Origin of the sequence: Shewanella sp. MF05960, assembly GCF_050849305.1 — a bacterium.
Taxonomy (GTDB): Bacteria; Pseudomonadota; Gammaproteobacteria; order Enterobacterales; family Shewanellaceae; genus Shewanella.
Genome location: NZ_JBOZPS010000010.1, coordinates 1 through 57,671, shown reverse-complemented (window position 1 = coordinate 57,671; position 57,671 = coordinate 1). Strand labels below are relative to the sequence as shown.

The 57,671-nt window shown below is 41.6% G+C and carries 46 protein-coding genes and 1 tRNA gene (1 of these 47 running past the window's edge); 26 read left to right on the top strand and 21 right to left on the bottom strand.

The window, feature by feature from the left end; translation table 11 throughout:
• From glgX to ACROAE_RS11835, 4 genes are all read left to right on the top strand, one after another.
• Nucleotides 1-1,656: the 3' portion of a glycogen debranching protein GlgX gene (glgX, locus tag ACROAE_RS11850; RefSeq protein ID WP_432401958.1), read on the top strand. Its footprint begins 444 nt before the window's first position; 1,656 of the gene's 2,100 nt are visible here — the last part of the coding sequence; the start codon falls outside the window, past its left edge; it ends in the stop codon at nt 1,654-1,656.
• Nucleotides 1,656-4,172 carry a glycogen/starch/alpha-glucan phosphorylase gene (locus ACROAE_RS11845; RefSeq protein ID WP_432401956.1) on the top strand — a complete coding sequence of 839 codons (2,517 nt, stop codon included), beginning with the start codon at nt 1,656-1,658 and terminating at the stop codon, nt 4,170-4,172. The genes glgX and ACROAE_RS11845 overlap by 1 nt, the downstream gene beginning before the upstream one ends.
• Before the next feature lie 93 nt (nt 4,173-4,265).
• Entirely contained in the window at nt 4,266-5,528 is a 1,263-nt protein-coding gene (gene glgC / locus ACROAE_RS11840; RefSeq protein ID WP_432401954.1) for a glucose-1-phosphate adenylyltransferase, read from the top strand.
• A 9-nt stretch (nt 5,529-5,537) separates the two neighbouring features.
• The gene (locus ACROAE_RS11835; RefSeq protein WP_432401952.1) at nt 5,538-7,250 is read left to right on the top strand and encodes a glycogen synthase; all 1,713 of its coding nucleotides are present in this window, start codon (nt 5,538-5,540) and stop codon (nt 7,248-7,250) included.
• Between the two features lie 178 nt (nt 7,251-7,428).
• Here the strand turns inward: ACROAE_RS11835 and ACROAE_RS11830 are convergent, their stop codons facing one another.
• From ACROAE_RS11830 to ACROAE_RS11820, 3 genes are all read right to left on the bottom strand, one after another.
• Nucleotides 7,429-9,822: a TonB-dependent receptor plug domain-containing protein gene (locus ACROAE_RS11830; protein WP_432401950.1), complete on the bottom strand. Its 2,394-nt coding sequence runs from the start codon at nt 9,820-9,822 to the stop codon at nt 7,429-7,431.
• A 238-nt stretch (nt 9,823-10,060) separates the two neighbouring features.
• A complete protein-coding gene (locus tag ACROAE_RS11825; RefSeq protein ID WP_432401948.1) occupies nt 10,061-11,782 on the bottom strand; it encodes a phospho-sugar mutase in 1,722 nt (573 codons plus the stop codon).
• Nucleotides 11,783-12,076: 294 nt separating this feature from the next.
• Complete coding sequence (locus ACROAE_RS11820) at nt 12,077-12,754, bottom strand: glutathione S-transferase family protein (RefSeq protein ID WP_432401946.1); 678 nt, start codon at nt 12,752-12,754, stop codon at nt 12,077-12,079.
• Between the two features lie 289 nt (nt 12,755-13,043).
• On the opposite strand from ACROAE_RS11820, the gene ACROAE_RS11815 reads away from it, so the two are divergent.
• On the top strand, nt 13,044-13,670 hold the full coding sequence (locus tag ACROAE_RS11815; RefSeq protein ID WP_432401945.1) for an HD domain-containing protein: 627 nt from the start codon (nt 13,044-13,046) through the stop codon (nt 13,668-13,670).
• A gap of 22 nt (nt 13,671-13,692) precedes the next feature.
• On the opposite strand, the gene pabB is transcribed toward ACROAE_RS11815, so the two are convergent.
• Nucleotides 13,693-15,129, bottom strand: a complete 1,437-nt coding sequence (pabB, locus tag ACROAE_RS11810) for an aminodeoxychorismate synthase component I (protein WP_432401944.1) — start codon at nt 15,127-15,129, stop codon at nt 13,693-13,695.
• A 198-nt stretch (nt 15,130-15,327) separates the two neighbouring features.
• Between pabB and ACROAE_RS11805 the strand changes: the two genes are divergently transcribed.
• The 7 genes from ACROAE_RS11805 to ACROAE_RS11775 all read left to right on the top strand — a co-directional run bounded on the left by ACROAE_RS11805 (nt 15,328) and on the right by ACROAE_RS11775 (nt 26,031).
• Nucleotides 15,328-16,884: a fumarate hydratase gene (locus tag ACROAE_RS11805; RefSeq protein ID WP_432401942.1), complete on the top strand. Its 1,557-nt coding sequence runs from the start codon at nt 15,328-15,330 to the stop codon at nt 16,882-16,884.
• Between the two features lie 198 nt (nt 16,885-17,082).
• Entirely contained in the window at nt 17,083-19,134 is a 2,052-nt protein-coding gene (locus tag ACROAE_RS11800; protein WP_432401940.1) for a prolyl oligopeptidase family serine peptidase, read from the top strand.
• Between the two features lie 1,274 nt (nt 19,135-20,408).
• Nucleotides 20,409-21,038 (top strand): TonB-dependent receptor plug domain-containing protein, encoded by a 630-nt coding sequence (locus ACROAE_RS11795; protein ID WP_432401938.1) that lies wholly within the window; start codon nt 20,409-20,411, stop codon nt 21,036-21,038.
• Between the two features lie 52 nt (nt 21,039-21,090).
• Nucleotides 21,091-23,316, top strand: a complete 2,226-nt coding sequence (locus ACROAE_RS11790; protein ID WP_432401936.1) for a TonB-dependent receptor domain-containing protein — start codon at nt 21,091-21,093, stop codon at nt 23,314-23,316.
• 312 nt (nt 23,317-23,628) lie between these two features.
• Entirely contained in the window at nt 23,629-24,252 is a 624-nt protein-coding gene (locus ACROAE_RS11785) for a YchE family NAAT transporter (RefSeq protein ID WP_432401934.1), read from the top strand.
• Between the two features lie 238 nt (nt 24,253-24,490).
• Nucleotides 24,491-24,580: transfer RNA gene (locus ACROAE_RS11780), tRNA-Ser, on the top strand.
• 134 nt (nt 24,581-24,714) lie between these two features.
• On the top strand, nt 24,715-26,031 hold the full coding sequence (locus tag ACROAE_RS11775; protein ID WP_432401932.1) for a DEAD/DEAH box helicase: 1,317 nt from the start codon (nt 24,715-24,717) through the stop codon (nt 26,029-26,031).
• Between the two features lie 119 nt (nt 26,032-26,150).
• On the opposite strand, the gene yegS is transcribed toward ACROAE_RS11775, so the two are convergent.
• Nucleotides 26,151-27,095, bottom strand: a complete 945-nt coding sequence (gene yegS / locus ACROAE_RS11770) for a lipid kinase YegS (protein WP_432401930.1) — start codon at nt 27,093-27,095, stop codon at nt 26,151-26,153.
• Nucleotides 27,096-27,364: 269 nt separating this feature from the next.
• Here yegS and ACROAE_RS11765 point away from each other — a divergent pair, with 269 nt between their 5' ends.
• From ACROAE_RS11765 to ACROAE_RS11745, 5 genes are all read left to right on the top strand, one after another.
• The gene (locus ACROAE_RS11765) at nt 27,365-29,164 is read left to right on the top strand and encodes a DUF885 domain-containing protein (protein ID WP_432401928.1); all 1,800 of its coding nucleotides are present in this window, start codon (nt 27,365-27,367) and stop codon (nt 29,162-29,164) included.
• A gap of 158 nt (nt 29,165-29,322) precedes the next feature.
• Nucleotides 29,323-29,982, top strand: a complete 660-nt coding sequence (locus tag ACROAE_RS11760) for a response regulator transcription factor (RefSeq protein WP_432401926.1) — start codon at nt 29,323-29,325, stop codon at nt 29,980-29,982.
• A gap of 104 nt (nt 29,983-30,086) precedes the next feature.
• Nucleotides 30,087-31,211: a M14 family metallopeptidase gene (locus ACROAE_RS11755; RefSeq protein ID WP_432401924.1), complete on the top strand. Its 1,125-nt coding sequence runs from the start codon at nt 30,087-30,089 to the stop codon at nt 31,209-31,211.
• 31 nt (nt 31,212-31,242) lie between these two features.
• Nucleotides 31,243-31,560, top strand: coding sequence for a zinc ribbon domain-containing protein (locus ACROAE_RS11750; RefSeq protein WP_160054759.1), 318 nt, complete (start codon nt 31,243-31,245; stop codon nt 31,558-31,560).
• Nucleotides 31,557-31,838: a YeaC family protein gene (locus ACROAE_RS11745; protein WP_432401921.1), complete on the top strand. Its 282-nt coding sequence runs from the start codon at nt 31,557-31,559 to the stop codon at nt 31,836-31,838. The genes ACROAE_RS11750 and ACROAE_RS11745 overlap by 4 nt, the downstream gene beginning before the upstream one ends.
• 140 nt (nt 31,839-31,978) lie before the next feature.
• Here the strand turns inward: ACROAE_RS11745 and ansA are convergent, their stop codons facing one another.
• A complete protein-coding gene (ansA, locus tag ACROAE_RS11740) occupies nt 31,979-32,992 on the bottom strand; it encodes an asparaginase (RefSeq protein WP_432401919.1) in 1,014 nt (337 codons plus the stop codon).
• A gap of 155 nt (nt 32,993-33,147) precedes the next feature.
• Nucleotides 33,148-34,992, bottom strand: a complete 1,845-nt coding sequence (sppA, locus tag ACROAE_RS11735; protein ID WP_432401917.1) for a signal peptide peptidase SppA — start codon at nt 34,990-34,992, stop codon at nt 33,148-33,150.
• Nucleotides 34,993-35,155: 163 nt separating this feature from the next.
• Here sppA and ACROAE_RS11730 point away from each other — a divergent pair, with 163 nt between their 5' ends.
• Nucleotides 35,156-37,171, top strand: coding sequence for an FAD-dependent oxidoreductase (locus ACROAE_RS11730; protein WP_432401915.1), 2,016 nt, complete (start codon nt 35,156-35,158; stop codon nt 37,169-37,171).
• A gap of 91 nt (nt 37,172-37,262) precedes the next feature.
• Here ACROAE_RS11730 and yghU read toward each other — a convergent pair whose 3' ends face one another.
• Nucleotides 37,263-38,114 (bottom strand): glutathione-dependent disulfide-bond oxidoreductase, encoded by an 852-nt coding sequence (gene yghU, locus ACROAE_RS11725; protein WP_432401913.1) that lies wholly within the window; start codon nt 38,112-38,114, stop codon nt 37,263-37,265.
• Between the two features lie 276 nt (nt 38,115-38,390).
• On the bottom strand, nt 38,391-39,062 hold the full coding sequence (locus tag ACROAE_RS11720; protein WP_432401911.1) for a haloacid dehalogenase type II: 672 nt from the start codon (nt 39,060-39,062) through the stop codon (nt 38,391-38,393).
• A gap of 194 nt (nt 39,063-39,256) precedes the next feature.
• Between ACROAE_RS11720 and ACROAE_RS11715 the strand changes: the two genes are divergently transcribed.
• Together ACROAE_RS11715 and ACROAE_RS11710 are read left to right on the top strand one after the other, a co-directional pair.
• Nucleotides 39,257-39,598, top strand: coding sequence for a hypothetical protein (locus tag ACROAE_RS11715; protein WP_432401909.1), 342 nt, complete (start codon nt 39,257-39,259; stop codon nt 39,596-39,598).
• On the top strand, nt 39,595-40,263 hold the full coding sequence (locus ACROAE_RS11710; protein WP_432401907.1) for an SDR family oxidoreductase: 669 nt from the start codon (nt 39,595-39,597) through the stop codon (nt 40,261-40,263). Before ACROAE_RS11715 ends, ACROAE_RS11710 begins: the two co-directional genes overlap by 4 nt.
• A 90-nt stretch (nt 40,264-40,353) precedes the next feature.
• Here ACROAE_RS11710 and ACROAE_RS11705 read toward each other — a convergent pair whose 3' ends face one another.
• The 6 genes from ACROAE_RS11705 to betI form a co-directional block, all read right to left on the bottom strand.
• The gene (locus ACROAE_RS11705; RefSeq protein ID WP_432401905.1) at nt 40,354-40,836 is read right to left on the bottom strand and encodes a MarR family winged helix-turn-helix transcriptional regulator; all 483 of its coding nucleotides are present in this window, start codon (nt 40,834-40,836) and stop codon (nt 40,354-40,356) included.
• Nucleotides 40,837-40,967: 131 nt separating this feature from the next.
• Entirely contained in the window at nt 40,968-41,675 is a 708-nt protein-coding gene (locus ACROAE_RS11700; RefSeq protein WP_432401903.1) for a TorF family putative porin, read from the bottom strand.
• Nucleotides 41,676-41,701: 26 nt separating this feature from the next.
• The gene (locus ACROAE_RS11695; protein ID WP_432401901.1) at nt 41,702-42,919 is read right to left on the bottom strand and encodes a BCCT family transporter; all 1,218 of its coding nucleotides are present in this window, start codon (nt 42,917-42,919) and stop codon (nt 41,702-41,704) included.
• Nucleotides 42,920-43,132: 213 nt separating this feature from the next.
• Nucleotides 43,133-44,815, bottom strand: coding sequence for a choline dehydrogenase (gene betA, locus ACROAE_RS11690; protein WP_432402144.1), 1,683 nt, complete (start codon nt 44,813-44,815; stop codon nt 43,133-43,135).
• Nucleotides 44,816-44,841: 26 nt separating this feature from the next.
• Nucleotides 44,842-46,308, bottom strand: a complete 1,467-nt coding sequence (gene betB / locus ACROAE_RS11685; RefSeq protein WP_432401899.1) for a betaine-aldehyde dehydrogenase — start codon at nt 46,306-46,308, stop codon at nt 44,842-44,844.
• Complete coding sequence (gene betI / locus ACROAE_RS11680; RefSeq protein ID WP_432401897.1) at nt 46,296-46,904, bottom strand: transcriptional regulator BetI; 609 nt, start codon at nt 46,902-46,904, stop codon at nt 46,296-46,298. The genes betB and betI overlap by 13 nt, the downstream gene beginning before the upstream one ends.
• 605 nt (nt 46,905-47,509) lie before the next feature.
• Between betI and ACROAE_RS11675 the strand changes: the two genes are divergently transcribed.
• On the top strand, nt 47,510-48,034 hold the full coding sequence (locus ACROAE_RS11675; protein WP_432401895.1) for a NifB/NifX family molybdenum-iron cluster-binding protein: 525 nt from the start codon (nt 47,510-47,512) through the stop codon (nt 48,032-48,034).
• A gap of 216 nt (nt 48,035-48,250) precedes the next feature.
• Here the strand turns inward: ACROAE_RS11675 and ACROAE_RS11670 are convergent, their stop codons facing one another.
• A complete protein-coding gene (locus ACROAE_RS11670; RefSeq protein ID WP_432401893.1) occupies nt 48,251-49,588 on the bottom strand; it encodes a sigma-54 interaction domain-containing protein in 1,338 nt (445 codons plus the stop codon).
• A gap of 242 nt (nt 49,589-49,830) precedes the next feature.
• Here ACROAE_RS11670 and ACROAE_RS11665 point away from each other — a divergent pair, with 242 nt between their 5' ends.
• On the top strand, nt 49,831-50,478 hold the full coding sequence (locus ACROAE_RS11665; RefSeq protein WP_432401891.1) for a Tll0287-like domain-containing protein: 648 nt from the start codon (nt 49,831-49,833) through the stop codon (nt 50,476-50,478).
• Nucleotides 50,479-50,726: 248 nt separating this feature from the next.
• Nucleotides 50,727-51,593: an MBL fold metallo-hydrolase gene (locus ACROAE_RS11660; RefSeq protein WP_432401889.1), complete on the top strand. Its 867-nt coding sequence runs from the start codon at nt 50,727-50,729 to the stop codon at nt 51,591-51,593.
• A gap of 292 nt (nt 51,594-51,885) precedes the next feature.
• On the opposite strand, the gene ACROAE_RS11655 is transcribed toward ACROAE_RS11660, so the two are convergent.
• The 4 genes from ACROAE_RS11655 to ACROAE_RS11640 are packed head-to-tail and all read right to left on the bottom strand — an operon-like array spanning nt 51,886 to nt 54,643.
• Nucleotides 51,886-52,290: a rhodanese-like domain-containing protein gene (locus ACROAE_RS11655; protein WP_432401887.1), complete on the bottom strand. Its 405-nt coding sequence runs from the start codon at nt 52,288-52,290 to the stop codon at nt 51,886-51,888.
• Nucleotides 52,291-52,305: 15 nt separating this feature from the next.
• Nucleotides 52,306-53,055: a sulfite exporter TauE/SafE family protein gene (locus ACROAE_RS11650; RefSeq protein WP_432401886.1), complete on the bottom strand. Its 750-nt coding sequence runs from the start codon at nt 53,053-53,055 to the stop codon at nt 52,306-52,308.
• Nucleotides 53,056-53,071: 16 nt separating this feature from the next.
• Nucleotides 53,072-53,941 (bottom strand): MBL fold metallo-hydrolase, encoded by an 870-nt coding sequence (locus ACROAE_RS11645; protein WP_432401885.1) that lies wholly within the window; start codon nt 53,939-53,941, stop codon nt 53,072-53,074.
• A 60-nt stretch (nt 53,942-54,001) separates the two neighbouring features.
• Nucleotides 54,002-54,643: a peroxiredoxin gene (locus ACROAE_RS11640; RefSeq protein WP_432401883.1), complete on the bottom strand. Its 642-nt coding sequence runs from the start codon at nt 54,641-54,643 to the stop codon at nt 54,002-54,004.
• Nucleotides 54,644-55,129: 486 nt separating this feature from the next.
• Here ACROAE_RS11640 and ACROAE_RS11635 point away from each other — a divergent pair, with 486 nt between their 5' ends.
• From ACROAE_RS11635 to ACROAE_RS11625, 3 genes are all read left to right on the top strand, one after another.
• Complete coding sequence (locus ACROAE_RS11635) at nt 55,130-55,333, top strand: hypothetical protein (protein WP_432401881.1); 204 nt, start codon at nt 55,130-55,132, stop codon at nt 55,331-55,333.
• 186 nt (nt 55,334-55,519) lie between these two features.
• Nucleotides 55,520-55,756: a hypothetical protein gene (locus ACROAE_RS11630; RefSeq protein WP_432401879.1), complete on the top strand. Its 237-nt coding sequence runs from the start codon at nt 55,520-55,522 to the stop codon at nt 55,754-55,756.
• 352 nt (nt 55,757-56,108) lie between these two features.
• Complete coding sequence (locus ACROAE_RS11625; RefSeq protein ID WP_432401877.1) at nt 56,109-56,420, top strand: hypothetical protein; 312 nt, start codon at nt 56,109-56,111, stop codon at nt 56,418-56,420.
• 113 nt (nt 56,421-56,533) lie between these two features.
• Here ACROAE_RS11625 and ACROAE_RS11620 read toward each other — a convergent pair whose 3' ends face one another.
• Nucleotides 56,534-57,430, bottom strand: coding sequence for a homocysteine S-methyltransferase family protein (locus tag ACROAE_RS11620; RefSeq protein ID WP_432402142.1), 897 nt, complete (start codon nt 57,428-57,430; stop codon nt 56,534-56,536).
• Between the last annotated feature and the right edge of the window lie 241 nt (nt 57,431-57,671).

Below are 57,671 nucleotides of genomic sequence, written 5' to 3'. Positions count from 1 at the left end.
CCAATAGCACCCCTTAATATTAGTCTCGCTAGAAGCATCATATTCGAGACTCATGTAAAGGGTTTTACTCAACAGCACCCCAATATTCAATTGTCCCAACAAGGGACGTTTGCTGGGTTAGCTAGCCAACCGATAATTGACTATTTACAGAACTTAGGGATTACCTGCATAGAGTTGTTACCCGTGCATGGCTTTTTTGATGAACCCTTTTTGGTGCAAAAAGGCCTGACTAATTACTGGGGATACAACAGCATTGCTTTTATGGCTCCACATTCTGCTTATTTATCGGATGAGGGAGATATTGGCGAATTCAGACGAATGGTTTCTACACTTCATCTTGCTGGGATTGAAGTGATCCTCGATGTGGTTTTTAACCATACCGCCGAAGGAAACCATTTGGGACCCACTTTCAGTTTTCGTGGTATCGATAATGCTAGCTACTATCGGTTATTACCCAATGAAAAACGTTTCAACATTAACGATACTGGCTGCGGTAATACCTTCAACCTTAATCATCCTCAAGTACTGATGCTGGTCATGGATTCGCTGCGCTACTGGGTAGAAGTGATGGGCGTTGATGGATTTAGATTTGATTTAGCCAGTTGCCTTGGACGAGAAGCCTATGGATTTGATCGTGGAAGTGGCTTTTTTGATGCCATCACTCAAGATCCTGTGTTGTGCAAAGTCAAATTGATTGCTGAGCCTTGGGACATTGGCCCGGGGGGGTATCAGTTAGGCAATTACCCAGTGGCATTCAGTGAGTGGAATGACCGTTATAGAGATGCCATGCGCAAATTCTGGCGAGGCGACAGTGGTTTATCGCCTGAGTTTGCCAAGCGGTTCCACGGTTCAAGCGATTTTTTCGAACATAACGGTCGTGGCCCTGCCGCGAGCATCAATTTTATCACCAGCCATGATGGTTTCAGTTTGCATGATTTAGTCAGTTATGGCGATCGTCATAACTTGGCCAACGGTGAAGATAACCGCGATGGACATCAAGAAAACTGCAGTAGTAATTATGGCATCGAAGGTGAGTGCGACGATGACGCCATTAATGCCATCCGCAGTCGACAAAAACGTAACTTATTAACCTGTTTGTTGTTGTCTCAGGGGGTGCCGATGTTGTTGGCAGGCGATGAATCGAGCCAAACTCAACAAGGTAATAACAATGCCTATTGTCAGGACAATCCCATAGGGTGGTTTAACTGGGACAATATCGATTGGCCATTAGTGAACTTTACGGCGCAATTAATCAGCTTACGTAAACGCTTTCCAATGTTATGCCATCAAGCGTTTATTCATAAGCCAGAAGCCCTTTTTGATAATGGTTTAGCCTGGTTTAACCGCCAGGGTGAGGTGATGAACAAATGCCATTGGGGTGAGTATCAAATCCGGACCTTGAGTGTCATTTTAACGGGGAATTTAGCTCATGCTGATATTGGTGCTGCCGCTGAGAGTACAGAAGCATTGTTATTGATGATTAATACAGATGAATTAGCGCATACCTTTACTCTGCCACAATTACCCCATCTTCGATATTGGCATTGTTTATTACATACCCAAGAAAGTGAGCCTTCAGTGAATGAGGATCAGCAAGTCAGTTTAATGAGTCGTAGTTTAATGTTATTTCATACCGAGTTTACAAGGAGCAATTGATGACCACAGCGAAAGATAACGCCAGTGCCAATATCAGTAAAACCAATAGTAAAGTTGAAGTCACTGCCGAGATATTAATAGACGAACAAAATTGTTCTCACGAAGAACCTTGCGATAGCTTAAAGGCCTTATTAGCAAGGCATATGCGCTACGAATTATGCAGAGACGACCATGATAAACATGAATTGTTTAATGCCTTAGCACAAAGCGTTAAGGAACAAATGCTTGATGACTGGCGACAAACACGGCTCAAGGATAATCAATATCAACAAAAACAAGTGGCCTATTTGTCATTAGAGTTTTTGATGGGCCGAGCATTAGGTAATGCATTATTAAGTTTAGACATTACCGAGGATGCTCGACAAGTACTCACAGAGTACGCCACTAACTTAGAACATATTGAACAAGTTGAGCATGATGCAGGGTTAGGCAATGGTGGGCTCGGACGCTTAGCGGCTTGTTTTCTCGACAGTTGTGCTAGTTTGGATTTACCCGTTACGGGTTATGGTATCCGATATCAATACGGCATGTTTGTACAAAAAATAATAGATGGTTATCAGATAGAGCGACCCGATCGTTGGTTACGAAATGGTAACCCTTGGGAAGTCCGAATTTCTAATCATATTGTTTCTGTCCCTTTTTATGGTCATACCGAAACTCATTCTTTTAAGCAGGGTCATCGGCATCATGTTTTGGTTAACACTCAAAAAGTATTAGCTATTCCATATGATATGCCTATTCCAGGTTATAAAAATAATCGTATTAACACCTTACGTTTATGGAAAGCGGAAGCCAATGATGACTTCGATTTAGCAGAGTTTAACGAAGGTGATTATGCAGAAGCGGTAGCAACTAAAAACTTGGCTGAACAAATTACCATGGTGTTGTATCCCAATGACGCTAGCGTTAATGGTAAAGAATTACGGTTGAAGCAACAATATTTTTTATCTTCAGCCAGTTTACAGGACCTATTAATCCGTTATGTAAACAAGTTTGGTGAAGATTTTAGCCACTTCAGTGAGCTAAACGTAATGCAGCTTAACGATACTCATCCAAGCATTGCTGTGCCTGAATTGATGCGATTGTTGCTTGATCAATATGGTTTAAGTTGGGACGCAGCGTGGACCATTACAAGTCAGTCAATGGCATATACCAACCATACTTTATTGCCTGAGGCATTAGAGCGTTGGTCAGTTCCTATGATGAAAAATATGCTTCCTCGTATTGTCGAAATCATATTTGAAATTAATGCACGGTATTTAGAGTTGGTGGCACATCATTGGCCTGGTGACATTCAAAAGCTGACTGAGATGTCGATTATTGAAGAGGGCGGAGAACAGCAAATACGAATGGCCTACTTAGCCATCGTTGCCAGTTTTTCTGTTAATGGTGTGGCAGGGTTACATACTCAGTTACTCAAAGAGGGGTTATTTAATAACTTCTATCAATTATGGCCTCACAAGTTTAACAACAAAACTAACGGTGTTACCCCTAGACGTTGGCTAGCATTTTGTAACCCAAAATTATCTTCGTTGATTTGTAGTCGTTTAGGCAACGATTGGATTAAGGATTTGTCACGGCTTAAGGGACTAAATGACTGTATCAGTGACAAAGCATTTGTTAAAGAATGGGCCTTGGTAAAATTTGAGAATAAACAATCATTAACCAAATTTGTGAAACAGCAGTGTGGCGTCGAGTTTGATCCAAAGATGATGTTTGATGTGCAAGTTAAGCGTATCCACGAATACAAACGCCAATTGATGAATATTCTTCATGTTATCCATTTATATCGCCGCATACTTAACGGAGACACTCAGGATATGGTGCCACGTTGTGTGTTAATTGGTGGCAAGGCTGCTCCTGGATATGCCATGGCAAAACAAATTATTAAGCTGGCCAATAATGTAGCCCATATGATCAATTCTGATCCTCTTGTTACGCCATATTTACGCATGGCATTTATACCTAATTACAACGTCAGTGCGATGGAGAAAATTTGTCCGGGCACTGATTTATCTGAGCAAATATCAACAGCGGGTAAAGAAGCTTCAGGTACAGGCAACATGAAATTCATGATGAATGGTGCCTTGACCATTGGCACATTAGATGGCGCCAATATAGAAATGCTTGAAGAGGTTGGCCATGAAAACTTCTTCTTATTTGGCTTAAATGCTAGTCAAGTAACGCAAACTCGTATGGATTACCAGCCTCAACACATTATTGATCATTCGCCAGCCCTCCAAGGGGTGATGAATATGTTAGAAAGTGGTCATTTTAATTTGGTCGAACCGGGGATTTTCGACAGCATTATTGCCTCGATTATCGATCCTAATGATCAATGGATGACGGCCGCTGATTTTGACAGTTATTGCCAAGCACAAGCGCTGGTGGCAAAAACCTATATTGATCAAGATAGTTGGCAACAAATGAGTATTAAGAATACTGCTGCAAGCGGGCGTTTTTCAAGCGACAACACCATAGCGGGCTACCGCGACGAAATTTGGATGAAAAAGTAAACAGGTAAGTGATGTGATGCCACAAATAAGTTAAATCATGTATCAATGTTTATTTATTAATGGCTATTTTAAATAGCAAAATGGAGTCTGCTTATGAGTAATATTCGTTATATTAGTAATTTAACCCGTGATACCTATGCGTTGATTTTAGCGGGGGGACGTGGTTCTCGCTTGTACGAATTAACCGATTGGCGCGCTAAGCCCGCACTCTATTTTGGGGGTAAATATCGCATTATTGATTTTCCATTATCAAACTGTATTAACTCTGGAATACGCCGAGTAGGGGTGGTGACACAATATAAGTCGCATTCATTAATTCGTCATGTTACTCGTGGCTGGGGACATTTTAAAAAAGAGCTAGGGGAGTCGGTTGAAATATTACCGGCTTCTCAACAAACATCAGGTAACTGGTATCAAGGTACTGCAGATGCGGTATTCCAAAATATTGATATTATTAGACAGGAAATTCCTAAATATGTGATGATCCTATCTGGTGACCATATATATCGTATGGACTATGCAGGCTTGCTAGCCGCCCATGCAGAATCAGGTGCTGAGATGACTGTGTGTTGTTTAGAAACACCTATTGACGAAGCCGCTGGAGCGTTTGGGGTGATGGAAGTTGATAGCGATCATCGGGTGATTGGCTTTGAAGAAAAACCCGCTGAGCCCAAACCGGTTCCAAGTGATCCTACAATGTGTTTAGCTTCGATGGGCAACTATGTATTCAACACTAAGTTTTTATTTGAACAGTTAAAAAAAGATGCCAACAACGAAAAATCAGATCGTGACTTTGGCAAAGACATCATTCCAGCCATTATTGAAAATCACAAAGTGTTTGCATTTCCATTTTCCAGTGCGGTTGCTGGACAACCTTCATATTGGCGTGATGTTGGGACATTAGATTCGTTTTTTCAAGCAAACATGGAGCTGTTATTACCCACACCGCCACTCAACCTTTATGATGCCAAGTGGCCAATTTGGACCTATCAAGAGCAGTTACCACCCGCTAAATTTGTGTTTGATGATGATGATAGGCGCGGTATGGCTGTGGACTCTATCGTTTCTGGAGGCTGTATTATTTCAGGTGCTAAAGTTAAACGTTGTGTGTTGTTTGATGAAGTGAGGGTATGTTCTTATTCTTTTGTAAAAGACTCGGTTTTATTACCCGATGTGGTGGTATTGAAGAATTGTAAAATCCAAAATGCCATTTTAGATCGGGGTTGCATCATCCCTGAAGGAATGGTGATTGGTTATAATCATGATCACGATAGGGCTAAGGGTTTTAGGGTATCCGAAAAAGGCGTTACTTTAGTAACACGGAAAATGTTGGGTTTACCTGTTGGCTACGAATAAGGACTGGAAATGACTCAAGGTAGTGTAAAACGAGTACTGCTGGTGGCAGCAGAAAACGATGCACTTCACGGCGCTAAAGTGGGTGGCATGGCGGATGTTATCCGCGATTTGCCCCCAGCATTAGCCATGTGCGAAGTGATAGCCGATGTTGCTATGCCAAATTATGGTTTTTTAGCCCAGAGATATCATGCTATCCATATGGAAGATATTGAGGTGTGCTTTGCGGGTGAACACCACTCTGTAGCGGTGTATCGGATGCCTCGGCCGCAAAACAAAGATGACATCGCAGCGGCCAGGCAAAATGATGCTGACGATTCAATCGCGCAAATCTATTTATTTGATCATCCGTTATTTAACCATCAAGATAAAATCTATTGTAACGGTTCCGCCGACAGACCGTTTGCCGAAGATGCGACCAAGTTTGCTTTGTTTTCACTCTGCGCGGCCACTAGTTTAGTGCAAGGAGTATTACCGCGAGTGGATGTGTTACACCTTCACGACTGGCACACTGCCATGGTGGCAATGCTTCGCAGTTGTGTTGATGAATTTGCAGTCTTAAAGGCTTTACCTTGTGTATTTACGATTCACAACTTGGCATTACAAGGGATCCGCCCCTTTACCGGAGATGATTCTTCATTTGGCCATTGGTTTCCGCAATATATGGGTAAATTAAACCCAATTGCGGATAACAGCTTGTTTGATCCTCGTTATGACAATTGCATCAATCCTATGCGAATGGGGATTGTACTGAGTGACAAAGTGCATTTGGTGTCACCGACCTATGCTCGAGAAGTGCTCATACCATCTGACTATATTAAAGGTTTTTTTGGTGGAGAAGGTTTAGAGAACGACTTAATTGCTAAATGTCAGCAAGGCAAGTTAGTCGGGATCATTAATGGTTGTGTTTATGATGAGGTTAATAACACCGATGAACCTCATCATGATTATGCGGCGTTGTTACTTAAAGCTGAAAACACCCTTATTAAATGGCAAGCTAAGGTTGCTAATGTCAATGTGATAGATTCCATTGCACTTACTCGCATTAACCAATATAAACATGCACTAATGGCCAACACCCAGTTGCTAAAAAATAGTCAGGTTGTTCCCGATACAGACCGTTTTCTGTTGACTTTTGTTGGACGTTTAACAGAACAAAAAATGTTGATTTTATTACAACCATTTATTGATGCTGAAGGTCGAACCACCACAAAAACAGTGCTAGATGCGATAGTCGAATCGCTTCAGCGACATCAACCGAGTGGGGTATTTATGTTGCTTGGTAGTGGTGATCTGCATATTGCTAAGGTACTGCAAGCTACCGCGGCGCGTTATGATAACTTTCTGTTTTTAAACGGTTATGATGAAGCATTGTCTGAGCAGCTTTATCAATCGGGCAGTTTATTTTTAATGCCAAGTTCATTTGAGCCATGCGGAATAAGTCAAATGCTCGCAATGCGGGAAGGGCAGCCTTGTTTGGTTCATGGCGTGGGCGGACTGAATGACACGATTATAGATAATGTCAGTGGTTGGGTGTTTAATGGTGAAACGCTAGCAGCGCAAGCGCAAGCTCTGGTTGAGCGAGTTAATCAAGTGCTCGAGTTATATGGCAGTGATACTTGGCAACAGGTGAAGCACAATGCTGCCAAACAGCGGTTTAGCTGGAACGATGTCGCGAAGCAGTATCTTGAAAAGCTTTATGACACTAATGCTAATGATGATTAAACTTAGTGAGTAAACAAGGTCAGTAAGCATTACTCCGCTAGCAAGACAACGTAAGTTAATGTTATTACCCCATCGTTCTCTGTTCAGCTTGAGGTATTAAAAAGCCAATCAAACATGATTGGCTTTTTTGTTTTCAGCGTGAGTTATCGGCTGATTAATGCTTACTAATAACGATTATTTAGTAGGTGTAGCGTAGATCTAAGTAGTAGTAGCCACCGTTAAAACCAAATGGAGTATTGGTTAATGGGTAAACAAAAATACCATTGAAGTTATTGTCTTCAGGACGTTTCTCTGGGTAGGTATCAAACAGATTTTGCACCCCAAGTGTTACCGCAAGTGAATCAGTGGCTTGATAACGGGTACTTAAGTCTGTGGTCCATTTTGCATCGTATTCCACTTCACTCGACGAATAACCTACCGTGTAATCACCAAAGTAGCTGAAACGTAAGTTAGTGGTAAAGTCATCATAATGATGAGTAAAACCAATATTACCGGTGTTTTTAGGTGTTGCTTCAGTCATACGGATAACTTCAATACGATCAAATAGATCATCTTCTAATCCATCAAGAATAGACGGTAAGTTAATTGATTCAATTTTGGTTTTTTTGTATGAATAAGCAAGATTGGCGCTCACATCACCAAATTGGCCAAGGTCAAACTCCTGGGTCATAACCAAATCAACCCCTTGAGTTTCAGTATCAACTGCATTTATAAAGAAACGCGCTGAGTCGGCATTGCTACCGGCTAAGGCTTCAGCAATCACAGGTGAACTTTCTTGGTCTACCGAACCCGATAAAATAATACGGTCATCAACATTAATTTGATACGCATCTAAAGTCGCCGTAAAGCCATTGTCGCCGTTATACACTAAACCTGCACTGACTGAATGCGAGATCTCAGCTTTAAGATCGGGAATATCTAATGCATCTTTGATTGGCGATAACTGGTTAAAGGTACCTGATTCGCGTGGTACAAACTCACCGGTTACCGGGTCAGGGTCAAAGAAGGTCGATACGTTGGTAAAGTAAAGCTGCTGCACACTTGGTGCACGGAAACCCGTATCAGTGGTTAAACGTAATGCTACATTGTCAGTAATATCGTAACGACCCGACAACTTCCAGCTGGTGTTACTGCCAAAATCTGAATAGTCTTCATAACGCACTGCAGCAGCCCAATAAAATTCATTGGTTAACTGGTTTTCAAGTTCGAAGTATATACCGGTATTGGTACGGTCTTCATCCACTTCAGATTCTTTAGTAAAACCACCAAAGCCCTGGCTTCCACCCGCTTTACCTTCGTAATCACCTTTAATGTATGATTCTACTTGGCCGGCTTCAATTTCATAGCCACTTTCGCGGAATGTGACACCTGTGGCGACCACGATTTCTGAATCATTATAAAAATCATAATAGGTAGACGCATCAAGATTGAGGTTTAACTCACTATTAGACAGGGTGCCAGCATAAAAATCGGTTGGACTCGTTGGACCTAAAGAGGCGTTAATGGTGTTTTCAACATTATATTCAAAGCTGTTGCTACCGTAACCGGCAGAGGCATCAATGTTCCAATCACCTAATTCAGCGTCATAACCCATTACAAATGAATAATCGAGGATTTCAGGGCTAATTTGTGGTAAATAACCATCTGGATAGACTTCAATGATGTTACGCAAATCTAACGCGCGGCGATAAAACGCTCCAGAAGTTGAGGTACGTTTGCTAATCCCGCCAAATGCATACACTTTACTGGTGTCTGTGATGGCTTGTTCAGCATTCACAAATAAGCCGTAGTTATCATAATCGCTGTCACCAACGTGGTGGTTTTTACGATTAATTGTGTCTTCACGAGGATCTAAGCTACCATCAGCCAATTCTGGGTATTGTTGACGGCTATCAAGACCTGCACGGTTAGTGGCATTTTTTTGATGCGCTTCTAAAGACACATTCACAAAGCCATCATCGCTAAAGCTAAAGCCCTGGTTAACACCTACACGTACTTGCTCACCATCACCTTCATAGGTTTGGCCTATTTGGGTAGAAATGCTGCCGCCTTCATTGCTGTCTTTAAGTACAACGTTAATCACACCGGCAATGGCGTCTGAACCATATAAAGCAGAAGCACCATCACGCAGAATTTCAATGCGTTTAATCGCAGTCATCGGAATGGCATTTAAGTCAACGTTTGACGAGCCTTTACCCACAGTACCTGATAAGTGCACTAGGGCAGAACCATGACGACGTTTACCGTTTACTAACACTAAAGTGTGGTCAGGTGACATGCCTCGTAAACTTGCAGGTCGTACCGCATCACTACCATCAGTAATGGATGAAAATGGTACGCTGAAACTAGGGGCGGCAAACTGAAGTGCTTTTGCGGTTTCGGTAATCCCGGTCGCTTCAAGTTGCTCTGAGGTAATAATATCAACAGGTGTTGGGCTATCAGTGGCTGTGCGCAGGGCAATACGTGAACCAATCACTTGAATGCGCTCTAGATTGAGACCTTCCTCTTCAGCCATAGCGGCTGGGGCGGAAATACTGGCGATGACCGCCAAAGATACGAGACTTTTATACATTAGCAATCCTGCGATAACGTTAATAGAAATTATATAACATTATAGACCAGTTTTGCTGGAGATTAGATCTGTTTAATATATGGTGAGTTAGTTTAATACGGCATATGTAATGACACACAGGTATAGTGAAATATACTAATGCAAACAGTTTGTTAATTTACTTTTTAACACAAATAAAAACACCTGTTAAATTTAACAGGTGTTTAACAGTGTAGCCGGTGTCGCTCACGATAATTGATTAGCTAGGCAAACTTGCTTGATGAGCTTTAATAAACTTATCCATCGTCTGTTCAGCTCGTTGTTGCGCAGAGGTCCAAGTGTCAGTTGTTGTCATGGTTTCAACCACTTCGTAATAACACTTAATTTTAGGTTCAGTGCCTGAGGGTCTTACAATAACTCGGGCACCATTTTCTAAGCAGTAAATTAATACATCACTTTTAGGTAAGTCAATGACCGCAGTAGAACCATCAGAAAATGTACGTAAAGACTGTCTTAGATCATCGCTTGACGTTACTGCAAAACCGGCAATGTTGGCGGGTGGTTGTTGACGTAAATGCTCACCAATGTTTGGCGTATCAGGTTTTAGGGCAATACTGACTTGCGCATTAAGGTGAAAACCATGCAGACGGTAAATTTGCTCTAGCTTGTCCCACACAGTTTGTTTTTTGGTGGCCAATTCAGCGCACAACTGTGCAAACGCGACTAATGCAGATAAGCCATCTTTATCCCACACCATGCTGCCCACGGTATAACCCAGCGCTTCTTCATAAGCGAATAAGAATTGGTTATCAGCTTCGCATTTGTTTATTCCTACATTCATCAACCATTTAAAGCCGGTGAGGGTGGTATAACATGTTGCTTGCATCGATTGTGCAACTTTAGACAACAAACTTGACGACACGATGGTGGTGCCCACTAGACGTTGGTGGGCTGGGGCGTGTGATAATAAATACTCGCCAAACAATACGCCGACTTGATCGCCTGTAAGCATTTTATAGTCGTTTTCAGCAGTACGCACTGCCACAGCAAAACGGTCGGCATCTGGATCATTGGCACACGCAAGCATGGCCTGATGTTTTTTAGCTTCCGCTATCACCAAATCCATCGCGCCTTTCTCTTCAGGATTAGGGAAATTTACCGTAGGGAAATCGCCGTCCGGTTCACGTTGTGCCGCGACAGAATAGACTTGGGTGAATCCTGCATCTTTCAACACGGCTTCAGCCATGTCAGCGCCCACACCATGCATAGCGGTGTACGCTAAGCTTACCGGTTGGGTATTAGCATGTTGTTGCAATACACTCGCAGTATGAATGCCTTCGCGGTAGGTTTGGTAAAAATCATCTTCGAGCCAAATCAACTTAGCTTGTTTCTGGGCATCATCAAGCGAGATAAATGGGATGCTCTGGGTGGCAGCATGTTGAATTTGCGCGGCAATACCTGAGTCATGTGGCGGAATAATTTGCGCACCATTTTCCCAATACACCTTATATCCATTGTATTGTGGTGGGTTGTGGCTTGCGGTAACCACAATGCCTGCAGCAGCGTTAAAGTGTTTTACTCCAAAGGCCACTAATGGTGTAGCGGCAACCCGAGTCGTTAACCGAACGGTTATGCCCATTGCGGTCAGCACACTGGCAGCATCGTGAGCAAATGCGTACGAATCATGACGCCCGTCATAACCAATAATCACACCTCGACTGGCAGCATCATTAATTTGTGCCAATAAATAGGCACCTAGACCTGCCGTTGTTTGTCTCACAACGAGGCGATTCATTCCCATGGGGCCTGGGCCCACTTCACCACGAAGACCTGCGGTGCCAAAGGCTAAACGCCCTGAAAACATTGCGGTTAAAGCTGTTTCGTCTTGATTGTCGAGTAATGTTTGTAATTGAGCTTGAGTGCTAGGATCGGGGTCTTGTTGTAACCAGTGATGAATTTGATGCTGTAAGTGGGTATTCATGATCAACCTCATTGATAATCATTTTCAATTGCTGCATTAACATTAGAAAAATAACGGCATAAGAACAAGTAAAATTACGATATTGACTGGGTAAATAACCAAATCAATACATATTAATAACCTATTAATGCCATTTATATACGACCGTGAAGGTGGGATCCGTCACATAAAAAAACGCGTATTACTGAGTAATACGCGTTTATTGACGAAAGCGCCTGTTTAAATCGCTTTATTTAAAGATCTTTATTTAAATCTAAGCAATTTAAACCTTCAATTTACATCTAGGTGTGAAACTTAAGCTTTTGGAAAGTTCTGTGGGAAGAAAGCCCGTTTTGCCTCATCATCAAACTCGCCTTTAAAAGCGACATCTTTTCCAAAATTACGAGCCGTTTCAATGGCAGGGCGTGCACTCACGCGATCAAACCAGCGCTGTAGATTAGGGTATGGTGCTAAACCTTCCTCACCAAGCACAACCGTCGCTTTATCAATCCAACCCCATGCAGAAACGTCCGCAATGGTGTATTCATCACCCACTAGGTACTCACGACCCGCTAAATGATCGTTTAATACTTCGTAATGGCGCTGTGCTTCACGTAAATAACGGTTAGTGGCATAGGCGATTTTTTCAGGAGCATGATGTCTAAAATGAACGGATTGACCAGAAAAAGGACCAAGGCCAGTGGCAATAAACATTAACCACGACAACAACTCACCGCGATCTTCCGCTTTACCCGTTAACTGGCCAGACTTATCAGCCAGGTATAACAAAATCGCGTTAGAGTCGAAAACTCTTACACCATTATCATCAATCGCAGGCGTTTTAGCATTGGGATTAATCGCTTTAAATTCAGCAGTATGTTGCTCACCTTTAAGAGTATCTACAGGCACAAGCTCAAACGGTAAACCTGTTTCAGCTAAGAATAGAGCAACTTTCATTGGGTTAGGGCCAGGGTGGAAATAAAACTTAAGCATGTGAGCTCCTTTTTCAGTTAAGGCTGATATTGAAACAGGTTTTGAGTGAATGCTCAAGAAGTATTTGAGCGAGTGGTCAAAGATGCTAATGCTTGTTGCAGAATATCACAGCGCAAATTAAGCACATAAACGCCTTCGTTTCTCGGGTATATGGTTCAAAAATGGGTACTCGATGAACCAATTAAAGTTATTGCCGGCTAATGCTTATTGGTTAAAATACCTTGCTGCAAAAAATTGACTATGCAGTTTGGGCTCATTAGGTTGGCTAACGCGATACGCGAGGAATAACATGAAAGAGCAATATGAATATCAATTAATTGCGTTTATTAACACTGAGATGCAACAAGACTTAGCTCATGATCTTAATCATGTGTTTAGAGTGGTTAACACGGCTAAAGCATTATGTGTCACTGAAGGCGCTGACCCTGCGATAGTCATACCAGCAGCTTATTTACACGATTGCTTCTCGTTTGCTAAAAATCATCGAGACCGTGCTCAAAGCTCACGTTATGCGGCAGATAAAGCCATTGCTTTTTTAGAGGGTATTGATTATCCAACTCAATTTTTACCTGCCATTCACCATGCGATAGTTGCGCACAGCTTTAGCGCCAATGTTGCGCCACAAAGTATAGAAGCCAAAATAGTTCAAGATGCCGACAGGTTAGATGCATTAGGCGCCATAGGTATAGCAAGATGTCTTCAAGTCAGCACCAGCCTTGGTGTGAGCTTGTATAATGTGGATGATCCATTTTGTATAAACAGACAAGCTAATGATCGTCTTTTTGCGATTGACCACTTTTACACAAAATTATTTAAGCTTGCTGACACCATGCACACCGAATCTGCAAAAATAGAAGCCAGCAAAAGAATTAAGTATATGAAAAGCTTTTTGGCTCAATTAAATACAGAGATTTAACGACCTAGCAAATATCAGCGTACTATTGTTTATTAAGACTCTCTAATAAGGGCAAGATTTTACTGACTTTATCAAAGCTTTCTTGATATTCCGCTTTCGCATCAGAATCCGCCACAATACCGCCACCAGCCCAACAATAAATACGGTTTTGCTCGGTCACTAAGGTGCGAATGGTAATACTGGTGTCCATATTACCGTCCTGGCTGATGTAACCAATACTGCCGCAATAAAGATTACGTCTTGATGGTTCTAATTCTTCAATAATTTGCATGGCGCGTATTTTAGGTGCGCCAGTAATAGAACCGCCAGGAAAGGCGGCCTGGAGTAAATCAAAGGCATTATGATCGGCTGCCAGAGTAGCGGTTACTGTGCTCACTAAATGATGCACAGCAGGAAAACTCTCAATAGCAAATAAAGACGGCACTTTAACACTGCCAGGCGCTGCTACTTTACCTATATCGTTACGCAGTAAATCAACAATCATGACATTTTCAGCGCGATCTTTTTCAGAATGGCTTAGCGTGTCGGCAGCATGTTGATCCTGAACGGGGTCAATACTACGTGGCAAGGTACCTTTGATGGGCTTTGTTTCAATATGTTTTTGCTGTAACCGTATAAAGCGTTCAGGCGAAATGGATAACACACAATGCTCGGGTAAACGCATAAATGCTGAAAAGGGCGCTTGGTTAGCATGCGACAATGCACAATAAGCCTGCCATTCGTCACCTTGATAGTGTGCTTCAAAACGCTGAGTTAAATTGATTTGATAGCAATCGCCGCTAAGTAAATACTCATGTACCTGAGCAAATTTTTGCTGGTATTGCTGCTCAGTGAGTTGATTTTGCCATGCTGAGGTTAAGGTGAAATCTTGTGTGGCCGCTTGAGACACTTTATTGAGGTTATACTGATTTTTTATTTTTAATTGAATTAAATTCACTTCAGTTTCAAGCGCTATCTTTCCATTGTAATGGTAAGCAAACCAGCACTTTTCGGTATAGCAATAAAGCAAGCAAAAATCGTAAAACCCGACATTCATCTCTTGCAGGTGAATATCTTTGTTGGCAATTTTTGGCAGTTTTTCAATTGTGCGGCCTAAATCATAACCCCATGCGCCGACAGCGCCAACACTAAATGGGTGTTCACATGCTTGTTGAGTGGGATAAAGCAAAGTGTGAATGTGGGCTAAGTTTTCAAGGGGCGACAGCGCAGCAGAAGGCGTAATATTCAGTTGCGCAATATCGTGATGGATAGGGGTAAATTGGCACAGGCCATCATCGCTGGTTAAGGTCGCAATAGGGTTAATGGCAATAATGTCAAACTTCGCATCTGGGTGCGCGGCATTGGCGGAGTCGAGTAATATGGCCCAGGGGTTTTCACTAAATAATGCAAACAGTTGTTTAGTGTCAATTTCCCAATCTAATTTTTGCCCATAGAGTGCGTTTTTTACCCGCGCAAACATCGATTACCCTTATCTAAAAATGTGATGTAGCCCAAAAAGGATGGAAAGAGTATCATATTGGTCTAAATAGTTAACCTCGTTTGGTAGCCGTTTAATGACGCGTGATTGAGTCAGTTAATAATAACGAGATGGTTACCCAAACGTTTCTGTTGATAAAGATAATAATGTTAGGCCGCAATGGCTGCTGGAGCGCCCCATATGTCGAGCAATACCCCTACAACGATTTCCAATACTCCTGTTGTAATTAAACAGGCCGACTTTATTGAGAGTATCGCTGATTCACTGCAATACATTTCTTACTATCATCCAAAAGATTTTGTTGATGCGATGTTCAATGCCTACAAGCGTGAACAAAGTGCTGCAGCTAAAGATGCGATTGCACAAATCTTAATTAACTCGCGCATGTCAGCAGAAGGTAAGCGTCCGCTGTGTCAAGACACCGGTATTGTGACCACATTTGTTAAAATTGGTATGTCTGTACAGTGGGATAAAACAGACATGACAGTACAAGAAATGGTCGATGAAGGTGTTCGCCGCGCTTACACCAATCCAGATAACCCATTGCGTGCATCGATTGTCGCAGATCCTGCTGGCACGCGTAAAAATACCAAAGACAACACCCCGTCAGTGGTACACATTGATATGGTTGCCGGCAATCAAGTTGAAGTAATGATTGCAGCCAAAGGCGGCGGTTCTGAAAACAAATCTAAAATGGCGATGTTAAACCCGTCTGATGATATTGCTGCCTGGGTTGAAAAAACCTTACCGACTATGGGCGCAGGTTGGTGTCCACCAGGTATGCTTGGCATAGGTATTGGCGGCACGGCTGAAAAAGCCGCAGTAATGGCAAAAGAGTCATTAATGGATCCGGTTGATATCCACGAGTTAATGGCGCGCGGTGCGGTAACGACCGAAGAGAAATTACGTTTAGATATTTTTGAGCGCGCTAACAATTTAGGCATAGGCGCTCAAGGTTTAGGTGGTTTAACCACCGTGCTAGACATTAAAATCAAATCAGCGCCAACTCATGCAGCCTCAAAGCCGGTGGTGATGATCCCAAATTGCGCTGCAACCCGCCATGTGCATTTTCATTTAGACGGTACAGGCCCAGTTGATTTAGCACCACCATCATTATCTGATTGGCCTGAAATCACTCGCGAAGCAGGCGAGAACACTCACCGTGTCAATCTAGATAACATCACTCAAGCTGAAATCGAAACCTGGAAGAGCGGCGATACCTTATTACTTAACGGTAAAATGCTAACCGGTCGCGATGCTGCGCATAAGCGTATTCAATCGCTATTAGATTCTGGCGAAGGTTTACCTGCAGGCGTTGATTTTACCGGCAAGTTTATTTACTACGTTGGCCCAGTTGATCCGGTTCGTGATGAAGTTGTTGGCCCAGCAGGCCCAACAACGGCAACCCGTATGGATAAATTCACCGACATGATGTTAGACAAAACCGGTCTAATGGGCATGATTGGTAAATCTGAGCGTGGCCCTGAAACCGTGGCTTCAATTAAAAAACACAAAGCAGTTTATTTAATGGCTGTGGGCGGCGCAGCTTATTTAGTGTCTAAAGCGATTAAAAAAGCCCGTGTTGTAGCATTTGAAGACTTGGGAATGGAAGCCATTTACGAGTTTGACGTTCAAGATATGCCGGTTACCGTTGCTGTAGACTCTAATGGCGTTAACGCTCACGAGACAGGACCTGCAATATGGAAAGTCAATATTGCCAATAGCAAAGCTAAGTAATCGCAAGCTGCTAGAAAGCATCGATAAGCTTGTTAAACAACAAGATGTCATGTGATAAGACGCTCAAGTTTACAGCTTTTTACAAAAGGCCTGTTGCTTGAGCGTTTTGCTTTCGCTAGTCTGCAATACATATTGATATGTTGATCCTAAATTAGGTTCAGCATGATTTCTACCTAAAACAACTGAGACTCTATAACAATGAAAAAGTCCTCTGTATTATTTGCACTGGTTGCCGCCGGAATGGCAACGTCAGCGCTGGCGGCTGAGCCGACACCGTTTAATGTTCAGCAACTCGTTAATTTAAATAAAGTCCATTCAGCCGCTGTCTCAAACGACGGTAAAAACCTCGTTTATGGCGTTAAAGTCGTTGATGAAAAAGGCGAGGCGAGTTCGGATCTGTACTTGCTCGATTTAAGCAACAAAAACGCAAAACCTAAACAGCTAACGGCTGCTGCGGGTACTGAACATGATGTGAGTTTTTCATCAGATGGCCAGTCAATTTATTTCCTTGCCAGCCGCACGGGTAGCAGTCAGTTATATCAGTTAGCCCTCAACGGTGGCGAAGCCATCGCGGTAACGGATTTACCGTTAGATGTGAATGGCTACAAATTGTCTCAAGATGGCAAGCAAGTTGTTATGACCATGCGCGTGTTTCCTGAGTGTAAAGACTTAGCGTGTTCTAAAGACAAGTTTACTGCCATTGATGAAAGCAAAACGTCTGGCCGCGAATATAAGCAATTAATGGTTCGTCACTGGGATACCTGGGAAGACCATGCACGTAACCATTTATTTGTAGCACAATTAAACGGTAAAAAAATCACTGAGCCAACCAATGTTACCGCGAATCGTGACACTGAAACGCCTCCAAAGCCATTTTCTGGAATGGAAGAAGTGACCTTTACGCCAGATGGTAAATACGTGGTGTATAGCGCAAAAGCGCCAAGTAGCGATCAAGCCTGGACAACCAATTATGATTTATGGCAAGTACCTGTGGCAGGTGGCGACACGGTTAATTTAACCGAAGCCAATACCGCATGGGACTCACAGCCTACATTTTCTGCTGATGGTCGTTATTTAGCGTACTTAGCCATGACCAAGCCAGGTTATGAAGCAGACCGTTACCGCATCATGTTACGTGACAATGTCACAGGACAGGAAAAAGAAGTCGCGCCTCTATGGGATCGCAGTGCAAGTTCGCTTAATTTCAGTGCCGATGGTCGTACTTTATATGTCACCGCACAAGATGTGGGTCAGGTCACTATTTTTGAAGTGAACACTCAATTTGGTGATGTGCGTCCTATTTATAATCAAGGCAGCAATAGTTTAATCGCGGTCACTAACAACAAATTGATTTTCCAAAAGTCATCACTGGTTGAACCAGGCGATCTATATAGCGTAACGGCAGAAGGTGAGCAACTTACTAAGCTTACCGATGTCAACAAAGACAAATTGGCCAATATTAAATTTGGCGAGTTTGAACAGTTCAACTTTAAAGGTTGGAATGATGAAACCGTACATGGTTACTGGATAAAACCGGCTAATTATGAAGAAGGTAAAAAATACCCAATCGCGTATTTAGTACACGGTGGCCCACAAGGTTCATTTGGCAATGGATTCAGTGGTCGTTGGAATGCCCAGCTTTGGGCTGGCGCAGGTTATGGCGTAGTGATGGTCGACTTCCACGGTTCTACCGGTTATGGCCAAGCATTTACTGACTCAATCGGTAAAGATTGGGGCGGCAAGCCACTGGAAGATCTTAAAAAGGGCATGGCGTCTGTCACCGCTCAGCAACCTTGGTTAGATGCAAACAATGCTTGTGCATTAGGTGGCTCATACGGTGGATACATGATGAACTGGTTCCAAGGTAAATGGAACGATGGTTTCAAGTGTCTTGTTAACCATGCGGGTCTATTTGACATGCGTTCAATGTACTACGTAACAGAAGAGCTATGGTTCCCAGAATATGAATTTGGCGGTTCGTACGACAAAAACAAAGAATTGTTTGAGAAGTTTAACCCAGTTAACTATGTTGAAAACTGGAAAACGCCAATGTTAGTCATTCACGGTGAAAAAGATTACCGCGTACCTTATGGTCAAGGCCTGGCGGCATACACTTACATGCAACGTAATGGTATACCATCTGAGTTGTTAGTGTTCCCTGATGAAAATCACTGGATTTTAAACCAGGACAACCTGCAACAATGGTACAAAAATGTACTCGGTTGGATGGATCGCTGGACAGCAAAATAGTCATTACGATGAACTGACGCAATACCGTTAATATGACTTAACGGTAAGACTCAATTAAACAGAGATGTCCCCTAAGGTGGCATCTCTTTTTTATGAGCAAAATAACAGTAATGTTAGTATTTTTCATCATGATGGTTTTATGTTCAATGTTATGATTTGTTGTTTATCGACATATCTTTAAGGTATACAGCCACTAAAATCGTTTTATGTGTATATATTCAACAATAATGAGAGTGATCAGACATAAAAACTCAGTAGAGTATTATCTACTGCACTTTCCTTAGGGATATATGACTAACAGGTTCTCATCGCTTAAGAATTTAGTCACTAACCAATGTTAATTAAATTGCAGATAACGGGGTAGATGTCTATTTTATGCACTACTCTGTTTGTCTTAAAATATAGTAAAAGAACAAGAAATTATCCAAGTCATAAAAAAGAAACTCATTGTGGTAGTTAAATGAACTGATGTTTATTCTAGAACGGTAAACGTGCCCTATATGCCAAATTAATAATAAATAATTAGAAAAAAATTTTATAAGTTATATACAATCTCTACCATTGGATATCAGATCAATTATTTTTACCTTTAAGCTGATAGCATAACTTTAATTTAAGTGGTAGTACTGCAGTATTTTTAATGTATTTTTGTTACATAATAAAATATGCATGATAATAATTGAGTAATAATTGAGTAATTAATCTAAATAAAATGCGTCATAAAAGGCATAGTTTATTTGAGAATACTTTAAATCTTAATAGCATTAGTGGATAAAAATAACTTAAAAATAACTTAAAAATAACTTAAAAATAACTTAAAAATAACTTAAAAATAACTTAAAAATGAGAGTCGTCAAAAGGTGTTTTTTCTAAGCTACTGAAAGGTAACACTTAAAGCTCAAGTTAGAGTTGGCTGTCAATGACTAATTAGATTCATGATTTATTCAAATCATTCAATTTACAATGATCATTACGTATCAACTAACCCTCAATAGAATGCTCCTACCTTCTAAAACATCAATCCTACAAATGGTATTGCTGACAATTTACATGCACTAAACACCAATTTTAAACCTGAGAAGGTCCCGTTTTAGAGTACATATGAATTTGAGTGATTAAATATGGTTGTAAGTGTTGAATGATAATGGTTTTAATGTTTAAATTATGTTGCAAAAAGGAAAAGCCGTTAAGGTTGGTTAAATAAAAAACGATTCGAAGTTTTAATCTTAACGGATGTAATTTAATTACTAATATGAATATATCAGGGAGAATTCATGTTTATAAACTCAAAGTTATCACGCTCTATACGCCTTGCTATGGCAATGGGAACCATTGCTACTCTAGCATTACCAGTCTATGCAGCAGATGAAATTAATGATGATGAAAAAATCGAGAAGATTGCCGTTACAGGCTCTCGTATTGCAAAAGCGGAATTAACTCAACCAGCTCCTATTGTGAGTATTTCTTCAGAAGAGTTAGCCAAATTTGGTAATTCAGATTTAGCGAGCGTTCTTTCAGAACTACCGTCAATTGGCGCAACTAACACTATTATTGGTAATAATAATAGTAATTCTGAAGCCGGTGTCAGTTCAGCAGATTTACGCCGTTTAGGTTCGAATAGAACATTGGTTCTTATAAATGGCAAACGACATGTTGCAGGTTCAGCTGGTTCGGCACAGGTAGATTTGTCAACGATCCCAGCAAGTCTAATCGACAGAGTTGATATTGTTACTGGTGGTGCATCTGCTATTTATGGTTCTGATGCGGTATCTGGTGTTATCAATATTATATTAAAAGATAACTATGAAGGTTTTGAATTCAATGCAACTGCTTCCGATTCTTTAGAAGGAGTAGGTACGAAAGACCATTCATTTGATATTTTAGCGGGTGCAGACCATTTCTAATGGTAAAGGTAATGTCACGTTCTTTGCCGGATACGACAGGACCAAAGAAGTCATGTCTGAAGATATTCGTCAGTTTGAAGGTTGGGGCACAGTTGCCAATCCTGCCGATACTGGTGAAAACGACGGTATTCCTGATAGGTTAAGAAGACGAAATGTTTCTTCTGAAATGATCCATGCAAATGGTGTTGCTAACGCATTCGGTGGTGCTGCAGGGCGTTGGGTCTTCGATGACGCAGGCAATCCTCTTGTGCAAACAGAGCGTGATTTGTCGAATAGTTTTGCATTCGGTTCTTTCCCTGATGGCTGCGATTATTGTTTTAATGGTGAGGATTATGAAAACTACACTCCTGCCGTAGAAAAAATAAATATCGGCTCAACGTTCAACTATGATATCAATGATAATATTAATTTTTACAGTGATGTGAAATATGTACGTTCAGATATTAAGCAACAATTTCAACCATCATTCCGTTTTGGTAATGTAAGTGTCAATGTTCAAGATAATGCATTCCTTGATGCCGGATTAAGACAGACGATGCTTGATGCAGGACAAAGCTCGTTTGGTTTTGCCAAATTCTTTGATGAGCTTGGAAACCGTTCAGCTGATAACGTCCGCGAAACTTTCCGTTATGTGGGTGGAGTACGGGGTGGGTTTACGTTAAGTGAAACCATGTTTGATTATGAAACCTTTTACGTTTATGGCCGTACCGATAACCAACGTAAAACTCTGAATGACCTAATCCCAAATAATTTCCTTGATTCATTAGATTCTGTAATTGATCCTGACACCGGTCTTGCTGCTTGTAGAAGTCAAGTTGAAAGTGCACAACCTGACGGTTATACCAGTAGTGCATCTGTTAATAGCGCAGATTGTGTTGCCTATAATCCGTTTGGACTCAATAATGCTTCTCAAGAAGCAAAAGATTGGATTTCAGCTGATGTAACTCGTCAAGACGTTATAACGCAAGAAGTCATTGGCGGAACACTAACGACTGACTCATCTGAGTTCTTTGAACTTCAAGGTGGCGCTGTCGATGTTGTTGTTGGTTTTGAATATCGAGAAGAAACATCTGAAACAACCACAGATGAATTCACGAAAGCAGGTTTCCTATCCGGTGCAGCGACACCAGATGCATTTGGTGAATATGATGTAAGTGAATATTTTATCGAAATAAATGTTCCTTTAATTAAAGATATGACTCTTATCCATGAGTTAAGTGTTGATGCAGCTTATCGTTCAGCTGATTATTCTCACGCAGGTAAAACTGAAGCATGGAAAGTTGGCATGTTCTACTCGCCAATCGAAGAGTTAAGCTTACGTGGAACAATCGGTGAAGCGGTTCGTGCGCCTAATATTGGTGAGGCTTTCGATCCTGTGTCGCCAGGTTTTGCTACAGTGAGTGACCCATGTGATGCCGATAATATCAATGACGATCCTGATCGAGTAGCTAACTGTGCGGCAATAGGAGTACCTAGCGGTTTCCAAGCCAACGATAACGTCAGTGTAGATACATTATCTGGTGGTAACCCAGAGTTAAAGTCAGAAAGTTCTTCATCAATGACTTTAGGCTTAGTTTGGGTGCCTACATTTGTTGATAACTTATCTTTTACAATAGATTATTACGATATTGATATTGAAGATGCTATTCTATTTGTTGATGCTCAAGATATTGCTGATAACTGTGTAGATGCTACAGGTGGACCAGATGCCGGTTATTGTTCGCAAATAGACCGTAACGCATCAAATGACATCGAATTAGTGCGTTCAGGGTACTTAAATGCTTCTGCTATCTACACTAAAGGTTTAGAATTTCAAGCAAGTTATAAAATGGATATGTCCACTTTTGACATGCCTGGTGAGCTAAGTTTTGGCCTTTTAGGTAACCACTTGATTGAACTTGAACGTTTTGAATTCCAAGACCGTCCTGATGAAATCAATGATGAGAAAGGTGAAGTCGGCGATCCAGAGCTTCAATTACGTATGACTATCGATTATCGTATTGATGACCTCCAACTTAGTTGGGCAACGCGTTATATTGATCGTGTCGTAACCTATGATGTGTCACCAAATGGTGGTTCACCTGAAGATTTAGCTCAAGGTTGGGTGCCATCACTTACCACTCATGATTTTACTGCTTCATATCGCGTGAGTGATAATCTATTTGTTAATGGCGGTATTCGAAATGTATTCGATAAACTACCTCCAGGATATACAAATGACGCTTTATATGATCTAGTAGGTCGTCGTGCGTTTGTAGGAATGAAAGTTAACTTCTAATTTAAGTTGATTAAGTTAGTTGGTTATTAAATTAAAGGGCTGCATTTTTTGTAGCCCTTTTTTTGTCAAAATGTTAAGTGAATATGCTGCAAAAATTTAAAAATAGTAATAACCTAATAAATCAGTCTGATAGATTTTGTGCGAATTATATTAATGAGTTTCCCGCATGTTCGCATTAGCTTTTTTATGGCAAAATGGCTCTGAAATAACAAAAAATCTCATTATGTAAATCCACATGTTTCGGCTACATTAGCGCGCTCAGAATTGAGCTTCAAATCAGGTAATATCAAGAGGGTTTAGTTAGTGGATTTTATGCTTTATATCAAGTTCTTCTTAGGACTGTTAGCGATTATCAATCCGGTAGGATTATTGCCTGTATTTGTGAGTTTAACCAGCCATCAAACGGAAGTTGAACGCCAGCATACTAATCGGGTAGCAAACTTCGCGGTGGTAGTGATTTTATTGGTGACAGCAATAGCAGGGCATTACATTCTTAGTATGTTCAGTATTTCATTATCGGCTTTTCGTATTGCCGGTGGTAGCTTGATTTGTATTATTGCGATGTCGATGTTGCAAGGTAAAATCAGTGAAGTGAAACGTAACCAGGAAGAAGACCGTGAGTCTTCAGGTATGGAATCCGTTGCGGTAGTGCCATTAGCTTTGCCATTAATGGCGGGACCTGGTGCGATTAGTTCGGTTATTGTATTTGCTGCGGAGCATCACCAAATAACCAACTACATTGGTATGTTTTTAACCATTATTACCTTAGGCCTTGTAAGTTGGGGTTTATTTCGGATGGCGCCAATGCTGTTTAAACTATTAGGTAAAACTGGCATTAACGTAATTACCCGTCTAATGGGTCTACTGATGTTGTCTTTAGGCATTGAAGTGATCGCCGCAGGTGTTAAAGGCTTATTTCCAACCTTAATTGGGTAGATTTTGCCTAAGTTGCCGAGCATTTGTGCAAACGCTTGATAGTGGGGTTATTTCGCTTGACCCGCTATCGGCATTTGCGTAAAGTACGCCACGATTAACATCACAGCTGCTATAGCACGTTAACGTCTACAACACTGTGATGCTTTATTAAATATGCAAGGTTAGATTGATAACGCGTATATTTAATGAAAACGAATAAATGGATTTGAATATGTCATGTATTTGAATCCGACAAATTGGTGAGCTGGCTGAGTGGCTGAAGGCGCACGCCTGGAAAGTGTGTTTAGGTTTATCCCTAACGAGAGTTCGAATCTCTCGCTCACCGCCAAATATGAAAAAAGACGTCTTCGGACGTCTTTTTTCATTTCTAATAGATTATTTTCACTCAAGTGTATTGACCTATGAGTGAATGCTATACTGACCCCACGCTATTTTTTATCCTACTTATTGAGTACTCATTTCATGCCATTTTCGACACTTGGATTACGCGACACTATTGTCAAAGCCTTAGCTGAAGTGGGTTATAGCAACCCAACGCCTATTCAACAACAAACCATTCCGGTGATTTTACAAGGTAAAAACCTACTTGCCGCCGCGCAAACCGGTACCGGTAAAACCGCGAGTTTTGTGCTACCAATATTAGAACGTTTAGCCGACACGCAAACGGAACGCAAAAAACGCATTCGCGCCCTCATTTTAACGCCTACCCGTGAACTTGCTGTACAGATCCAAAGTAACATAGTGGCTTATGCCAAACATGTGGGTGTGAGCTCGTTTGTGATTTATGGTGGTGTTGATGAAAAACCGCAAAAACAAGCGTTGCTCGACGGTGTCGATATTTTAGTGGCAACCCCTGGGCGTCTTCTCGATTTATACACCCAGCGCGCCGTACATTTTGACGAAGTCGAAGTACTAGTGCTCGACGAAGCTGACCGCATGCTAGATATGGGCTTTATTGAAGACATCAATAAAATCATTGATAAACTGCCATCCGAACGTCAAAGCTTATTGTTTTCTGCAACACTGTCGAACCAAGTTCGTGCACTGGCTAAAACGGCTATTCATCGCCCTGTTGAAATCTCAGTGATTGCTGATAAAAACTCAGCGCCAAAAATCTCACAATGGTTAACCACGGTTGATAAAGACAAAAAATCTGCTTTATTAAGTCATTTGATTAAAACCGAAGCCTGGGACCAAGCGCTTATTTTTATTGAAACCAAGCAAGGCGCCGCCAAGTTAGTCAGCCAATTAGAAAAACGTGATATCGAGGCGGAATGCATCCACAGTGGCCGCAGTCAGCCTGTTCGTGAACAAATTTTAGCGGATTTTAAATCGGGTAAAATTAAGTATCTGGTGGCGACAGGGATTGCATCTCGCGGTATCGATATTGACGATTTATCACGGGTGATTAACTACGACTTACCATTTCCTGCAGATGATTATATTCACCGTATCGGTCGTACTGGCCGTGCAGGTGCGGCTGGTGAAGCGATATCGTTTGTCTCCAAAGATGATTTTAAGAACTTGTGCATGATTGAGAGTCGTTTGGGCCATTTGTTAGCGCGTAAAGTCATTGATGGATTTGAGCCGAATAAGCCAGTGCCAGAGTCTATTCTCAATCACATGCCTAAAAGTCGTCAAAATAAGCCCAAAACGCAGGATGAAAGACCGACATTAAGTTTAGGTAAATCTAAAAGCGACAACACAGATTTTAGAAAAGCCAAAACTCAGAAAGCGCCTGTTAAGAAAGGACCAAAGCCAAACCCTTGGAATCTATAAACTTATTGCTTATTGCTTATTGCTTATTGCTTATTGCTTATTGCTTATTGCTTATGGATTAAAGGTTCACTCATGAGGCGCTTACACGTTAAGCGCTTTAGTGATGATGTTGTGACCAGTTAACTCGTGGTTTTTGCAGACAGGCAAGGGCAGTCATCTGGCAGTACCATTCGCAGCGCGTGTGGTACAACTTCAAAACGCATTTGCTTACTTGGGTATGGCTCGCCATCAAGATTAAGTGGCAACTCAATCGGGAAATCGATTTCAAGCCAACGAGTTTGAAAATGATAACAAAATTTCGCTTCACCACTTAGAGTGGATATTTCCTCTATCACGGTGGGAATGTCTAAAGGCGAAAAAGACTTTAACAAGGTTACATCCATCAAACCGTCATCAATATATGCTTTTGGCGCTAACAGCTGTCCACCACCCGCTTGACGGCCATTACACATCGCACCAACCACAATCTCGCCTTCAAACCTTCCTTTAACGGTTGTGATGCTTCCTTGATAAGGCTTAAATCCTAGCGCTTTAGCTAATCCGGTTAAGGTATAAGCGCCGCCACCTAAAAAATCTTTTAACTCGCTTGGCGTTTCGGCAGTGACTTGTGCGCCAAAACCTGCAACCGCAGCGTTTATAAAATACTGCGGTGTTGTGTGGGTATCATCAAGATTTGATGCGTTAATCACATCAACATAAAACGCGTTACCTGTAATAGCCAACCGCAAAGCTGATGGAATGTGTACAGGGATATGGCAAGCGCTAGCAAAATCATTTGCGGTGCCTAAAGGCAATAAAGCCAGCGCTATGTTATTTGCTGGCGCGTCAGTGAGTTGCAACGCAGTGACGGCTTCGTTTAAGGTTCCATCACCGCCGCCCACAACAATTCGTGCAACATTATCGTTAATCGCTTCATCAATAAAACGCTGCATATCAGCGTGCTCCCACGTAACCCGAACATCGATAATATGACCTTCATCCCGAAGCAGCATAACGGTTTGTCTTATCTCGGCAATCGCCGCTTTTTTACCGTTAAGGATCAGTCGAATGTGGCTCGCTTGCATGGTGTTTTCCTTCATAGATACACACAATAGGGTAGACGATAAAGATAACGAGTGAATGGCTCAAATGGATATCTATTTATTGACGGCATAAGTATCATTTAGTGTCACAAAAGATGTCTAGTTGCTGCAAATAGTAAACGAACATGGTTAACTATGGACATTGTGAGAATCTATTTTTCGACTTGAGCGTTAACCAGATAGTTAACGCCATGTAAGCGACGATTAAACACCAATTAAAAATACAAAAACGATAAACTTAGGGATATAAAATGAATAAAGCATTATTGCCGTTGGCTGTCTCATTTGCACTAGCCAGTTTGCTAGGCTGTAGCGACAATCAAACGAGTGTAGCAACTGAGCAAACTACAGCAACAAAAGACGTTACCACACCAGTAGCCGCAGTAGAATTAAACTTTAACGATTATTCACAACAGTTTATTGATGAGTTATGGACACTGTCGCCAACATGGGCGCTTTACAGTGGTAAACACGTAAACGATGGCTACCTTGATATTCCGAATCAGCAGAGCCGTGACAGCACATTGGCTTTTGTTGATAAACAGGAAACCGCACTGGCACAATTTGATCCATTAACGTTAACGGCTAATCAGCAGATTGATTATAAATTACTGGTTAACCTTATTGAGTCGATGAAGTGGGATGTACAACGTTTTAAAAGCTGGCAATGGGATCCGTCTAACTACAATGTGTCTGGTGGCTTTGCGCAAATCATTAACGAAGATTTTGCCCCTCTAGATGAACGTTTAACCTCCGTTATTGCCCGATTAGAAAATGTACCTGCTTATTACGAAGCGGCAAGAGCTAACATTAGTGATCCAACACTGGAGCATACTCAATTAGCCATCATGCAAAACCAAGGTGCGTTTTCAGTATTGTCTGATGCGCTGGTTAAACAAGTTGCAGACTCCGGCTTAACGGCAGAGCAAAAAGCGTTGTTTACCTCACGTTTTGATGCGGCTACTGCTGCGATAACCCAGCACATTGAATGGTTAACGGCACTTGAAGTCAAACTGACCAAAGATGGCGCGCGAGATTTTCGTATTGGCGAAACCTTATACGAAGAAAAGTTTGCCTTTGATATTCAGTCTGGGATGACAGCAAAACAGCTATTTGACAAAGCGGTTGCAGATAAAAATCAAATCCAGCAAGAAATGGCCAAAATCACCACCCAAATATGGTCTAAGTACATCAACACGCCACAGCCAACAGATGACAAATTGGCCATTCGTCAGTTAATCGATGTGTTATCGGCTAAACATGTTAAGCGCGAAGATTTTGTGCAAGAAGTGCGCAAACAAATTCCTGAACTGATTAAGTTTGTTAACGACAAGCAATTAGTCACCCTCGACCCTAAAAAGCCGTTAATCGTACGTGAGACTCCAGAATACATGCGCGGGTTTGCTGGAGCGTCAATCAGTGCGCCAGGGCCTTACGATCAAGGCGGTAATACCTACTATAACGTATCGCCGTTAGATGGCATGAGCGATGAATCTGCAGAAAGCTATTTACGTGAATATAATCATTGGATTTTACAGGTGCTTAACATCCATGAGGCGATCCCGGGTCATTACACCCAGCTTGTGTATTCAAACCAATCACCAAGCCTGGTAAAAAGCTTGTTTGGTAACGGAGCGATGGTTGAAGGTTGGGCGGTATACACTGAGCGCATGATGTTAGAAGAGGGCTATGGTGATTTTGAACCTGAAATGTGGCTGATGTATTACAAGTGGAATTTACGGGTTATTTGCAACACCATTCTTGATTACAGCATCCAGGTGAATGGTATGGGCGAACAAGACGTGATCAATTTACTCGAAAACGAAGCGTTCCAACAACGCGCAGAAGCTGAAGGGAAATGGCGCCGTGCAACGTTAAGCCAGGTCCAGTTAACGAGCTACTATGCTGGCTATCGTGAAATTTATGATTTCCGTGAGCAGCAAAAAGCCAAGTTAGGTGATGATTTTGACTTAAAACAGTTCCATGAAACGTTTTTAAGTTATGGCAGTGCGCCAGTTAAGTTTATTAAGCAATTAATGAGCGAAAAATAATCGTCAAAGCTGCGTGAGTGTAAATAGAATGGTCTGAATGTTCAGGCCATTTTTTATGTCTGATGAAAAAGAATGACCATATTGTGATGTAGGAACATAGTCAGTTGTTAATTGTTGTGATAATCTAAATAGAAATCGTTATCATTAAGTGGTTGAGCATGAAACACATTCTATTAATTGATCTACATTCTGCAGCTCATGAGTTATTTCATCAACTTAGCGCGCAAGGGTACTATGTCCATCAAGTCGATAATGCCTTTGATGCACTGATCAAAATGGAAACGTTAACCCTGGAAGCCATCTTATTTGATTTTTCTGTGCCTAAAATGGATTCCTTTTGGTTATTGGTAGCCCGACAAGCCCCGACGCCGATTATTGTCATTGCAGATGCGAACAATGAACTTGAGCGTATTAATGCACTTGAGTTGGGCGCCGACGATTATTTGAGCCAGCCAGTTAACGTTCGTGAGTTGCAACTGCGCCTAAATGTGCTCAAGCGCCGTTCGCAACCCGCGATTAATGACGTAAAACCTGCCCAAATTAGCTTTGAAGACGACACCTATACGGTCAATTTAGTGGATAACGCGTTAGTGTTAACACAAACTGAATATCGCTTGTTTAAGTATTTATTTGAACATCAGGGTGAGGTCGTGACAAAAGCGGAATTACAACAACGGGTACTACACAAAGAACACGGCCGGTTTGATCGTAATTTAGACATGCACATCAGTAATACTCGGCGTAAGTTAGTTAAAGGCAATCTGCCAAGAGAAATGATCAATACCGTACGCGGTCAAGGCTACAGCTTTAGTTTTTAAAAGGTTCACACTAATAGCCGCATTTGATAAGCTATGGCGCATAAAAAAAGGTATAGACCGAGTTCAGGTTAAATATAAGCGCAAGCAAATTAAAGGAAATTCCAATGCGGATCAGTGCAAACTTTGACGGTGGCAATATTAACGTCATCAAGATCGACAAACACGATGACATTCAACTCGCTATTCGTCCTGACTTTGGCGATGAATTCTATCAATGGTTTAATTTCCGTTTAGAAGGTGAAGTCGGTCAAACTTATACCTTAAATATCCTTAACGCAGGTACTGCATCTTATCCAAAAGGCTGGGAAGATTATCAAGCCGTGGCAAGTTACGACCGTCAAACCTGGTTTAGACTGCCAACGCAATATGAAAATGGCGTACTCACTATTCAAGCAGAGCTAGACTGTGAAGCAATGCAAATTGCCTACTTTGCACCTTACAGCTACGAGCGTCACCTAGACCTTATCAGTGAAGCCCAATTACACCCATCAGTGAGTCTTGAGCATTTAGGCTTAACCTTAGATGGTCGTGACATGACGTTGCTAAAAATTGGTGATGGCGACTCAGACAAGAAAAATATCTGGATTACCGCACGTCAACATCCTGGCGAAACCATGGCCGAATGGTTAGTAGAAGGTTTACTCAACCGTTTACTAGACGGCGATTGTCCAACGTCTAAAGCGCTGTTAGACAAGGCAAATTTTTATATCGTACCGAACATGAACCCAGACGGAAGTGCACGTGGTCATTTACGTACCAATGCTGTGGGCACCAATTTAAACCGTGAATGGCAAACACCGAGCCTAGAAAAAAGCCCAGAAGTGTATTATGTAGTGAACAAAATGCAGCAAACTGGCGTAGATCTATTTTACGATGTGCATGGTGATGAAGGTTTACCGTATGTATTTTTAGCGGGTTGTGAAGGTGTGCCAAATTACAATGATAAAATGGCCGCATTACAACAACAGTTTGTTAGCGCTTTAACCATTGCCAGTGCGGATTTCCAAACTGAATTTGGATATGACAAAGACGAGCCTGGTAAAGCTAATTTAACAGTGGGTTCTAACTGGGTAGCAAATACATTCTCATGTTTATCTAATACATTAGAAATGCCGTTTAAAGACAACGCAAACCTAGCCGATCCATTTGTTGGTTGGTCTCCAGAGCGCAGTATTTATTTAGGCGAAGCTTCATTGGTGGCCATGCTCGCTGTCGTTGATAGCTTATAATCTCAATTGAACTCAGCAGGAACGGTATAACATGGCGTTAGTTGCATGCCCTAAATGTCAAAAACGTATTTCCAGCCAAGCCAAACAATGTCCGCATTGTAAAACTGATTTGTCTGGTAACACGCAATCTTTGTCTGTTATTAGTCATATAGAGCGTTCAAACAGTTTAATGAACCAAAGTTTTATCTATTTGACCTTATTCATTGCAGGTGTAGTGGTGTGGTTTTGGGGCGGCGAACCTGCTCAAGGTGTCACCTTGTACTTAGCTGTGGCCAGCTTTGTGGCAGGTTTTACAGGTTACTTGATCACTCGGATCAGAATTGTGTTACATAAACGGAAATCAGTATGAACGATATCAATAAAGTCATCGATGAAATGCCAGATGAAGTGTACCAGCGTTTATTGTCTGCCACTGAATTAGGTAAATGGGATGACGGAACTGTGTTGACCGAGCAACAGCGTGAATCAACGTTACAAGTAGTGATGATGTATCAAGCGCGTAAGTTGAATCAAACAGAGCATTTTACCATTGCATCAGGTGGTAATATTAATGAACTGTCTAAAACTGAATTGAAAAAACAGTTTAAAGGCGAAGCGATTGCTGAGTTTAAAGAAGCAGACCTGTAATTTATCCATTGCTAGCAACCGATAAATTCTGCGTAGAGTACGACCGCTCACTACCATGAGTGAAATTAATTGATAAAAATGCGAACCGCTAGGTTCGCATTTTTTATTTTATATAGGTTATAAAATCAAGGCGTTATTGATTACCCTTCCGAAAGCTCACCAATCAGATTTTGTTGCATACGCTGTTTTATTTGATTTGATGTCAAACCAATTGATAGTAAATAATGCAGTTTAGCGAGTGCGGCTTCAATGGTCATGTCTGATCCGCTAATCACGCCAGCTTGAGCCAATGCATTACCCGTCGCATAACCGCCCATATTGACTTTCCCCTGAAAACACTGCGTTAGGTTCACTAACACAATACCGCGTTCGTCAGCCTGTTTCAGCGTGTCTAACAGTTGTTTATCTTGCGGTGCATTACCAACGCCAAAAGTGAGCAAGATTAAGGCTTTAACGGGTTGCTGCAAGATGTTGATAAAAATTTCAGTTGAAATACCGGGGTATAAGGTCACCACGCCAACAGGTTGCGGGCTAATGGTCACCACTTCGAGCGGCTGATCGGTGGGCGCACTGATTTTTCCCGCCTTAAGGTTAATTTTTATGCCAGCCTCTAACAATATCGGAAAGTTCGGTGAAGCAAAGGCATCAAAACCATCGGCATGAGCTTTGGTTGAGCGGTTACCACGGAACAATTTATTATTAAAAAACAAACAGACTTCTGCCACAGGGTAGTTCGCAGCAATGTATAACGAATTCAGTAGGTTGGTTTGACCGTCAGAGCGCAATTGCGCTAATGGAATTTGCGAACCTGTCACAATGACGGGTTTGGATAAACCTTGCAACATAAACGACAGTGCCGATGCGGTATATGCCATGGTGTCAGTACCATGCAAAATCACAAAGCCGTCGTATTTGTCGTAGTTGGCCTGAATATCATTAGCAATCATTTGCCAATCGGGCGGTGCCATGTTCGATGAGTCGATGAGTGGACTGTATTCGTGGATAACAAAATTAGGCATTTCATCATGATAAAACTCTGGCATAGATTGAACACAATCTGTTAAAAAACCGGCAACGGGTACAAACCCATTCGCGGTTTTTTGCATGCCGATAGTACCGCCAGTATATGCAACGTAAATCGAGCGTTTTGTCATGAAGTTTGGACTCAAATAAAGCAACCATTGAAGATATCGCAAATTATACGAGTTTATTTAACGATACCCAATAAAAAAGCCTGCAATGCAGGCTTTTTTTGAATAATCTTCATCTTATGCGGCTTGGTTATTCTGCAAAAGAGGGTTAACCGTGATTAATAGCTACATTGTTCACAATAAAGGTAAGCATTATTTGGGTCATCAAATTTTGAAAACTCTTCATAAACACCCGCCCATTGCTTAACCATTTTCTCAACCATGGTTGTTTTACCAAAACTTCCTGGCATATATGATGCTGACGCGCCGAGAACTTGTTGCATTAATTGTTGTTCAGCAGATAATTCTTGCTCGATAAGCTTCACATCAAACTTATCCATTTTGGCTAATTCTGCTGCTTTGGCTAATGCCGCTTCCATATCGCCTAATTCATCAACTAACCCTAAGGTCAACGCACGTTTACCTGTCCAGACACGGCCTTGAGCAATGTTATCAACCTGTTCTAAGGTCATATGGCGCTCTTGTGCCACTAACGAGATAAACTCGTGATAACCGCGTTCAATATGACGTTGAATCACTGCAGCAACTTGTGGACTCAGCTCGCGAGCTGGAGATAAACCGGCCCAGTCTGATGTGGCAACGCCGTCTGATGTGACACCAATATGAGTCAGTGCTTTCTCAAAAGTGGCAAACATACCAAAAATACCAATCGAGCCGGTTAGGGTGGTAGGCGTTGCAATAATATAGTCTGCACTGGCTGCAATCCAATAGCCGCCTGATGCGGCTAAACTGCCCATGCTAACCACAACAGGTTTGCCAGCCGCTTTGAGAGCCAATACTTCTTGGCGAATCTGTTCTGATGCAAATGCACTGCCACCAGGGCTGTCTACACGTAATACAACCGCTTTCACCTTGTCGTCAAAACGTGCTTTTGTTAGCAGTTCAGAGGTACTGTCGCCACCAATTTGACCCGCAGGTTGTTTGCCGTTAAGGATGTTTCCTTTAGCGACAATTACTGCGACAGAATCATTTTCTATAAACTGTGGTATAGGAGCTGTGACGCTGCGGTAATCATTAAAACTAATTTGACGATAGTTTTTACCTTCTTTATCAGCACCTACACGCTGCATCATGGCTAAACGAAACGCATCAGCAGAGACTAATTCGTCAACCCACTTCATGTTAATCGCCATTTGTGCGCTGTCGCCATCGGCTTGCTCTAATTGCTCAAGGTAGGCATCAGTGCTGAGCACTAATTGATCAGGCGTAATTTGACGGTTACTAGCAACAATAGTGGAGTAGCTTTGCCACATGTCGCCGAGTAATACTTTACTGGCTTCTTTGTCTGCTTCAGACATGTCATCACGAATAAATGGCTCAACGGCAGATTTAAACGTACCGACACGGAAGACATGGGTGGTGATGTTCAGTTTTTCGAGTGCCGCTTTGTAATACAAGCGGTAGCGACTTAAGCCATCAAGTGACACCATACCTTTAGTATTTAGATAAATCTTGTCAGCAAAGCTGGCCAAGAAATACTGGTCTTGATCATAACCATTCGCCATGGCAATAACTGACTTGTTGGCAGCTTTAAACTCGGTTAACGCTTCACCAATGGCGGTCATTTTACTGATCCCAGCGCTTTGTAGGTTGGCTAAATCAAGTACGATGCTAGTAATGCGCTTATCTTCTGTCGCATTATTAATGGTGTACAGCACGTCTGCCAATAAGATTTCACCGCTAGGGTCGTTATCTTGGCCCTGGGTTAATGCCGCTTCAAATGGGTCAACATAGTGCTTTTGATCCACAATGCTGCCCGATAGGTTCAGGACTAAAGCAGATTGGTCTTCAACCACGACTTCATCTTCACTGCTGAGCACCGCCACAAATATGATGGCTAATACACCAAAAAATATAAAGTTAATTATAAGCTTGCGAATAGTGTTTACCGTATTCCACAACAGTAAAAACATTCTTTTTAAAAACGAGGGTTTAGCGGACATTAGCCACTCCTTTATCAGTCTAATGCAGTCATCCTAACTGAAAATCAACCTAAATGTGAAACTCAATTGTAAAGGTTTTTAACAAACGACCGTTTAAATGATTGAGCAATTCAAATTGTCGTTGTATGCTGGTTTAAATCACTTGTTTAAAAAGGATGTTTGAATGTCGTTTCCACACTTACTAGAACCTTTAGATCTAGGCTTTACACAGCTGAAAAATCGCGTGTTAATGGGCTCAATGCACACAGGCTTAGAAGAAGAAAAAGGCGGATTTGAGAAACTGGCAGCGTTTTATAAAGAACGTGCTGAAGGCGGTGTAGGCTTAATCGTGACCGGTGGTATCGCCCCTAATTTACGTGGGCGTTTAGCGCCTAATGCTTGCCAGTTAAGCTTTTCTTGGCAAGTTAGTAAACATAAAATTGTTACCGATGCTGTACATGATGGCGGTGGAAAAATTTGTATGCAAATATTGCATGCCGGCCGTTACAGTTACCACCCATTCAGTTTAGCGCCGAGCAAAATTAAATCTCCGATCACTCCGTTTACGCCATCGGCCATGTCAGGCCGCCAAGTGCGCAGCACCATTAAAGATTATGCCACCAGTGCCGCATTAGCCAAAAAAGCTGGCTATGACGGTGTTGAAGTTATGGGCTCTGAAGGTTATTTGATTAACCAATTTATCAGCACGCGCACTAACAAACGCAGTGACGAGTGGGGCGGCAGTTTTGATAACCGCGCACAATTTCCAGTAAAAATTGTTGAAGCTATTCGTGAAAAAGTCGGTAAAGACTTTATTATTGTGTTCCGCCTATCGATGCTCGATCTGGTTGACAACGGTTCAACATGGGATGAAGTCGTGCAATTAGCCAAGTGGCTAGAGCAAGCTGGGGTCAGCATTATTAATACCGGGATTGGCTGGCATGAAGCGCGTGTGCCGACCATTGCCACAAGTGTTCCTCGTGGTGCATTTTCTTGGGTGACTGAAAGACTTAAAAAAGAAGTCAAGGTGCCGTTAATTGCTACCAACCGAATTAACACCCCTGAAATTGGTGAATCGATTATTGCATCCGGTCAAGCTGACATGGTGTCAATGGCGCGTCCTTTCTTGGCCGATGCTGAATTTGTCAATAAAGCAGCGGCTAATACCCCTGAACTAATCAACACGTGTATTGGTTGTAACCAAGCCTGTTTAGACCACACGTTTTCGATGAAACGTGCCACCTGTTTAGTCAATCCGCGTGCATGTTACGAAACCGAAATCAACTTTACACCCACCACGAATAAGAAACGCATCGCGGTGATGGGCGCAGGCCCTGCAGGGATGGCGTTTTCAGTTTATGCCGCAACTCGGGGCCATGATGTGGTGTTGTTTGAAGCCAAATCTGAAGTCGGTGGTCAGTTTAACTTGGCGCGTAAAATCCCAGGTAAAGAAGAATTTAACGAAACCATTCGTTACTTTATTAATCAGATTAAATTACACAAGATTGATTTACGTTTAAACACTAAATTGGATGCTTCTGTGTTAGCCACTGAAAAGTTTGATGAGGTGGTTATTTCATCTGGTGTGGTACCGCGCGAACTTAAATTACCGGGCTTTGATAATCCTAAAGTGGTTGATTATCAACAAGTGCTCAATGGTCAGGTTGAAATTGGTCAAACTGTTGCGTTAATCGGTGCTGGCGGTATTGGTTTTGATATGGCGCACTTTTTATGTGAACGTGAATCGACCAGCTTACAAACCGATAAATGGTTACAGCAATGGGGTATCGATAAAACCTACCAACATGCTGGCGGCTTAACCGAAGAAGCTGAACATCATCCGGGTCGTGATGTGTATCTGCTGCAACGTAAAACGACCAAAATGGGCAAAGGCCTGGGTAAAACTACCGGTTGGATCCACCGCAGTGTGTTAAAGCAGCATGAAGTGAAAATGAAAACCGGTGTGAGTTATGAAAAGTTTGATGAGCAAGGTCTGCACATCAAAGTGGGTGAACACTCTGAAATTCTTGCCGTTGATAACGTTGTATTGTGTGCTGGACAAGTGTCTAACACCACATTAGTGGATGAAATGAAAGCCAGTGGCTTACCTGTCCATCTTATTGGTGGAGTCGATGTGGCAGCAGAGCTTGATGCTAAGCGTGCTATTCGTCAGGGTGCCGAGTTGGCCATGGTGATTTAAACTCAGTTAAGACTTTTGAGGCATTAACCAATAAAAAAACCTAGCAATCATTGCTAGGTTTTTTATTGGCTTAAAATACCCTTAGTACAGGTTATTTTTCACTGTTAAGTGCAGCATCAATGTCAGCTGCACTGTGACGTTCAGCTAAGCTCACATCACCCCATGATGTATTGACAATTTTGCCACGTTGCACACCAGGACGCTGTAATAGTTGGTTAGCCCAACGGACAACATTTTTATAACTGGCAACATCTAAAAACTCTGCAGCGCTATATAAGTTGCCTAATACCAGGTTGCCATACCAGGGCCAAATAGCCATGTCGGCAACGGTAAAGTCTTCGCCGGCGATAAAGGTGTTATTTGCTAATTGCTTATCTAATACATCTAACTGACGCTTAACTTCCATCGCAAAGCGATTGATTGGGTATTCTTGCTTTTCATCGGCGTAAGCATAGAAGTGACCAAAACCACCGCCAAGAAACGGCGCCGAGCCTTGCGCCCAGAATAACCAGTTAAACGTTTGCGTTCTTGCTGGGCCAGATTTAGGCAAAAAGTGACCAAATTTTTCTGCTAAATACACTAGAATTGACGCAGACTCGAACACATTGATGTCTTCAGCAGCCGATTTATCGACTAATGCAGGGATTTTAGAGTTTGGGTTAACCCCAACAAAGCCAGATGAAAACTGGTCAAGCTCGCTGATATTAATTAAATGCGCATCGTATTCCGCTTCTTTTACGCCAAGCGCCAATAGCTCTTCAAGCATAATCGTGACTTTTTGACCATTAGGCGTGCCTAATGAATATAACTGTAATGCATGTTCACCAACTGGCAGAGTCTTTTCAAATCGGGCGCCAGCGACAGGGCTGTTAATATTGGCCCATTTGTTAGCACTACTGGCTTCGTTAACCCACACTTTAGGTGGAACATATTGATTACTCATAAAATCTCCTCAAATTCGATAATGTAATGTCACCATTAAATATGGCGTGATACTAATAATGTGTTGTAAATAATCTTTTTATCATCAATCTGTCGCAATAATCGTTTACAAACTGTCTGTTGTCGCTAAATTCTATTTCACTAATTTCTATTGCACTAAATAGGCTTAGCACTAAATATACTTAATTAATCGTGCATCACTAACGAGTATCTTCAGTTTAAGCGATCACTATTTAAATAAGTCATAACAGCTGCAATAAAAAGTGAGTCAATACGCCTAACCCTTGAGCATTTCGGCTAATTCAATCAAATCACTCACGATCAAATCAGGTTGAATTTCCCATGGGTCAAATATTTTACTGGGGCTTCGTTTTACCCATACAGCTTGTAAACCAGCCGATTTAGCGCCAATCACATCCCAAGGATTACTCGATACCATCATGCATGAGTTCATATCAGCTTGCATGCGCCTCATTAAATATTGGTAAACATCCGGATTGGGTTTGTAAGTCTGTAAATCGTCAACACTGATCACATGGTGTAAATGTGGCAAAATCTGCGAGTTAGCCATTAACGTTCGCACAGACAATTCAGGTCCGTTAGAAAATGCCGCTATCTGATGACCTTGCTCTTTGAGCTTTTTAAGCCCAGGGATCACATCATCAAACGCGTTTAACTCAGCAAACTTTGCCATTAACTGCTGTTGCTCGGTAGACGTCAATGATATCTGATAAACACGTAAACAATATTGTAGCGCCTGTTGAGTACAAACAGTAAAGTCAGCATATTGCTGCATCAGCGCGCGTCTAAAGGCATATTCAACTTTCTTGTCGTGCCATAACTGGCCAAATTCAGAGGCTTTATCGCCAATAAGATTCTCAAGGTGCTGCCCCATATCAACTGGGTCGACAAGGGTGCCGTACACATCAAAACCAATAGAATAGTTCATCTTATATCCTGTATTTAGTAGGTTAACACTCAACATTTAGACGATGTAATGACTATAAACTAACTGTAACGAGTGTTCAATAACTATTTTGAGCGCTCATTCAATAATTATATTCAATCACATTAAAATGATAATTTGTATTGCAACTTTATCAGACACCAACAGCGCGGTATCATATTGTGATAGAGATAAATGTGATTGAGATAAATGAGGTTGATAAAATGGAATGTCCAAGCTGTAACAGTCAATTTGCCAGAAGAGCATTAAAAGTGGTGCGTAAAGGCGATAACGGTATCGAAGCACAATGCCCAAAATGTAACACTTGGCTGATGTTTGAACCTAAAATGATGCGCATTAAAAACATCGGTATGTTGTTGCTATTGGTGTTTAGCGTTACCAATTTCTTTCTTGAAAACAGTGATTATCGCCTAATCTGTTCATTTGCCGCTTTTGCTGGTGCGTGTATAGCGTTATTTGGCGCGTTTAAAGGCAAAATGATTGTTGTTAAATCAAATGATAATAAGGAACCCGCATGAAAACGGTTGTTATCACTGGTGCAAACCGCGGCATAGGTTTATCGCTCGCGACAATATATGCGCAGCAAAATCAGGTTGTTTATGCGCTTTGTCGTCAATCATCAGTGGAACTTGCTGCCCTAGGTGACAATGTAAAAGTCATTGAAGGTGTTGATGTTACGCAAGATGCTGGCATTGAAATCATGCAAACCCGTTTACGTGGCGTAAACATTGATCTGTTAATTTGTAATGCAGGTATTTTACGCGACGAAAGACTTGAACACCTTAATCTCGATAGCATACGACAACAATTTGAAGTCAACGCACTCGCGCCGCTCCGGGTTGTTGCATCTTTACAGTCACATTTAGTCAATGGTGCAAAAGTGGCGATGATCACTTCTCGAATGGGATCGATTACCGATAACAATTCAGGTGGTCGCTATGGCTATAGAATGTCTAAAGCCGCGTTAAATGCTGCGTCAATGTCGCTTAGCCATGATTTAGCACCAAGACAGATAGCGGTAGGCATTTATCACCCAGGTTATGTACAAACCGAGATGGTCAATTATGGCGGGGATATATCAGCTACTGATTCAGCATCAAGATTAATCGACTTAATTGATGCGCTTTCGATGGAGACATCGGGTGTGTTCAAGCATTCAAATGGTCAAGATTTACCTTGGTAACATTGGCAACATTGATATAAACCAGACATAAAAAACGCGAGCAAATGCTCGCGTTTGTGTATCTGAATGCTTAACATTCAGCAGGGCAGTTTACTGAGCTGCTTCTGCTTGAATTTGACCCACTAATAATACTGGCGCAGCATCAATGTCATCTGCGTCCATCATTGACGCAATTCGCTCAACCGCAGACAATAACTGGCTTTGCTCCCATTCTTCTAAGTTTTGGTAATGCTTAATAAAATGTTCTTGAAGCGGTTTAGGTGCGCTACTGAGTATTTCATTACCCGCATCGCTCAACGATAAATGCACTTTACGCTTGTCGGTTTCGCTACGCGTACGGATCACCAGATTTCGGCTTTCTAGTCGATCAATAATGGTGGTGACTGTTGCTGCGCTTAAATTAATTTCTTGGGCAATTTGTTTTGCTAATGGTGCGTCAAGCTCATGGATTTTCTTCATCACCATAAGTTGCGGCCCTGTTAAACCAGAGAGTTTATTCAATTGACGCGAGTGTATATCGATAGCTCTGATCACTCGGCGCAATGAAATTAATAATTGTTCGTACTTTTCCATAATGTCCTCTAGACCACAGAGTTAGCAATTTTGCCCGCACCTTAACAGATATAAGGTCATTACTCATGCGTAAAATCAAAAAAAGCAGAATAACAGCGAACCGTTATTCTGCTTATGTCGCGTAGATCAAATTACAGGTTAAATGTGCGCGAGACTGAAAGTACAGCGCGAGTATCACTTAAATCTGTATCCCAATCAGTATCTTCAACAGCAACGTTAAAATCAAAACCTTCCCAGCTTGTCATATACTCAGCTCGGTAATGGTTATAAGACTTGTCTTCGCCCCATGAAAATTTATCTTTATCAAGTGATGTTGAACGGTCAAAACTAACACGAATATCATGACCTTCTGTAATCGTAAATGTATGAGCAACCATAGCAATGTAATGGCCAGCATCTAAACCAAAGTAATCCCACGAGTACCAGAAGTTTAATTCACTTTGACCTAACGACGAGGTGTAGCCAAATTTAGTGTAGATTTCTGGGTAGTAATAATCATCTGATGCATCATCACCATGGTAAGTATAGTAAGCAATACCCGCATCTAACGACACGCGGTCATTCAGCTCAAAGTATTTACCGGCATAGAAATCTAGCTCTAGCCAAGTGTCATCAGTGCTACCGAAATCAACATTCGATGCCCAAGCACCAACATACCAACCATCATCCATTGCATAATCAAGGCTAGCTTGTAGCGCCGGGTCATTGTCTGTTTGGCTTACACCATTAAAGGTGTAATCCGATGTTGCGTTCACTGTGGTGCTTAAATCTCCCGCCATCACTGATGTTGGTAGGGCAAATAAACTTAATAGCGCCAGTGTTTTAATTTTAGTGTTCATTATCATTCCTTGGGTATTATTATTAATTAATCCAGTAACTCAATTTTTGTAAAATCAATTTTGTTCGCTTTTGGCGAGCGTTCAATGTCTGCCACTTTAGTTAAGTGACCTTTTAAAATAAAGAAGAAACAACTTAATATTAGGCCGATGGCTAATGCTCCAACCCATTGAATTTCTAAGAATTCTAACTTAAATAATAAGGTTAATCCGCTCAGTAACACAACATTACCTATGATATACGGCACTTTACCAAAACGCTCTACTGTGAGGTTTAAATTATCTGTGTATAAACGTACTAGTGAGTCTAATGAGTTAATCACAAACGTGATGCCCACGATGACCATCGCAAGGTTATAGAACCCTGAGGTGTCGATGCCATTCGCGCTGTAGTAATAAAGTACAGTAAACCAAATTGCAATTGGGATAGACGGAAATACCATCATCGCCAGTAATACTTGATAGGTTTTCATGCCGCCAACAAAACGCGCAGTAAACTGACCAATCATAATACTCCAAGCAAACCACCAGAATAAGTAGAACTCATGGTAATCATTCATGGGTAAGACAAACTCATGCATATTTGAAAAGTAGCTACCGATTAATGCAAAAGTGGTAAAGAATTCACCCACACTTGAATCGTCTGACAAAAATGCACCAGACCACATCAACGCGATTAAGCCAAAGAATAACCAGGTACTGCCTAAACTTAAGTAGCGTACATATTTAATGCTGGTGCTTGAATATACAGCAGCGGCAATTACCATAAATACAATGAGATAGAATGTACTCACAACCGATTCACCGTCACCTAAGTTAGGTAAATACCATGGTAAGTTACTTAGGAGTAAGTATGCGGTGAATGCACAGGTACCGATAATAACCAGGTTATTAATAAACTTGATTAACGGAATTTCAAAATACTTCACTCTGGGTTCAATAACACAGAAATAGAAACAGGTTAAAAAGTAAAAAGCCCAAATTAAACAAGCCCAAAAACCAAACTCAATGGCGAGGGGATTGGTAAAACCATACTCAGGGCTGGCGGCTAAATCGGCATATCCCGCAAATTCAGTCAGCGGGAACATAATCAGTCCCACATCTAAACCAGAGGTAAAGAGAATCGCAATAAAAGTAAACTTACGTACAGGCGTCACACCAATACATTGCATATTACCCCAGCGATAAATCACAAATGCGATAGCGGCGAACGTAAATAAAATACCTATTGATAACCAGGTCGTCATTACTTAACCCCTGATTTAATTGTGTTTGCAAACATGATGTTGGCTCCTTGTTGTATGTTTTATTTAATGCCATAGAACAATGTTTAAAGGCGGTTATGCCCTCAAGCCTTAAGTATCGCTGTCGATAGTTAAACCCTGATAGATTGAACATAGCTAAATTGGTCATTCACAAAATTGTAGGTTGACCAAAGACCTTTACCTCAAACTGATGGATTAACTCAGCGATCTTTTTGGCGCTTTTACCCGCTGCTGAGATTGCCAATCATCGGCGATAGTCACCTTGGCAAAGCTCGGCGCTAGCGTTTGTTTACCTAAAATAATGTCTGCTGCACGCTCGGCCACCATAATCGTTGGTGAGTTTAAATTACCGTTTGGTATCGTCGGAAATATCGACGAATCAACCACTCTTAAGCCTTTAATACCGTGCACTTTAGTGTCTGAATCGACAACCGCCATAGCATCTTCACCCATTTTGCATGAGCAAGAAGGGTGGTAGGCACTTTCAACTGAACTGCGCACAAACGCATCGATTTGTTCGTCGGTTTGTATGGCTAAGCCCGGTTGAATTTCTTCACCACGGTATTCATCTAATGCAGGTTGATTAATAATTTCACGCGTTAACCTTACGCAAGCTCTAAAGCCTTCGATGTCATCTTGATGCGATAAATAATTAAACTGAATTTGTGGGGCAACCTTGGCATCTTTAGAGACAACGGTCACTGCACCGCGACTTTTTGGCTTGTTATGGCCAATGTGAACTTGAAATCCGTGACCGGCAAACGCTTCTTTACCGTCATAACGCATTGCTGCAGGTAAAAAGTGGTATTGCAAATCTGGCCACTCTAAACCGGGTTTTGAGCGGATAAAGCCACAAGATTCAAAATGGTTTGTCGCACCTAAGCCTGATTTATCTAAAATCCAACGGGTACCAATGAATAGCTTATTCAGTGGGTCTAACTTTCCGTTGAGTGAAATAGGCTGTAAGCACTTAAATTGGAAATAAAACTCTAAATGATCTTGAAGATTTTGACCGACACCAGGTAAGTGGTGAACGGTTTCAATTCCTGCGTCGGCTAAGATTTGCTTATCGCCAATACCAGACAATTGTAAAATGTGTGGCGAACCGATAGAGCCTGCAGACAACACCACTTCTTTATTGCAGTGCACATCAATCATTTGGCCTTTACGCTCGTAACGCACGCCAACGGCTGTTTTGTCTTGCATTATGACGTTATGCACTAACGCATGAGTCACTACGGTTAAATTGTCGCGTTTCATCGCCGGACGAAGATAAGCGTTAGCAGTAGACCAACGAACGCCATTTTTAACGGTCATGTGCATTGGGCCAAAGCCTTCTTGCTGACTGGCATTATAATCACTCGTCGCTAAGTATCCGGCATCGACACCTGCATCCACAAAAGCTTGATACAACGGGTTTTTCATTTCGTTACCGTTGTTCACCGCTAAAGGACCCGTGTCGCCGCGGTAAACGTTGCCACCAAATGACCATGTTTCGGCTTTTTTGAAATACGGTAAACAATGGGCGTAGTTCCAATCTTTTGCACCATGTTGTTGCCACTCGTCAAAATCACGTGCATGACCACGTACATACACCATGCCGTTAATTGACGATGAGCCGCCCAACACTTTACCGCGAGGACAATGCATACGACGGTTATCTAAATGTGGCTCGGCTTGTGTTTCAAACTGCCATGCATACTTTTTAGTATTCATCGGGATTGAAAGGGCGGTTGGCATTTGGATAAAAATACTCTTATCACTACCACCAGTTTCTAAAATTAATACTTTATTGTCTGGGTTTTCGGTTAAGCGGTTGGCTAATACACAACCTGCGCTACCGGCACCAACAATAATATAATCGTATTCATGAGACATTTGCGTAGACATTAATTGGGTCACTCCTAAAATGGGCTTTCAAGTGACTGCATACCCACGTAAACCGCTTTAATTTGGGTATACGCTTTTAAGGTTTCAGAGCCATTTTCACGACCAATACCAGACATCTTGTAACCACCCACAGGCATTTCTGCTGGCGATGCGCCATAGGCGTTTATCCAGCAAATACCGGCTTGCATTTGGTGAATCACACGGTGAGCGCGAGTAATGTCCTGGGTAAATACGCCAGCGGCTAAACCTAAGTGAGTGTTATTGGCTCGCTGAATCACTTCATCTTCATCATCAAAGGTAAAGACTGACATTACCGGGCCAAAAATCTCTTCTTTGGCAATGGTCATGTCATCAGTGCAATCAGTAAAGACAGTAGGAGCAACAAAAAAACCATGAGGTGCATTATTAGGGCTTAATGCCACACCACCGGTTAATAAGGTGGCACCTTCTTTTTTACCAATAGCGATATACTCAAGCACTTTTTGTTGATGTGCTCGTGAGATTAATGCGCCAAAATTGGTTTCTGCATCCATCGGATCGCCACAAACAATATTATTTTCAGTGCGTTGCTTTAAGCGCTCAATAAATTGTGGGTACATGTTTTTTTGCACAAATACGCGTGTGCCATTAGTACACACTTCACCTTGGGTATAAAAGTTCGCCAGCATGGCTGCTGATACCGCATTTTCAACATCGGCATCATCAAAGATGATTAACGGTGATTTACCGCCAAGCTCCATGGTCACTTCTTTTAAGGTACTTGATGCTGCAGCCATCACTTTGGTGCCCGTGCCGACTTCGCCAGTAAATGACACTTTGGCAATATCGTCATGGGTGGTTAACCAGGCACCTACACGGCCATCACCTTGAACAACGTTAAACACGCCATCGGGTACGCCTGCTTGAGTGAATATTTCTGCTAAACGCATTGCACCGCGAGGCGTTTCTTCAGAGGGTTTAAAAATCATTACATTGCCGCAAGCAAGTGCAGGGGCCGCTTTCCAGCATGCAATTTGTAATGGATAGTTCCATGCGCCAATGCCAGCACAAATGCCTAACGGCTCACGGCGAGTGTAGTAAAAGTCATCACCAATAGATTGTTGATTACCTTCAATGCTAGGCGCTAAACCTGCAAAAAACTCGATTGAATCTGCGCCGGTAACGACATCAACAACCGAGGCTTCTTGCCAGGGTTTACCGGTGTCAAGCACTTCACCTGCGGCAAGCTCGTCGTTGTGTTCACGAAGTATGGCTACTGCTTTTAATAAAATACGGCTACGTTCCATCGGTGTCATCTTTGACCACACGGCAAAACCTGTTTTGGCACTCTCAATTGCGGCGTGTTGTACCGCTTCTGTCGCGACTTCTACTAAATAACTTACGCTGCCTGTTGCAGGATTAACGACTTCGAAGGTTTCTCCGCTGCCATTAGATATGTACTTACCATGAACGTAATTTTGGTATGTGATTAACGCTGACATTCAATTTCTCCGTGTTGCACGATCACAGCCTCTATAAAGGCTTTAGATAAAATTTGGGCTTGCTTAAAATCTTCTACAGGGCTGTGGCTTAACGCACTGCGTAACCAAAACCCGTCGATAATTGCCGCGGTTTGTTTGGCGGCATTAATCGCGTCTGTTTTGGGTAATAATTGTTTAAATGAATAAAGCAGGTTGCTGTATAGACGCTGATTATTGATGTATTGCAGTCTAGCCAGTCCTGGGTCGTGCATGGCTTGAGACCAAAAACTTAACCACGTTTTTGTTGCCGCACTAGAACGTTGAAGTTCAGTAAAGTTAGCTTCAACTATCATTGATAATCTTGCCATTGGGGTTAATGTTTTGCCTGACGTTCTGGTCAGTAAGGCTTGCTTCAATTCTTCTAATAAGAATTTTTGCGTGGCTTCAATTAACCCTTGTTTGCCACCAAAGTAGTGGCTGATGATCCCTGATGACATACCCGCTAAACCACTGATCGTATTAATTGTGGTGTGCTGTAATCCATGACGTTCGACTGACATTAACGTGGCATCTATGAGCTGTTGTTGTCTGACGTTTTTCATTGCTGGTCTTGACATTAGTGACATCCTTTTTTGGCTGAAACGTTATTAATTGAACGCTCAATTAATAACAATACTAATGATTAGACCTCTAATTATCAAGCAGTTGTTTGATTTAGATCACTATAACCGCGTCACTTTATTGCTAGGTGATTGAGCTTGGTTGCTTTAAGTAATTGTTATATATCAATTATTGTTTTTAGTAGCTATTTATGACGTTATTGTCGGTTTTTATTAATTATTGCAGCTGTAATTATTTTTTTGTTCAAATAATCGACCAGACTCACGCTTGTGGCATGTTAATACGATGAGGCACACGCTATATCACGCTTGTTTATAAGTGGTTTTCATATAACAGGCTTGTCCTGCAAGCCAACCATAAGCTCAATCGCGAACGCTGATAACGTCAAGCCTCATTAAAATCAAAATCGTGCCTCAAACAAGATTGTATGAAGACACTGTGATGTAAGAATCAAAATAACAAAAAAGTATTTGGCATATGCTATTAATGGGTATATAAATAGCATATGCCATTTACTTGTGTGCGTAATCTAAAAAGGATTGGGTAACTGGTACCAAACAATATTAATTATCGCAGTGAATTAACTGCAAGAGAGGACATAATGATTACAGTCATACCTATTAAAGATGAGCATATTGCTAACCATTTTAGCAAAGCGGAGAGTTTCATTATGGTTAATGAACAAGCCAGTATTGTTTCGCGATTTGATAATCCGGCATTGAGCGATGGCTGTGAAGGTAAACGTAAGTTAGTTGAACTTATCAAAGCCCATGGCGCGACCCGAGTGATTGTGAGAAATATTGGCCAACAATTGTTGTCTAAGTTACTTAACCAACAACTCGATGTTTTTCATGCCAAAAATGGTCGTACAGAGATTGCTTATTTTGCCAACGAACACTTAGCTGAATGTGAGCCATACCTTGATGCATCGCAGGGCAGACCTTCAACCAAGCATATCGCTAAACAAGGTAAAGGCGGATGTTGCGATCATAACCATGGTGAAAGTGGTTGTCATGGCGGACATTGTAATTCTCATGAACATGGCGAAAGTGATATAGACTTAAGCGAACCCATGCATATCAAGCGCTGTTGCCAGAAAAAGCATTCGTTATTACGTGCGAATTAAACGACTCAAGTGAGAGTCGTAGTTGAGCGCTTGAGTAGAGCATCATAGCTGAGCTGCCAGAGTGTTGAATCCAGAAGTGAAGTGGTTAGAATTAAGTGGCTAGAATTTAGTGGTTAGAGTTAGGTACTTGATCTGAATGTGAGAGTTAAACACCGTAGTTAAAAGTAATACTTTATTCGTTAAGCGCTCACATTGCAGCAGAAGTATCACGCAAGCTTACAGCTTTAAACCGTATCGTTGTAATTTACGATATAAGGTTCGCAAGCTGACATTGAGTATGATGGCCAATTCGGCGGGCGAACCTGTAAATTGTAGACACACTTGCGATAAATACTCGGATTCAAGATCATCTAAACTCATCAATTTCGTCTCAGTGAGATTAACAGCACTAGCATCAAAGCCTGGTGTGTGCTGAGTCGCTGCTTTGCTGGCGGTTGCATTGATGCTTTCAGGTAAATCACTACTATGGATCAAATCTTCATTAGCTATCAGCGCAGACTGTTCAATAATATTTCTTAGTTCACGAATATTACCCGGGAACGAGTAACTGCTAAGGAGTTGTAACGCATTGGCTGAAAACTTTTTGTGTTTATAGTCTGACAACTTCATAAAATGATTGATCAAGGTTGGAATGTCATCTTGTCGCTCACGCAATGAGGGGAGGTATATTGGGAAACCAGCGATGCGATAATACAAATCTCGTCTAAATTCACCTTTATCCACCAATTCAAGTAAGTTTTTATGACTGGCACTGACTAATCTAAAATCAGATCGTTTTTGCTTTAAGCCGCCCACCGCTCGATAACATTGTGTTTCGAGTAACCTCAATAACTTAACTTGCATGTTCATGGGGACATCACCAATCTCATCAAAAAAAACTGTCCCACCATGGGCAATTTCAATGAGTCCTTTTTTACTGGTGGTCGCGCCTGTAAAAGCCCCTTTTTCAAAACCAAATAGCTCACTTTCAAATAGATTTTCGCTCAGTCCGGTACATTCAATGACCACAAATGGTTTGTCGCTTCTATTACTGGCTTGGTGTACGGCTTTTGCGACTAACTCTTTACCCGCACCTGTTTCACCTTGCAGCAATACAGCGATGTTTGATTGCGATGCTCGGTTGATTTTATTGAGCATTTGTTTAAACGGAGCCGATTGGCCCACCATGGTGTCTTTTTTTGATTCAGTTGATGCATAGTCAATGGAATCTAAAATCTCAAGAAAGCCCATGATCATGCCTGCATCATCTTTAATGGGCTTCATTAAAATGTCGCAATACGATTTACCTTGAGCAGTACTGTGTATGTGAACGGCGTTTGCTGCGCGCGTGGTTTTTTGGCACTGCTGTAACGGACATTCCTCGCCATGTTTGTCACAAGGTTCATCGCTGTGATGAGATATTTGATGACAACGACTTTTACCTAACGTTACCTCTGTATCATAGGTTTCAATATACGCTTGGTTTACGGCATGAATAATATAATCGGGGGTGATGAATATGGCCGGCTTATCTATTGCGTTGATCATCGATTGTACAACGGTAGTATTTTTCATTGTGCTAGCTCTCATAAACATGCGCGCTAAATTAGCTGTCATTAATGCCACCAAAAATGACAGTGTGTGACAATTTTGTCAACAAGATACGTCGCGGACATTAAATCAATAACGACTATTTAGCCTATAGTGCTATAAAATAGGCTTTTTATTTTATTTTGTGACATGGCACAAAGTTTGTAAGTAGATCCTTGAATATCTCAAGACCGCATCTGGTCCCAAGAGGAAAAGGAACAAAAATAATGAACGCAACAAAGACTCCTAATATTTTATTTGTTAAAACCCTAGCCATAAGCAGTATTGCACTTTTATCTTGTGTCAGTTCCATGGTCAATGCACAACCATTAACCGAACAACAACTTGAGCAAGAAGCCAATCAAAAAATTGCCCAATTTAGTCAGGCATTAAAAGGGCAGCTACAAGCTGCTATTAAGCAAGGTGGACTTCCTGCCGGTGTGTCTGTGTGCAAGTCAGTTGCCCCTAGCATTGCTGCTGAAAACTCTAAAGACGGTTGGACACTCAAACGAACCAGTTTGCGCGTGCGTAATAGTGATAACACACCAGATGCCTGGGAGTTGGCACAGTTAACGCAATTTGAACAAACAAAAGCCGCAGGCAAGCAAGCTGCTGATGCTCCCATTGTTGCGAGTGAATACATTGTTAACGGTGACACGACTGAGTTTCGTTATATGAAAGCCATTCCAACACAAGAACTGTGTTTAGGTTGCCATGGCAGTAACATTACTCCAGAGCTAAGCACGCTAATTAAACAAGCTTATCCAGAAGATAAAGCCATAAACTTTGAATTAGGCGACTTACGCGGTGCATTTTCATTACAAAAGGTCATCAGCAGTACAGAACAATTGAAAACCATAAGTGGCAAACCTTAAGGTGAGCGTATGGTGGGTTATGTTAATGGCGTATTAATGGGTAATCTCTATTAGCCAACGCAACCCCGCGATATCACATATTCTGCGGCCGAAGGGCCTTTGTTGCGACTCTCGCCGCAGTTTACTATTTTGTTTTCAGTTAACATTATGCTGTAGTTAATAACCGCCTTGATATGTCGCTAAATAAAGGCTGAATTAGGGTTTTATCTAACAAAAATGCAATGCTTTTTGTTGGGAGTTAATTGTTCATGAGCAAAATCCGCATCGATCCCTTCTATCACCCAAGCAGTCACTCTGTGAGTTATGTGGTGACCGATCTTGCTTCGCGTCAAAGTGCCATTATTGACCCTGTGTTAGATTTCGATATTGCATCGGGTAAAATAACGACTGTGTTAGCAGACAGTATGATTGACTATTTAGACAGTAATGGCTACGAGCTTGAATGGATTTTAGAAACCCACGCTCATTGCGATCATATTTCTGCTGCATGTTATATCAAACAGAAACGTGGTGGTTCTACTGGTATAGGCGAGCACATCACTAAAGTGCAACATATGTTTAAGCGGATCCTTAACCTGGATGACAGCTTTCATTGTAATGGTGAACAGTTTGACCAGTTGTTTGTTGATGAAGAGCTGATTAAGTTAGGTCACTTAGATGTACACATCATGCATACTCCAGGGCATACACCTGCATGCGTGAGTTACCTTATCGAAGATGCCGTATTTGTTGGTGATGTTATTGCTTCACCCGACATTGGTACCGTGAGTGCTGATTTCCCCAACAGCAGTGCAGCGACGTTATACCACTCCATTCAAAAAATATTAGCCTTGCCTAATAGCACTCGGGTATTTGTTGGTCATCAGCCGCAAACTGCGTGGACACAAAGCAACATAGTTGAAACCTCAATCCTGGCTCAAAAGCGCACTAATCGGGTCGTAGGCGGTAAAATAAGTTTGGATGAGTTTATTCAATTGCATCAAGAGCAACATCAAGGTACATCCATGCCATCTTTGTTATTACCTGCAATACAACTCAACATTAGGGCAGGACACTTACCGCCCCCAGAAGGTGAAGATAATTACTTTCTAAAAATTCCGCTTAATCAATGGTAACAATATACTGCTAAGCAATAAGCAATAAGCAATAAGCAATAAGCAATAAGCAATAAGCAATAAGTAAAAGCATTAACAATCAATAATAAAAAAGAGCCATAAATGGCTCATTTTTATATGCTTATGCACTGTACTGACTCGCTCATATTAACTCACCTCTAAACCTTCATGTCTTCACACTGATGCTTATGAGCGTTAATTTAAGGATAAGCTTTGGTTTAAAGATAAGCTCATGTTTAAGGTTAGGCTCATGTTTAAGGTGAAGTTATGAATTAAAGCCGTGAATCTCAGACTATATTTTATGAGGTATCACGGGAAAGCCATCTTGCTCCCATTGCATCATGCCACCAGCAACCGATAACGGTTTGGTAAAGCCCATGTTCTGCAACGAGGCAGCAGCTAATGCAGAGCGTCCGCCCGTACGGCAAATAAGATAAATCTCTTTGTTTGCCAACTCATTCAACGCTAAAACCCACTCACAATGATGGCTAACTGATGGGTGCTCATGAATTTTCATTTCTAATACACCCCGAGGTAGGTTAACGGCACCTTCGATATGGCCAGTTAAAAACTCTTCATGTTCGCGCACATCAATAATGATAATGTCAGGATTTAACATTGCTGTGAGTAATTGCTGCGTGTTGACTTCAGCAATCGTTGTTTTGATTTCACTAATATATTCTTGAGCAGTTTTCATGTGTGCCTCGTGATACTAAATAATTGATTGAGTTGTAATAAACAATGCCATTACCACTAAAAACACCGCGAATACTTTTTGTAATGTGGCTTTAGGGAGGTATTGAGTAAGCTTCTGTCCGGCTAAACTTCCGACAAATCCGCCAGCAATCATGATGGCAATAACAGGCCAGTCGAATTGCAGCCCTTGATCAGACAACAAGCTATAATATTTAATGAACCCCATTGAAGAGTTCATGGTGATAATCAACAAGCTGGTACCCACTGCTAACGACATTTCAATGCCGCCGAGCAATACCAAGGCTGGGATAATTAAAAATCCGCCACCGACACCCACAAAACCTGTGACGACACCGACTAATAATCCTTGCAATAGCACGTTAGCGAGCTTGAGTTTGCCTTGGGTGAATTCAGCATTTTGTTTGCGCCACATCATCACCGCACCGATCAGCATTAATCCCACAAACACACTCAGTTGGATTTGGCTGGTGAAATAGGTACTAATCCAAGCACCTAAATACGTGCCTGCCATACCGGGTACACCAAACAAAAAAACATGTGGCCATGAGACCATTTTTTGTTTAATAAACCCGATACTACTCACCGCGCTAATGGCTGCGACAATACAAAGAGACGATGCTATTGCGAGCTCTGGTTGCATCCCAACAAGATATAACAACACAGGAACCGTGAGTATTGATCCTCCAGAACCCAGCATGCTCAGCACTAAGCCAATAACTAACGCACCTAAAACGGCTTGTATCATATTGATAACCTATGTTTTAAAGTAAGTTAATCGGCACTTTTAAATACACAGTGCCATTCGATTCAGGTGCTGGCATGTTACCCGCGCGAATATTGACCTGAATAGACGGTAATATCAGTCTTGGCATGGGTAAGGTGGCATCACGAGCTTGACGTAGCGACACAAACTCAGCTTTGCTGATGCCATTTTTAACATGAATATTGTTGGCTTTTTGTTGGCCCACTTGGGTTTTAAATTGATGGCTGCGACCCTCAGTTGGATAATCATGACAAACATAGATATCCGTAGACTCAGGCAAGCTAAACAGCGATAGAATTGAGTCATATAAGGTATTGGCGTCACCACCAGGGAAATCACAACGAGCCGTGCCTACATCGGGCATAAATATGGTGTCGCCGACAAAAGCGGCTTGTTCATTGATGATGTAAGCTAAGTCTGCAGGGGTATGGCCGGGTGTGTGCATGATACGAATAGCCATATTGCCCACTTGCAACAATTCATTGTGTTTAAATAACCGGTCAAACTGGCTGCCATTGGGTAAAAAATCACTTTCAAGATTAAAGACTTGCTTAAAGGTTTGTTGCACTTGAGTGATGTGTTCACCAATACCTATTTGACCACCAATTTGATCGCGGATATAACTGGCAGCTGATAAATGATCTGCATGTGCGTGAGTCTCAAGTATCCATTTAACACTTAATTCTTGGCGTTCAACCCAATGCAGAACACGTTGAGCACTGCGGGTGTCTGTTCGCCCGGACTTATAATCAAAGTCTAAAACCGGATCGATAATCACCGCAAAGCGTGTGGCATTATCTGCAATAACATAGGTGAATGTTTCACTGTCATCATCTAAAAATTCATGGACACTAAATGTTGAGTTCATTACAAATCTCCTATAAAAAAGATGCACAGGGGCGGGGGATACCCCCTGTGCAGTAACGGATTAAATAGATTTCTTGCTGAAGTACCAATCTACATAATCATATCCTTGGCCTAAACGTGCTTTGGCGTCGGCTGTTGTGGCTGGTGGTGGAACAATGACGTCATCACCAGGCTGCCAGTTTTCAGGGGTGGCTACACCATTTGCATCACTTGTTTGTAATGCTTTAACGAGGCGTACAAATTCATCAACTGAGCGACCATTGCTCATTGGGTAATACACCATTGCGCGTAAAATACCTTCAGGGTCAATAATAAAGGTCGCTCTTACCGCTGCGGTATCGCTAGCACCGGGTTGGATCATGCCGTATGCTTTGGCGACTTCCATTGATAAGTCAGAAATGATTGGGAACGTAATTTCAACACCAAAGTTTTCTTCAATGTTACGTACCCAAGCAATGTGAGAGTGAATACTGTCAATTGATAAACCTAAAAGTTCAGTATTCAGCTTCGCAAACTCACCTGCACGTTGAGCAAACCCCATAAATTCAGTAGTACAAACAGGGGTAAAGTCAGCAGGGTGTGAAAATAATACTAACCATTTACCTTTATAATCATTTAACGAGCGCATACCGTGAGTCGTTTTAGTATTAAACGCAGGTGCAGGGCGGTTAAGTTGTGGGAAAGATACGATTGATTCAGTCATGTTATTACTCCAAATAAATTAAGTTAGGGTAGTTTGAATCTAAAAATTAGATTACAAACTTGCTTTGTAATAGCAATGGGCGGGCCAACTTTGTTTTAATGGTATTAAATTGACTAAATAAAACTGTAAGCTACTGTTTAATAGTATTAATTTATATTTTAATTTTATTGTTCTTATTGTCGGTGTTGTTAATTAACAGAGGCGAGTACAGGTAAAGTGTCATTTATGGCATTAAGTGCTTTATATGACTGTCATTTTTGGCGCTGTATGATTTAAGAATATGACTAATAGCGCTTTTGCTCAGCCGTAAACGCAAAATAATGAATATTGATTGATACCCCTGAGTCAGAATATTGAGAGCTACGAGTTGATTACTCTTTTTTACTCTTTATTTCGCTACTCAATGCGCAACCTTATTTAGCGCTAGTAATGAGCAGTAAAATGCATTTAACTCAGCACAGCTATTAAAACCTTGAAGGAGCAATAATGGATGCAACAATGATGATGTGGAGTGTATTGTTTGGTGCTATTGGAATGGGCTATTTTGTCTATGGAAAGCGCCAGCGAGCAATCGTACCTTTGTGTGTCGGCATGACGTTATGCGTGTATCCGTATTTTGTTGCCAGTGTGACCAGCTTACTGATCATAGGTGTAGTGTTAGTCGCGATACCGTACTTTATCCGGCTGTAGCTGTGAGTATCTTTAAGGTTGTACAAAATGTGACTACCTCAATAAAGCATATTCCTATAGCATCTTACATTGAGCAAAAAGGTACTGATTAATATGGATGTAGCATCGGACGAGTCCAATAAACGATTCATACTTTGAACACAACGCATAAATACTAAAACGTTATGTTTACATTGGAATTAACAAATGAGTTTGAGCACTAATCAATTAAATTTAATCGTCGTATTGTTCTCACTTTCATTAGGTGTTGCTTTAGGGCTATTAGCACTCAACTATTCAAATTTACCATTAGGCTTCAGTTCAATAGTCGGTTATTGTATTTTTATGTTGGGTTACTCTAAAAAATATAATGTAATTAATAAACTAGCTTTTGTTAGCGCTATCACATTGATTGTGGGTTGGGGTATTTATATTGCGGGTTAATATCGATAGGGTTTGAGTCGTAACTATATAATTAATAGCATAAAATATCGATTTTCAACTTTAGTTTCTTAAAAGTGGTTTATCAGACATTAAAGATCGTGTACTCAGGGGAATTGCCTTAGGTGCGGGCGCTAGAGAAGCTCATGTCGTTGTGTAATAAACGTTTAATCATATTTAAAAAATAGGTGGCAATGTTGCTACATAAACAGTTGAACGCATAAAGTCGCCACTGTTTTTGATCGTTGTATTGTAAGGAGTGTGTGGTGAAAAAATTGAAATTGGCTTATGGGCGTTATTAATATTGTTAATCAGTGCATGTTCATCTACCGACAAACCCGAACTAAAAGAAGTGATGAAAGTTGAACAACAAAACCCTTTGAAGGTAAAGGATGCGCTAATTGCCACTTTCGTTAACGCGCCAAAACCACAAGTAGGGATGCTACAAGAAGACGTTAAAAATGCTTTATCATCACATTCAGCTGTAATCCTTCAACAAAGTGAAACTCTTATAGTCGCACGGTTTAATACCAAAGGTTCCCCAATAGAATCGATATACCAAAATTGTGATTTAGAATATCATTTTTCGTCGTTAAAGTTTGTTCTTGGCCCTTATGTTACAGGGGATTGTAGTTCAATCGTGATTGAAGCAACTAAAGTGGATTAAAATATCATCGGGTAGCTGAAGGTATTAGCGGTATAAGCCCCCAGCCACACTAACCCCTGCATGTTACTGTGCAAACGGCGGTTTACTCTTTATCAAGGTTCAGGTGAGCTTCTTTATTCTAGGCTATCTCGCCATGTGGAAAGCGCGTTAATGTGGCTTGGGTAAATACCACAACATCCACCAATAATGGTCGCTCCTAATTTGTGCCAGCACTTGGCAAACTCAAGGTATTCTTCTTCGGAAACATGACGCAACGTTTGCAAGGTGCCATTGGCTTGATGGCCCGATTGGATTGGGGTAAAACTATTTGCAAAGACACCAATAGTTAACGTTTTATTGTGTTGCGCTAATACTTGTACAACATCCTTAATGGCTTGCTCGATAACTTCAGGGATCGAACAATTAAAAAGGATCCCTGTAGCATTAGTGGTCAACAATGCCATAACAGCATCGGTGAGCAATTCCCCAGAACGTAGCCGAATCGGCTGGTCAACTTCATCAATCAGAGTATAAGCGAAATAACAGGGCTTATCGGTATTGGCTAGCACCTTAGCAATGACCTCTGCTTCAGCAATACTGGCAATTGTCTCAGCAAGCCAGATATCGGCCTGGTTATCCTGAGCGGTAAACAAGGTAGAACAGATCTCGTATGCTCGCTCTGCCTCAAATAACTCAGGACGATAGGAGCCTAAGGCAGGGGGGATTGAGCCAGCAACAAGCACCTGTTGTTGAGACTGAGTGACAACCTCACGTGCAATATCTGCCGCTTTTTCAGCAAGCTTTGCACCTTGCTCTGCATACAGCGCTTCACCTAAATGAAAAGGGACACAGGCATAGCTATTGATCGTAATAATCTGTGCCCCTGCGTCGATAAAGCTTTGATGAGCTTGCGCTACGAATTGTGGCGACTCAATTAATGCCTGCGCACTCCAGAGCGGCTGAGAAAAAGGCGCGCCGATACGTTTGAGCTCACGCCCCATACCGCCGTCTAAAATTGTTAGTGTTGTCATCATTGATTTCCGAAAGACTAAATCCGTATTTTGTTGCCAGTGTGACCAGCTTACTGATCATAGGCCTCTGTTATCAACACTATTTTGGATAAGCTCAAGTAGAAGCATAGGTATCCAGGGCAAGATCACGAAGCTTTACCTTGACTTAAGTTTGTGATCTTATACTTCTTTTTAGTAAGAAGTAAGTTAACCCATGTCGCAACTACAGCTATTCAAGTACTTTTCAAACATTGATGACCCC

Excerpts from the sequence above, each read along its gene's own strand:
- ACROAE_RS11845 (WP_432401956.1), top strand. The coding sequence starts at position 1,656 with ATGACCACAGCGAAAGATAACGCCAGTGCCAATATCAGTAAAACCAAT.
- glgC (WP_432401954.1), top strand. The coding sequence starts at position 4,266 with ATGAGTAATATTCGTTATATTAGTAATTTAACCCGTGATACCTATGCG.
- ACROAE_RS11835 (WP_432401952.1), top strand. The coding sequence starts at position 5,538 with ATGACTCAAGGTAGTGTAAAACGAGTACTGCTGGTGGCAGCAGAAAAC.
- ACROAE_RS11830 (WP_432401950.1), bottom strand. The coding sequence starts at position 9,822 with ATGTATAAAAGTCTCGTATCTTTGGCGGTCATCGCCAGTATTTCCGCC.
- ACROAE_RS11825 (WP_432401948.1), bottom strand. The coding sequence starts at position 11,782 with ATGAATACCCACTTACAGCATCAAATTCATCACTGGTTACAACAAGAC.
- ACROAE_RS11820 (WP_432401946.1), bottom strand. The coding sequence starts at position 12,754 with ATGCTTAAGTTTTATTTCCACCCTGGCCCTAACCCAATGAAAGTTGCT.
- ACROAE_RS11815 (WP_432401945.1), top strand. The coding sequence starts at position 13,044 with ATGAAAGAGCAATATGAATATCAATTAATTGCGTTTATTAACACTGAG.
- pabB (WP_432401944.1), bottom strand. The coding sequence starts at position 15,129 with ATGTTTGCGCGGGTAAAAAACGCACTCTATGGGCAAAAATTAGATTGG.
- ACROAE_RS11805 (WP_432401942.1), top strand. The coding sequence starts at position 15,328 with ATGTCGAGCAATACCCCTACAACGATTTCCAATACTCCTGTTGTAATT.
- ACROAE_RS11800 (WP_432401940.1), top strand. The coding sequence starts at position 17,083 with ATGAAAAAGTCCTCTGTATTATTTGCACTGGTTGCCGCCGGAATGGCA.
- ACROAE_RS11795 (WP_432401938.1), top strand. The coding sequence starts at position 20,409 with ATGTTTATAAACTCAAAGTTATCACGCTCTATACGCCTTGCTATGGCA.
- ACROAE_RS11790 (WP_432401936.1), top strand. The coding sequence starts at position 21,091 with ATGTCTGAAGATATTCGTCAGTTTGAAGGTTGGGGCACAGTTGCCAAT.
- ACROAE_RS11785 (WP_432401934.1), top strand. The coding sequence starts at position 23,629 with ATGCTTTATATCAAGTTCTTCTTAGGACTGTTAGCGATTATCAATCCG.
- ACROAE_RS11775 (WP_432401932.1), top strand. The coding sequence starts at position 24,715 with ATGCCATTTTCGACACTTGGATTACGCGACACTATTGTCAAAGCCTTA.
- yegS (WP_432401930.1), bottom strand. The coding sequence starts at position 27,095 with ATGCAAGCGAGCCACATTCGACTGATCCTTAACGGTAAAAAAGCGGCG.
- ACROAE_RS11765 (WP_432401928.1), top strand. The coding sequence starts at position 27,365 with ATGAATAAAGCATTATTGCCGTTGGCTGTCTCATTTGCACTAGCCAGT.
- ACROAE_RS11760 (WP_432401926.1), top strand. The coding sequence starts at position 29,323 with ATGAAACACATTCTATTAATTGATCTACATTCTGCAGCTCATGAGTTA.
- ACROAE_RS11755 (WP_432401924.1), top strand. The coding sequence starts at position 30,087 with ATGCGGATCAGTGCAAACTTTGACGGTGGCAATATTAACGTCATCAAG.
- ACROAE_RS11750 (WP_160054759.1), top strand. The coding sequence starts at position 31,243 with ATGGCGTTAGTTGCATGCCCTAAATGTCAAAAACGTATTTCCAGCCAA.
- ACROAE_RS11745 (WP_432401921.1), top strand. The coding sequence starts at position 31,557 with ATGAACGATATCAATAAAGTCATCGATGAAATGCCAGATGAAGTGTAC.
- ansA (WP_432401919.1), bottom strand. The coding sequence starts at position 32,992 with ATGACAAAACGCTCGATTTACGTTGCATATACTGGCGGTACTATCGGC.
- sppA (WP_432401917.1), bottom strand. The coding sequence starts at position 34,992 with ATGTCCGCTAAACCCTCGTTTTTAAAAAGAATGTTTTTACTGTTGTGG.
- ACROAE_RS11730 (WP_432401915.1), top strand. The coding sequence starts at position 35,156 with ATGTCGTTTCCACACTTACTAGAACCTTTAGATCTAGGCTTTACACAG.
- yghU (WP_432401913.1), bottom strand. The coding sequence starts at position 38,114 with ATGAGTAATCAATATGTTCCACCTAAAGTGTGGGTTAACGAAGCCAGT.
- ACROAE_RS11720 (WP_432401911.1), bottom strand. The coding sequence starts at position 39,062 with ATGAACTATTCTATTGGTTTTGATGTGTACGGCACCCTTGTCGACCCA.
- ACROAE_RS11710 (WP_432401907.1), top strand. The coding sequence starts at position 39,595 with ATGAAAACGGTTGTTATCACTGGTGCAAACCGCGGCATAGGTTTATCG.
- ACROAE_RS11705 (WP_432401905.1), bottom strand. The coding sequence starts at position 40,836 with ATGGAAAAGTACGAACAATTATTAATTTCATTGCGCCGAGTGATCAGA.
- ACROAE_RS11700 (WP_432401903.1), bottom strand. The coding sequence starts at position 41,675 with ATGAACACTAAAATTAAAACACTGGCGCTATTAAGTTTATTTGCCCTA.
- ACROAE_RS11695 (WP_432401901.1), bottom strand. The coding sequence starts at position 42,919 with ATGACGACCTGGTTATCAATAGGTATTTTATTTACGTTCGCCGCTATC.
- betA (WP_432402144.1), bottom strand. The coding sequence starts at position 44,815 with ATGTCTCATGAATACGATTATATTATTGTTGGTGCCGGTAGCGCAGGT.
- betB (WP_432401899.1), bottom strand. The coding sequence starts at position 46,308 with ATGTCAGCGTTAATCACATACCAAAATTACGTTCATGGTAAGTACATA.
- betI (WP_432401897.1), bottom strand. The coding sequence starts at position 46,904 with ATGTCAAGACCAGCAATGAAAAACGTCAGACAACAACAGCTCATAGAT.
- ACROAE_RS11675 (WP_432401895.1), top strand. The coding sequence starts at position 47,510 with ATGATTACAGTCATACCTATTAAAGATGAGCATATTGCTAACCATTTT.
- ACROAE_RS11670 (WP_432401893.1), bottom strand. The coding sequence starts at position 49,588 with ATGAAAAATACTACCGTTGTACAATCGATGATCAACGCAATAGATAAG.
- ACROAE_RS11665 (WP_432401891.1), top strand. The coding sequence starts at position 49,831 with ATGAACGCAACAAAGACTCCTAATATTTTATTTGTTAAAACCCTAGCC.
- ACROAE_RS11660 (WP_432401889.1), top strand. The coding sequence starts at position 50,727 with ATGAGCAAAATCCGCATCGATCCCTTCTATCACCCAAGCAGTCACTCT.
- ACROAE_RS11655 (WP_432401887.1), bottom strand. The coding sequence starts at position 52,290 with ATGAAAACTGCTCAAGAATATATTAGTGAAATCAAAACAACGATTGCT.
- ACROAE_RS11650 (WP_432401886.1), bottom strand. The coding sequence starts at position 53,055 with ATGATACAAGCCGTTTTAGGTGCGTTAGTTATTGGCTTAGTGCTGAGC.
- ACROAE_RS11645 (WP_432401885.1), bottom strand. The coding sequence starts at position 53,941 with ATGAACTCAACATTTAGTGTCCATGAATTTTTAGATGATGACAGTGAA.
- ACROAE_RS11640 (WP_432401883.1), bottom strand. The coding sequence starts at position 54,643 with ATGACTGAATCAATCGTATCTTTCCCACAACTTAACCGCCCTGCACCT.
- ACROAE_RS11635 (WP_432401881.1), top strand. The coding sequence starts at position 55,130 with ATGGATGCAACAATGATGATGTGGAGTGTATTGTTTGGTGCTATTGGA.
- ACROAE_RS11630 (WP_432401879.1), top strand. The coding sequence starts at position 55,520 with ATGAGTTTGAGCACTAATCAATTAAATTTAATCGTCGTATTGTTCTCA.
- ACROAE_RS11625 (WP_432401877.1), top strand. The coding sequence starts at position 56,109 with ATGAAAGTTGAACAACAAAACCCTTTGAAGGTAAAGGATGCGCTAATT.
- ACROAE_RS11620 (WP_432402142.1), bottom strand. The coding sequence starts at position 57,430 with ATGACAACACTAACAATTTTAGACGGCGGTATGGGGCGTGAGCTCAAA.